The following is a 55,338-nucleotide window of genomic DNA, read 5'->3' on the forward strand; positions in this document are numbered from 1 at the left end:
ACCTTGTGAAAGAGATCTATCACCGGGATTTCGAACTGTTCAAATACGATTTTGACGATCCGTCGAACAAGATGCCCATCGGCGAGATCGACCTGGACGAGGTGCACGCCAAGCTGGGTGAGTGAGCGGGGTGCGCGTGCCGCGCACGCAGGTGGGTCTCGTCGTCGTGCCTCCTCCTCGGGCGCTTGGCGGGCGTGACGCTTGCGCCCGGCCATCGACGAGATGGCGAGCGTGGTGATTTGAGTATTTAGGGCAAGAAAAAGCGGGCAAACGTTTTCTTAACCAAGCCTGGTCAAGATAGGGTTGCGGTACAGGCTGGAGAGCCGATGATCGTGCAAGGAAAAGCCGCGTTCGGGCTTCGGGTCTGCATCGGCGCAGTGCCGACCGACGCCCGGCCCGGACGCGCATCCATGGCTTTTTCTTGCTTCAAATACTCGAATTGCCCGCCGCGGGCCTTTTGTACGACCGTCTGGCGATTGTGCCGTCCGTCGGTACCGACAAGGAAAACTCCGTTTTCCGATACGGTTTCCGTCAAAGAAAATGGCGCGGGTCAGATCAGCCCTTCTGCCTTGAAAAGCGTCCTGACGTCGGTGTCGGGTCGGGCACCATAATGGGTGATGACCTCGGCGGCGGCGATACAGCCCATTCGGCCCGCGACCTGAAGCGACGCGCCGGTGGCCAGCCCGTAGAGAAAGCCCGCCGCGAACTGGTCGCCGGCGCCGGTGGTGTCAACGGGTGTGATCTCTTCTACGGGGGCGGTCACGGTCTCTTCTCCGCGCACGATGACCACGTCATGGCCCGAGCGGGTGCAGACGATCAGGCCGCTTTCGGCGGCGGCTTGTTCCAGCGCGGCGCCGAGGTCTTCGGTTTCGTAAAGCGCGCACCACTCGTGTTCGTTGCCAATGACATAGTCGAGCTCGGTCACCAGCTTGCGGAAATCGGCGCGGTGCCGGTCGACGCAGAACGGGTCCGAGAGGGTGATGCCGGCCATGCCACCCGCCTCGCGGCAGGCGCGGGCGGCGGCGAGGAACGCGGCCTTGCCCTTGTCCTTGTCAAAGAGATAGCCCTCGAGAAAAAGCAGACCGGCCCCGCCCGCGACGGTCTCGTCGACGTCGTCGGGGCCGAGTTCGGTGGAAATGCCGAGGTAGGTGTTCATCGACCGTTCGCCGTCGGGTGAGACGAAGATCATCGAGCGGGACGTGGGCAATTCGCCGTCGCTTGCGGGCGCGTTGACGAAATCGACGCCGACATCTGCCATCTCGCGGGCGTAATCATGGCCCAGCGCGTCGTCCGAGACCCGTCCGATGAAAGCGGTGCCGAGGCCCAGCGCGCCCAGCCCGGCGATGGTGTTGGCGACCGAGCCGCCGGCCATCTGGGTGCGGTTCTGCATGTTGTCGTAAAGATGTTCGGCCCGATCCTGTTCGATCAGTTGCATGATGCCTTTTTCGATGCCCATGCGGGACAGGAACCCGTCATCCGTTTGCGAGATCACGTCGACGACGGCGTTGCCGATCCCCACTGCTTGGTATTTGGTCAAAGTCTTTTTTCCTCGAATTGGCACAGGTCACGGATGATACAGGTCTGGCACATCGGGGCGCGGGCCTTGCAATGGTAGCGTCCGTGCAGAATGAGCCAGTGGTGGGCGTGCTGCTGGAAATCCACCGGCACGTTGTCTTCAATGGCGCGTTCGACGGCGTCGACATCCTTGCCCGGCGCGATGCCGGTGCGGTTGCCGACCCGGAAGATGTGCGTGTCCACCGCCTGTGCGGGATAGCTCCACCACATGTTCAGCACAACGTTGGCGGTCTTGCGGCCCACGCCCGGTAAAGATTGCAGCGCGGCGCGTGAATTCGGCACCTGCCCGTCGTACTTGTCGATCAGGATGCGCGACAGCTTCATCACGTTCTTGGCCTTGTTGCGGTAAAGGCCGATCGTCTTGATATGCTCGATCAGCTCTTCCTCGCCGAGGTCCAGCATCTTTTCCGGGGTGTCGGCGATCTTGAACAGTTCGCGCGTGGCGCGGTTTACGCCGGCATCGGTTGCCTGCGCCGAAAGGGCGACGGCGACGAGAAGCGTGTAGGCGTTCACGTGGTCGAGTTCACCCTTGGGTTCGGCGGAGGCGGACTGGAACCGGGTGAATATCTCGCGGATCGTTTTGTAGTCGAGTTGTTTGGCCATGGCTGTCCTTGTGCCCGCTTTGGTACGGATGCGCAACATTCGGGTCGCGGCGATGCAAGAGTGCACGTACATTCTACGTATCGAATGGAGAGCTGTCATGACCGCCGAGATCAACACCGAAATCAGGGACGGGTATCATTTCAACGTCATGCGCCGGGCGATCGACCTGATCGATGCGGGCGGTCCCGGGGTGCGCCTTTCGGATCTCGCGGAGGACATGAACATGAGCCCCGCGCATTTCCAGCGGCTCTTTACCCAATGGGTCGGTGTCAGCCCGAAGCGGTATCAGCAATACCTTGCGCTGGGGCAGGCCAAGGACCTTCTGGCCGAGCGATTCACCACGCTGGACACCGCCCATGAGTTGGGTCTGTCCGGGACGGGGCGGCTGCACGATCTTTTTCTGCGCTGGGAGGCGATGAGCCCCGGCGAGTTCGCGCGGCGGGGCGACGGATTGAAGATCTTCTGGGGATGGTTCGACAGCCCGTTTGGTTTGGCATTGGTCATGGGTACGGAGAAGGGCATATGCGGGATCGGGTTCGCCAGCGAAACCGGCGAAGAGGCGGCGATGGCGGACATGATCTCACGTTGGCCCAACGCGGAATTCGTGGAAGATCCGATGATGCTGCGTCCGTGGGTGTTGCAAGCCTTCGGCGCAGGCGACCAAGCGGGTGAAAAAGTGCCGCTTTACATGATCGGTGCACCCTTTCAGATCAAGGTGTGGGAGGCGCTGATGCAGATCCCGTCGGGCCATGTGACAACCTATTCGGAAATCGCGCAATCCATCGGCAATCCGCGGGCCGTACGGGCCGTTGGCACGGCGGTGGGGCGTAACCCGGTCAGTTTCCTAATCCCGTGCCACAGAGCGCTGCGCAAATCGGGCGGTCTGGGCGGCTATCACTGGGGATTGCCGGTCAAACGGGCGATCCTGGCGTGGGAAAGTGCGCGGGTCGAGGCCGGTTGAGCCCATTTTCTGCGCAGAAAATGGACCGGAAATGCGCATTTCCGGCCGGCTTCGCGGCGCGGGGAAGAGCCGTTCTGGGCGGATCCTCGCCGAATTCCCCGCAGAATATGCTTGGGCCTTGGCCGAAAATTGCTTAGAATCGCGATGAGACCCGGCTAACGGGCGTTTTGAACATGAGGCATCAGGATGAGCATTTCACACAAAACCGTCACTATGATTGCAGGTCTGTCGATGTTGGGGGCCACGGCCTGTACCAGCCCGGCCTACCTCGACGACACCGCTGTCGACCGGAACCAGAAGGCCAAGCAAGGCGCATTGCTGGGCGGGCTGCTGGGTGCGGGCGCGGGGGCGCTCGTGGCCGACAAGAAGGTCAAGGGCGCGCTGATCGGCGGCGCAGTCGGCGCGGCGGGCGGTGCCGTGGCCGGCACCATGCTGGACCGACAGGAAGCAGAGCTGCGCAACAATATCGGCAATGACAATGTCGATATCCAAAACACCGGCGACCGCCTGATCGTGACGCTGCCGCAGGATATCCTGTTTGATGTGGACAGCGCAGCGGTGCGTCCGGGCCTGCGCAGCGATCTGTCTGCGGTGGCGCAGAACCTGCAGAATTACCCCGACAGCCGGGTGCAGATCGTTGGCCATACGGACAATTCCGGCGGTGCCGAACATAACCAGGACCTGTCCGAGCGGCGCGCGAATGCCGTGGCGGACGTGCTGATGAACGGTGGGGTGGCCTTTAGCCGGATCGACGCGTTTGGCCGGGGCGAAGATGCGCCGGTGGCGTCGAACCTGACCGAGGACGGCAAGGCGCAGAACCGGCGGGTGGAAATCGTCATCCTGCCGAACGCGGCCTGACGCTGGCGAAGATTATTCGCAGAATAATCTGGCCCTGAATCGAAACGCCCCGCCGGAAGACCCGGCGGGGTGTTTGCGTTGCACGCGCTGTCTTCAGCCGAAGACGCGGCCCAGGGCCTCGTCGACCGAGGCGACGATCTGGTCGATGTCGTCCTTGGTCGAAATGAGCGCGGGCGAGAAGCACAGCGTGTTGTTGAAGCCCGGGATCGAGCGGTTGGTCACGCCGATGATCGTGCCCTGCGCCATGCAGTCCGCGACGACGGCCTGCGCCTGTTTCTCGGGCACCGGCTCTTTGCTGGCGCGGTCCGAGACAAGCTCGGCCCCGAGGAAGAGGCCCTTGCCACGGACCTGGCCGATGACGGCGTGCTTGTCAGCCAGCGCGTTCAGCTGGTCCATCATGTAGTCGCCCATCTTCGTGGTGTTTTCCAGAAGGCCTTCTTCTTCGATGATGGCGACGTTTTCCAGCGCCGCTGCGGGGCCGGCGGTGCAGCCGCCGAAGGTCGAGATGTCGCGGAAATAGTTGAGCGGGTCCTCGATGTCGTCCTTGAACATGTCGAAGACTTTTTCGTTGGTCACGCAGCAGGCGATGGCGGCATAGCCCGAGGCGACGCCCTTGGCCATGGTCACGAAATCGGGCTCGACCCCGTAATGCTGGTAGCCGAACCAATGGGTGCCGGTGCGGCCCACGCCGCAGACGACCTCGTCGATATGCAGCAGGATGTTGTATTTGCGGCAGATCTCCTGCACGCGGGGCCAGTAGCCTTCGGGCGGGGTGATGACGCCGCCGCCGGCGGTGACGGGTTCAAGACAAAGAGCGCCGACGGTTTCCGGGCCTTCGGCAAGGATCACTTCTTCGATCGCGTTAGCTGCGGCGATGCCGTAGTCCTCGCCCGTCAAATCCCACTGGGCGCGGTATTCAAGGCAGTGCGGCACGCGCACGAAGCCGGGCGCGAACGGACCGTATTGCGCGTTGCGCTCGTCCTGGCCACCCGCCGACATCGTGCCGATGGTTGAGCCGTGATAGTCGCGCTCGCGGTAGAGGATCTTGTACTTCTTGCCGCCATAGCGCTTGTGCGCGATCTGGCGGACCATCTTGAAGGCTTTCTCGTTCGCCTCGGAACCGGAATTGGTGAAATAGACCCGGCTCATGCCCGGCATCTTGGAAATCAGCTTTTCCGAGAAAATCGCGCCGGGGATCGAGCCGGCGGAGCCCGCGAAATAGGGCAACTTGATCAGCTGGTCGCGGATTGCGTTGGCAATGCGCTCGCGGCCATAACCGACGTTGACGGTCCAGACCCCGCCGGAAACGGCGTCGATATGTTCCTTGCCGTGCTGATCCCAGACACGCATGCCCTTGCCTTCGACGATAATCTTGGGCGCGCCGGTCTGGAACGGCTGGTGTTGAATCAGGTGGTGCCAGACATGGGCGCGGTCGGCGTCCACGACTTTTTCGATATCGTTCAGCAGGTTGCCATCCATCGGAAACTCCATCAGGTCAAGCCCGGCGCGGCGGCCGGGGGCGCAGAAGTGCACAGCGGTGCGATTGGCGTATAATCAGCCTCGAATCCAATTCTGTCGATAGGGCCAGGTGGGTTCATTGTTTAAGTCCAGCAAGGGCCGGTTTGCCCCCGGTAATCCGGTGATTTGGTGCTATTTTGCTGATTTCTGAGACGGTTTTTCCGAAACTTCGGTTCGGAAAGGTAGAAGAAGCCCTGTTTGTCAGACAAAATCATTGATCGGAATCGTAAATTCGGCTCGGATGAGGCCGCATCTGCCATCGGGGGCAGCTTGGCGATATGGTTACCGCCGTGCAGCGAGCACCTCGGCAAGGATGGCGCGACATAAAAGAAACGAAACTCCAGGGAGACAAGAACACATGACACTCAAGTCAAAACTTTTGGCGGCGACCACCGGCGCGGCCCTTCTGGCCGGGGCATCTGCTTCGGCGCAGGAAATCACGGTCGGCTATTTCCTCGAATGGCCGATGCCGTTCCAGTATGCCAAGGCCGAAGGCATGTATGACGAAGCGATGGGCATGACCGTGAACTGGGTCAGCTTCGACACCGGCACCGCGATGAGCGCCGCGATGGCGTCGGGCGACGTTCAACTGAGCGTGAGCCAGGGCGTGCCACCCTTCGTGGTGGCCACCAGCGCGGGCCAGGATTTGCAGATCGTCGACGTGGCCGTGTCCTATTCGGACAACGACAACTGCGTCGTGTCGGCGGCGCTGGAAATCGACAAGGACAGCGCGGGCGAACTGGCCGGCAAGAAGGTCGCCGTGCCGCTGGGCACCGCGGCGCATTACGGTTTTCTGAAGCAGATGGACCATTTCGGCGTGTCGCTGGACAGCCTGACGGTCGTGGACATGGCCCCCGCCGAAGGGCAGGCCGCGCTGGCGCAAGGCGCCGTCGACATGGCCTGTGGCTGGGGCGGTGCGCTGCGCCGCATGAAGGAAAGCGGCAACGTCCTGCTGACCGGCGCCGAGAAGGAAGAGCTGGGCATCCTTGTGTTCGACGTGACCTCGGGCCCGGCGTCGTTCATCGCCGAGAACCCGGACGTGGTGTCGAGCTTCCTCAAGGTGACGGCGGAGGCCAACGCCATGTGGGCGGACGAGGCCAACCACGACAAGATGCTGCCGGTGATCGCCGAAGACGCGGGCATGTCCGAGGAAGACACCATGGCCACCATCGAGACCTTCGTGTTCCCGCCGGCGGATGAGCAGCTGACCGAGAAATGGCTGGGCGGCGGCGCACAGGAATTCATGAAAGGCGTCGCGGATGTCTTCGTGGAAGCCGGTTCGATCGACGCGGCGAAAGCCTCTTACGAAACGAATGTGAACACCGGACCGCTCGAAGCCGCCGTTCAGTAAGCTTTTGCACAAGACACCCGCGGGCCGCACGCCCGGCCCGCGGGACCGCACCAACACCAATAATCCGAAAACGGAAGGGGGCAGGAATGTCGACTTTGAAAATCGACAATCTTTCCATGCGCTTCGATCTGCCGAACGGCGGCCATGTGCAGGCGCTGAAAGACGTCTCGCTGGAGTTGCAGAGCGGCGAGTTGATGAGCGTGCTGGGGCCGTCGGGCTGTGGCAAGACAACGCTTTTGAACATCGTCGCGGGGTTTCTGGCGCCTACCGAAGGGCAGATCGTGCTGAACGATCATAAGGTCACCGGCCCGGATGCCGAGCGTGGCATGGTGTTTCAGCAGGGCGCGCTGTTCGAATGGATGAGCGTGCGCGATAACGTAAGCTTCGGCCCCCGGATGAAGGGCGAGAGCAAGTCGCAATACACGCCGACGGTCGATCATCTGCTGGAGGTGGTGGGCCTGAAAGATTTCAAGGAGAAGGCCATTTATGAGTTGTCCGGCGGGATGCAGCAGCGCGTGGCGCTTGCCCGCTGCCTGGCCAACGATCCCGACGTGATCCTGATGGACGAACCCTTGGGGGCACTCGATGCTCTGACCCGCGAAAAAATGCAGGGTCTTGTGCTGAAGCTCTGGAAGGAGACGGGCAAGACGATCATCCTGATCACTCACTCGGTCGAAGAGGCGCTGCTGTTGGGCGAGCGGCTGCTGGTGATGGCGCCGCGACCGGGGCGGATTCACAAGGAATACCGACTGCCTTTTGCCGATCTGGGCGTGGGCAAGGACCTGCGCGAGGTGAAGAAACATCCCGAGTTCAGTCAGCGGCGTGAGGAAATCCTCGAAATGATCTGGAACATGGAAGAAGAGATCATGGGTCGGGTGGAGGAAAGCGCATGACCGGGTTCATCGTTCTTGCGCTCTATGTGGGCGCGTTCTTCATTGCCTATCTTGCGGTTTCGGCGCTCTACCGGGCATTCTTTGCACGGATCGACTATACCGCGCTGAAAACCGTGACCTTCGGCGACGAAAGCGCCGTGCGCCCCAATCGGGCGGCCAGCGTGCTGTCGGTGATCACGATATTCCTGCTGTGGGTGGCCTTTACCAATTCGACCCTGCCATTGCCGCAGGCGTCCTCGCCGTATCTGGGCGAGGTGACGTTCACCTATACTTCGACACTGCCCGACGGGCGGTCGGACGATGCGGAGGTGACGGCGATCGTCTATCGCGAGGATATCAGTCAGACCGTTGACGCAGAGGGCAATCCGGGCCGCATCCCGGCGGCGCCCGAGGTGGAGCCGGGCGAGGGGTTTGCCAAGAACGACAGTTTTGTGGTGCCGCGCTACGGCTACAAGGTGATCAACGTTTTCGGCAACGATGAGCAAGGCCGGAGCGAGGACGCCGTCATCACCGCGCTCAACGGGACCGAGTTGCAGGCGGGCGAGACACTCAAGCTGCCGGAAGGCGAGCTTGGGTTGACCGACAAGGGCACGCCGACATTCTCGCCTTCGACCGGCAACCGGATGCAGCGACTGTACCTGCCCGCCCCCGAGGTGACGGTCGAGCGGTTCTTCGAATTGAACGAAGAGGGGTATCGCAATTATACCCTGTGGCAGCATACGTGGATTTCGCTGCAACGGGTCTTGCTGGGCTTTTTCTTTGGGGCGCTGGTGGGGATACCGCTGGGCTATGCAATGGGCCTGACCAACTGGGCCCGTGGCTGGTTCGACCCGATCGTGGAGTTCATGCGACCGGTGCCGCCGCTGGCGCTGATTCCGCTGATGATCATCTGGTTCGGTATCGGCGAGCAGTCCAAGGTCATCCTGCTGTTCCTCGCGGCGCTGTGGATCATGGCGATTGCGGCCCGCGCCGGGGTGTCGGGCGTGGCGATTTCCAAGGTGCACGCGGCCTATTCGCTGGGGGCCAGCAAGTTCCAAGTGCTCACCAAGGTGATCATTCCCAACAGTCTGCCGGAGATTTTCACCGGTGCGCGGGTGGCCATGGGTGTCTGCTGGGGCACCGTCGTGGCCGCCGAACTGGTGGCCGCCGAGCGGGGCCTTGGCATGATGATCATGGTCGCGTCGAAATTCCAGCTGACCGATATCGTGATCGTCGGGATCATCCTGATCGGGATCATCGGTTTCCTGATCGACGTGGGCATCCGGATGCTGGAGAAATGGCTGGTGCCTTGGAAAGGGCGCGTCTGACGGCTACGAGAATCGCGAAACGCCCGGTCCTCGTGTCGGGCGTTTTTCGTTGTGGCGTGTTGATGCGGATCAAGGAAGAATGCACGCGCGACTGTGCAAGGTGACACCATGGAAATCGCCGAGCTTTTGATGGCCCTCGGGGTCCTGTTCCTGGCCGGGCTGGTGGCGGACCAGGTGGGACGTTTCACGCGCCTGCCACGGGTGACGATGCTGCTGCTGCTGGGCCTGGGCGCCGGGCAGGCCGGGCTGGACCTGATCCCCGGCGACCTGATCGCGTGGTTCGAGGTCCTGTCCATTGTCGCGCTGACCATGGTCGCCTTTCTATTGGGGGGGACGTTGACCCGCGAGATACTGGCGCGGCGCGGGCGGGCCATTCTGATCCTGTCCCTGGTGATCGCGCTGGGCACGGCGGGTGTCGTCGTGGCAGGGTTGGTCCTGATCGGCCTGGACTGGCAGTTGGCGCTGGTGCTGGGTGCGATTGCCACGGCGACGGACCCGGCGGCCATGACGGATGTGATACGGCAGACGGGGGTGAAGAGCGCGTTCACCGACACGTTGAAGGGCATCGTGGCCATCGACGACGTCTGGGGCCTGATCCTGTTCAGTCTCGTGCTTGCGGTGGTCAGCCAGTCCAGCGGGCTGGCCGAGATCATGGGCGGCGCGGCGCATGATATTCTGGGCGGTGTCGCCCTGGGTGTGGCGCTGGGCGTGCCCGCGGCGCTGTTGACCGGACGGCTGACCCCGGGAGAGCCGCAGCAGGCCGAGGCGATCGGGATCGTGTTCCTGACCGCTGGGCTGGCGCTGTGGCTCGAAGTGTCGTTCCTGATCGCGGGGATGACGGCCGGCGCGGTGGTGGTGAACTTCGCGCAGCACCACGAGCGCGCCTTTCACGAGATCGAGCATGTTCAGTGGCCCTTCATGATCCTGTTCTTCCTGCTGGCCGGGGCGACGCTGGAGGTGGACGCGCTTTTGGGGCTTGGCTGGGCCGGGGTGCTTTACCTTGGCTTGCGGATACTGGCGCGGATCGTGGGCGGCTTCGCCGGAGGCTGGCTCGCCGGGGCCAGCGCGGCAGAGCGTCGGTGGTACGGGCCGGCGCTCTTGCCGCAGGCGGGCGTCGCCGTCGGCATCGCGCTGGTCGCGGGCGAGGCGCTGCCGGATTGGACGGGCACGATCATGGCGCTGACCATCGCCAGCGCCGTGGTGTTCGAGGTCGCGGGTCCGTCCCTGACCCTGCTGGCAATTCGGCGGGTGACCCGGCAGGATGGCTAGGCGCGCATATCCTTGGGCGAGCCCATCACCACGAAGGAGGTGATCGCGTTGACCTGCGGCAGCGTGCCGACGACATCGGTGTGAAACGCCTTGTAGGCGGGCAGGTCGGCCACCTCGATCCGAAGCAGGTATTCGACCGAGCCGGTGATGTTGTGACACTCGACCACCTCGGTTGCTGCGGCCATGGCGCGTTCGAAGGCGACCTGGCTGTCCTTGGTGTGGGAGTTCAGGCCGACCGTGGCATAGGCGATGAAGCCCACGCCCAGCTTGGAGCGGTCGAGCACGGCGCGGAAGCCGGTGATGATGCCGCGGCGTTCGAGATCCTGCACCCGGCGCAGGCAGGCGGAGGGGGACAGGCCGACTCGTTCGGCGAGATCGAGGTTGCTGATCCGGCCGTCGCGCTGAAGTTCGTGCAATATTTTGTCGGCTATATGATCCATGGTGTATATGGATTGCATAAAACGCCCAACAACGCAAAATATTGCAATTAAGATGCGTATTTGATGCCGTAATATTGCACTAATGACGCTCGATCTTTTTTCCGCCCTTGCCGGTTTTGCCTTGGTGACAGTGATCACGCCGGGGCCGAACAACCTGATGCTGATGGCCTCTGGCGCCAATTTCGGCTTTAGCCGGACGGTGCCGCATATGCTGGGGATCACGCTGGGGTTTCCCTGCATGGTGCTGCTGGTGGGGCTGGGCGTAATGCAGTTGTTTGATCTTTGGCGGCCCAGCTACCTGATCCTGAAAGTGTTGAGCGTGATTTACCTGTTGTATCTGGCGTGGAAGATCGCCAATGCGGCGCCACCGAAGGACGCGAAGACCGAAGGGAAACCGCTGACCTTCGTGCAATCGGCGGCGTTCCAATGGGTGAACCCCAAGGCATGGAGCATGGCATTGTCCGCGATCACGCTGTATGCGACCAGCCGGGATTTTCCGGCCGTTCTGTGGGTCGCCGGGGTCTATGTCGCGGTGTCGGTGATCAGCACCATTAGCTGGACCGTACTGGGACAGCAGGTTCAGCGCTTTTTGAAAGACCCGGGCACGCTGCGGAAGTTCAACATTTTCATGGCTGTGCTGCTGGTGGCGACGCTGATCCCCGTGCTATGGCCCGGCGACGAACAGGGCGGCCTTGCGCGGTAACGTCGATGCTGCGATGAGATCTTGCATGACGATCACGCTTCTTCATACCGCCGAAGTGCACCGGCAGCGGTTCGACCGTATCCGCGACAGGATCGCCCCTGACCTGATACTGAAGCACGTGGCGCGGCGCCGGTGGTTGCAGCGGGCGCAGGACGGGATTGACGCCGCACTGGAAGAAGAGATCGCGGGCGTGATCGCCCGTGCGCCGGGGCCGGTGCTGTGTACCTGCACGACGCTGGGGCCGGTGGCTGAAGTGTCGGGCGCGATGCGCGTGGACTGGCCGATGATGCGGGCGGCGGCGCAAGCCCAGGGTCCGGTTCTGATGGCGTTCTGCCTAGAGAGTACCTGTGCGCCCAGCCTTGCGCTGCTGGAACGTGCGCTGGCCGAGGACGGCACCCCACAGAAGGTCTATCCCCTGCCGATGCCGCAATACTGGCCGTTGTTCGAGGCAGGCGAGGCGGATGCCTTTGATGCCGTGATCGCTGGCGAGGTGCGGCAGGCGGTCGAGGCGCAGGGGGATGTGGCGGTGGTAGTGCTGGCGCAAGCTTCGATGGATGGCGCGGCGGCGCGGCTGAAGGACCTGAACGTGCCGGTTCTGAGTTGCCCGGAACTGGCGCTGCGAGCGGTGCTGGACGTCGCGCGCGGCTAAAGCCGTTTGTACATGTAGGTGGTGGAATGGAGCGTACATCCGTCGGGATCGAGCGCGAAATCGGGGATGATGCCCGCCATTTCGAACCCTACCGAGGCGTATAGCGATTGCGAGACGTCGCCACTGCGGGTGTCGAGGGTGACGTTGGTCTTGCCCAAGGCATTGGCGTGGTCCAGCGCGGCGGAGAGCAGTGCGCGCCCAAGACCACGGCGGCGGGCGGTTGGGTGCACCATCATCTTGGCGATCTCGGCCCGGTGCGGCTGGTTTCTTGGCATGGCCGTGATCAGCTGCACCGTGCCGGCAAGCGTGTCGTTCAGGAAGGCGGCGAACAGGCTGCGGGCATTGGCCGTCACGTGCGGAAAGACGTCTTCCTGCCAGAAAGCGCGGGCGCTGTCGGGCGCAAGCGGATGCAGGAAGCTGACCGCCGCGCCATCGGCCACGGTGTCGATCAGAAGGCGAGCGAGGCCGTCGAGGTTCTGATCCAGCTCGGGGCCGGTCAGCGCGGTGATACGCGGCGCGGTCATGCGAGCGCCAGCAGGTAGCGGGCGCCGTCCGGCCCGGCGCGGAACTCCGACACGCCGTTCAAGCGGTAGCGCAGGCAGTCGCCGGGGCAAAGGCTGTGGGTCTGGCTGTCGACGGTGATGTGCAACGCACCGTCCAGCAGCACGAAATGATGCTCGTGGCCCGGCACGCTGGGATGATCGTAGGAGATCGTCGCCTCCGGTTCGAGCGTTGCCTCGACCAGCTCGATTTGCAGATCAGTGCTAGGCGGCGAGACGTTGCGGCGGTGAAAGCCGTGGGTGTCGTCGTGATAGAGGGGCTGGGCCGCGCGGGGCACGAAGGCCTGGTACCGGCTTTCCAAGGGCGAGATCAATTGCGAGATCGGCACGCGCAGGGCGGTCGAGAGCTTGGCAAGCGTGTCGGCCGTGGGACTGACCTCGCCATTTTCAATCCGCGAGAGGCTCGCTCGGCTGACGGAACTGGCCTTCGCCAGATCGGCCAGTGTCAGGTTGCGCGACTGGCGCAGGTCGCGGATGTGTCGGGCCAGCGTGGTTGGGGTGGTAAGCGGTGATTCCATATTAGGAATATAATCCCGAATATGAGATTCGCGCAATACCCGCATGATGCGAAGTCTGTTGAACCCTCCGGTTTTTTCCATATATCCCGTAGGCGAAAAAGGAGCATGGGCATGACCAATTACCTCGACTTTGAAAAGTCCCTGGCGGAAATCGAAGGCAAGGCCGAAGAGCTGCGTGCGATGGCGCGGACGACCGAGGGGATGGATGTCGAGGACGAGGCCGGCGCGCTGGACAAGAAAGCCGCTGCCATGCTGAGCGACCTTTACAAGGACCTGACGCCGTGGCGGAAATGCCAAGTGGCGCGGCATCCGAACCGGCCCCATTGCAAGGATTACATCGAGACGCTGTTCGAGGAATACACCCCGCTGGCGGGCGACCGGAACTTTGCCGATGATCAGGCTGTGATGGGCGGGCTTGCGCGGTTCGGCGACACGCCGGTGGTTGTGATCGGGCATGAGAAGGGCAACGACACCAAGTCCCGCATCGAGCGGAATTTCGGCATGGCGCGGCCCGAGGGCTATCGCAAGGCGATCCGGCTGATGGATATGGCGGACCGGTTTAACCTGCCGGTCATCACGCTGGTCGACACGCCCGGCGCCTATCCCGGCAAAGGCGCCGAGGAGCGCGGGCAGAGCGAGGCGATTGCCCGATCGACCGAGATGTGCCTGAAGGCCGGTGTGCCGTTGATCAGCGTGATCATCGGCGAGGGCGGATCGGGCGGTGCTGTGGCGTTCGCCTCGGCCAACCGCGTGGCGATGCTGGAGCATTCCGTCTATTCGGTGATCAGCCCCGAGGGCTGTGCCAGCATCCTGTGGAAGGATTCCGAGAAGATGCGCGAGGCTGCCGAGGCGCTGCGGCTGACCGCGCAGGACCTGATCAAGCTGGGCGTGATCGACCGCGTGATCGACGAGCCCAAGGGCGGCGCGCATCGCGATCCGACGGGCGCGATGGCGTCAGTGGGCGATGCGATCAGGGCGATGCTGGACGGTTTGACGGATCTGTCGCGCGAGGAGTTGGTGCGCGACCGGCGCGAGAAGTTCCTCAAGATGGGATCTGCCGGTCTGGCGGCTTAGAGGATTACGCCGAGCCGGATGAGGGCCCATGCCGCGCCCGCGATATGGGCCAGAGTGATCATCACCGAGCCAAGGTGCAGCAGCTTGAACCGTTTGGAGTGACCGGCATCGGTGGCGGCGTTGATCTTCGGCATCAGAGATTGCCGCGCGTAAAGCGTGGTGAGCGCGATCACGGCGAGTATCGCCATGGACAGCAGGTCGGCGAAGGCGGCACAGACGGCGGCGAGGCCGGACGTGCCCAGCACGAACAGGTAGAAATGTGGAAAGGCGCGGCGGATCAGGGCGCGCGCTGTTTCTTCCGGCAGGGCGCGCAGCACGAAGGCCGCGAAGCCGAAGGAATAGAGCGCCATGCCGCCGAAGAGAAGCGCGGTCAGAAGCAGGGCGATTATGGTCATGTCGTGGTCTCCGGTTTTCGGGCGGTGCCGATATAGATCACTTGCTTGAACGGCAGCACGCCGAAGGTGAAATCCATCCGTCGGGTCAGACCGGTCGGGCCAAGTCCCGCCATTTTGCCCGGGGTCAGCCCGGCATCCTGCAACCCGTCCGTCAGTTCGGCTGGCTTGATGAACATCGCGGGGTCGTGGGTGCCCTTGGGCAGCAGACCAAGGATATCTTCGGCCACGGTGATTGTAGCCAGTCGGGCGACCACATTGCGGTTGATCGTGTCGTAGAGGAACAGTCCGCCGGGTTTCAGGACGCGGGCGACCTCTTGCAGGACCTTTTGCAGATCCGAAACGTGCTCCAGGACGTCGACGCAGACAACTGCATCGAACTTGGCTTCGTCGTAGGGAAGCGCCTCGCCCACGCCGGTGTCGTAACGGATGTCGTGGCCGGATTGCGCGGCATGGGACCGGGCCGCGGTGATGGCCTCTTTTGCGGGGTCGATGCCGGTGACCTGCGCGCCGCGCTCGGCGATCGCCTCGGCCATGAAGCCGCCGGCACATCCGAGGTCGAGCACAGTTTTGCCTGCCCAGTCGATGTGCCGGTCGAAGAATTTCAGGCGGGCGGGCACGAGGTTTTTCAGCGTGCGCACCCAACGCAGATCGTCCGACCACCATTGCGCGGCGGCATTGTCGTAGATCTCTTGCTTGTTGCGGTTTTTTTCAGCCATGCGGCGGAGATAGGCCGCTTGGCACGGGCATCCAGAGGCGGCGTCAGGCCAGCAGCATCTTCAGCCCTTGTGTCACGTCAGAGCGCACGGCAAGGCGCAGACCCGGCTCGTCCCCGGCCTTGAGCGCCGAGATGATGAGGCGGTGATAGCGTGGCGGCTCTTTCTGCTGCAGCTTGCCGTATAGCGCGCGCATGGTGGGGCCGAGTTGCAGCCAGACGGTTTCGGCCATGGCCAGCATCGCGGGCGCCTGAGCGCGCAGGTAGAGAGTGCGGTGGAATTCGAGGTTCGAGCGGATGTAGCCGACCGCGTCTTGGTGGGCGATGTGATCGGTGATCCGCGTGTTGATGGATTGCAGCCGGTCGATCAGGGCCATGTGGGCGCGCGGCAGGGCGCGGCTGGCCAGTTCGACCTCGATAAGGGCGCGCAGGGCGGCCAGTTCCTCGATCCGTTCGTTGCCAAGCTCGGGTGCGGCGAGGCGGCCGGAACTGCTGACCGTCAGGGCGCCTTCGGCGGACAGGCGGCGCACGGCCTCGCGCGCCGGGGTCATGGACACGTTGTATTCCGCGCCGACCCCGCGCAGGGTCAGGGCCTGTCCGGGGCGCAGCTCGCCATGCATGATGCGGCTGCGCAACCCGCGATAGACGCGGTCATGGGCCGACCCGGTCGGGGCGGCGCCGGTGGCGGGGGCAAGCCCGGACTCGGAACGCGGCGGAAAGTTCATGGCGCATTTGTGATCACAGATTGACGCTTGGTCAATCCTGTTGCGTCAGTCGAAGCGATACCGGTGAAGTTCCGCGCCGTTTTCTCGCAGCCATCGACGCGGCGTGTCATAGCCGGGGCAGATCCGGTCGACGATGCCCCAGAAGGCGCGCGAGTGATTCAGTTCAACGAGATGCGCGACCTCGTGCGCGGCGACGTAGTCGAGAACGTCGCGTGGCGCGAGGATGAGACGCCAGGAATACATCAACCCGGCATCATGGGTGCACGACCCCCAGCGCGAGCGCGTGTCGCGCAGGGTAAGGCGGGCATATTCGCGGCCAACCGCACGCGCGTAATGATCCGAGGCTGCGGCGAGGTGATCGCGGGCGCGGGTTTTCAGCCAAGCCTGGATCCGCCGGGGCGCGGTTTCGTGCGGGCCGGGCACGGTAAGCGTGTCGTCCGCTAGCTCGATCCGCCGGCCCGAACCGGGCAAGAGACGGCGCAGGCGGCCCTCGACGGGCAGGTCCGAGCCGATTCGTACCTCGGTCAGATCGGGCTGACGCGAAAGTTGCGCCCGCAGCCACGCGGCCTTTTCATTGGCGAAGTCCAGCGCCGTGCGCTCGGCCACGCCGGGGGGCATGGTCAGCGTCACGCGCCCGTCAACGCCCGATACCCTAAGCGAAATCCGCCGCGCCCGCGCCGAGCGGCGCAGGGTCACTTCGACCGGGGGGTTGCCGGGCAGAACGTAATGCCCCATATGCCGCTCACCTCTTGCAGCGTCGCGCCGCGCTTTATGCCTTTGACACCTGATACGTCTTATGGCAGGGGACGTCGAACGCCTGCAAGTCCACAGACACCGAAAGGGATAAGGATGCCCAAGGAAGAATGGGGTGTGAAGCGCGTCTGCCCGACGACGGGCAAACGGTTTTACGACCTGAACAAAGACCCGATCGTCAGCCCCTACACGGGCGAGGTTGTCGAGCTGCATTCCGGCAAGAGCCGGTCGATCACCGCAGACGCGGAAGATGCCGAGACCAAGAAGATGAAGGGCAACGAAGTCGACGAGGAAGTCATCGAAGATGATGATGACGTCGATGTCGATTTGGGCGATGATGTTCTGGAAGACGATGACGATGACGATAACGTCTCGCTTGACGAAATCGCGGACGTTGCATCGGACGACGACGAAAGCTGAACCAAGTTGTGAGAGGGCGGGATTTTCCACTTGATCCCGCCTGCCGCTTTACCTAGAAGGCGGCAAATGGCGGCCCGGCGACGGGCCATCGGTTCGGGGCCTTAGCTCAGCTGGGAGAGCGCCTGCATGGCATGCAGGAGGTCAGCGGTTCGATCCCGCTAGGCTCCACCAATATCCCGAAGAATATCAAATTCAGGTCTTTGTCTGGTCGTTATTCCACTACGGATTCCGTCGTGGTCGGGTTCGACGGCAATCGCCTGGGCCATATACCGGGCCTTGATCCGACGACTGGCGCTGGAGGGGTCGGGCCCGAACGCCACACAAGGCTATTTCCCCACGCGGCAAGATGTTCAGGGCGTCAACGAGGACATGCTGATTGCCGCGGTAACCCTGTTGCAACGGCCGCCTCTCTGACTGGAGCCGCACCGACCGCGTGGCATTGGAGGGCGGAACCTTGCGCTTGGGCTGCACGTTGTTCGTGCAAGCCTGTGTACACGGCAGGCTAAAGCTCGCGAAAGGATTTCCCCGATGTTTCTGCTGCATTCGGTCGTGGCGGCCCTGATCCGTCTTGGTGCAACTCAACCCGTTCACCTCGCGCACCGGCGGGCGAGCGTCGGTGCAGAGCGTGACAGGTCGTGACGACCGACAGCGACCACACCGCGCGACTGGCTCGGCTGGACCGGCTGGCCAACACACTGGATTCCAAATTCCATGTTCCGGTGCTGGGTATCCCGGTGGGGTGGGATTCGATACTGGGGCTAATTCCCGGCGCCGGTGACCTGATCACCCTTGGACCCGGTGCGTGGATCATCGTCGAAGGCAACCGGATGGGGGCGCGCAAGCGCGTGCTGGGGCGCATGGCTCTGAACACCGGGTTCGACACGGTAATTGGTGGCATTCCCCTGATCGGCGACGCGTTTGACCTTTTCTTCAAATCCCACCGCCGCAACTTCGCGCTGCTGCGCCGCGAGTTGGATCTTGCGTCGGGGGCAGAGGTTCAGACGACGAACTGAGACGAAGCTGAAGTGGCGCTTTGGCGCTATCTGCAAAAGACATGGCAGCCCAAGAAGCCGTTGTTCAACGCTCTTGGTTTCCGATAGGCTTTGCCTGTCAGGAGGGCGTATGGCAGACCACAGGGATTTCCCAATCGTCGGTATCGGTGCGTCCGCCGGAGGGCTTGATGCCTACAAGCGTTTTCTGAAGGCGTTGCCGGGTGATACTGGAGCTGCCTATATCCTGATACAGCATCTGGATCCGAACCATCCCAGCATGATGGCGGACCTGCTGACGCGGCAAACCTCGATGACCGTGGTGCAGTCCGAGGATGACATGCTGCTGGAGCCGAACACCGTCTACGTTATCCCGCCGGGCAAGTTCATACGCCTGATCGACCATAAGCTGAGCCTTGATGCGCCGATCGAGGAAAAGGGCATGCGCATGGCGATCGACTATTTCTTCCGGTCGCTGGCCGAGGAGCGGGAGGAAAAGGCGATCGGCATCGTTTTGTCGGGCACGGGCAGTGACGGCACGCTGGGACTTCGCGAGATCAAGGCGGCGGGTGGAATGGTGATGGCGCAGGACGCCGCCGAGGCCGAGCATGACGGAATGCCGCGCAGCGCCGCCAACACCGGCCTTGTGGATTTCATCCTGCCGGTGGCCGAAATGCCCGAGCGGCTGAAGCAGTTTTTCCAGCATCCCTATCTGCGCAAATCCAAAGACGCCGGAACGCCGCTGTCGCAACAGGCGCCCGATGGGTATAATGAGGTTCTTCGTCTGTTGCGGTCGCAGACCGAATACGATTTCCGCGACTACAAACGCGGCACGTTGGAACGGCGCATCCAGCGGCGCATGGGACTGGGCCAGTTCCGGGAGTTGTCGGATTACGTTCAGTACCTGACCGATACACCCGAGGAAGTGCACCGGCTGTTTCACGACCTACTTATCGGCGTCACGCGGTTTTTCCGCGAGCCTGAAGTATGGGAGGCTCTTGCCGACAAGGTGATCGAGCCGATGCTGGACGGCAAAAAGAAGAGGGAACCGATCCGCGCCTGGGTGCCCGGGTGTGCCAGCGGGGAAGAAGCCTATACGCTTGCCATGACGATCTTCGACCGGCTGGACAGGCGTCGCGTCGATTTTCCGGTTCAGGTGTTTGCCACGGATCTTAATTCGAAGGCGATCGAAGTCGCCCGGAGCGGGCGGTATCCCGCAGCTGCGCTGTCCGACATACCCGAGCGGTTGCGGCGCAATTTCGTCGTCGAGGATGAAGACACGTTCCTGGTCAGCAAGCGGCTGCGCGAGAACGTGGTTTTCGCCACGCAGAACGTGATCTCGGACCCGCCCTTTTCGCGGTTGGACATCATCAGTTGTCGCAACGTGATGATCTATCTCGAAACTGATGTGCAGCAGCGGATGATCGAGATGTTCCACTTTGCGCTGGGCGAGGACGGGCATCTGCTGCTGGGTAACTCAGAAAACGCGGAACGGCCCGGTCGCCTGTTCAAGGCGGTCGACAAAAGTAGCCGGATCTATCGCAAGGCAATCAATAGCCGGGCTCGGCCGGGCAAGTTTCCCGTTCCGCCGAGCGGAACGAGTGACGGACCGAAACCGCCGTCGCGCACGCGCTCCTTCGCGCCGGTTGCCGAAACCGCGCGACGGCAACTGCTAGAGCGCTTCGTGCCGCCCTGCGTGGTCGTCAACAAGAGCCTTGAGGCGCTTTATTTTCACGGCAGGGTGCGCGATTACCTGCAGTTTCCGGATGGCGAGCCGACCAGCCGTCTGCCTGAAATCGTAATGCCCGAGTTGCGCGGCAAGCTGCGCATGGTCCTGAACACGATGCGATCGGGTGGTGAAGAGGCGGAGGCGGTCGCGCTGAACGTGCCGCGGGGCGGCGGCCAGATCAATGTCCGGATTTTCGCCGAGAAAGTCGACGGCAGCGATGGTGAGCCCAACTTTCTTGTCTGCTTCGAAGATGCGTCGGACCTGCGCGATATGGATGCAGAGGCAGACGCGCGGGTCAAGGCTCGGCAAGCGGTCGGACCGGGTGAGCGAGATGCGGTCCAAACGCTGGAATACGAACTGCAATCAACGCGCGAAGACCTGCAATCGACCATCGAGGAGATGGAGACCTCGAACGAAGAGCTGAAGGCCTCGAACGAAGAGGTCATGAGCATGAACGAGGAGCTGCAGTCGACCAACGAGGAACTGGAGACCTCGCGCGAGGAACTGCAATCGCTCAACGAGGAATTGTCTACGGTCAACAGCCAGCTCGAGGACAAGATCGAGGAGCTGGAGCAGACCAACAACGACCTCAACAACCTGCTGATCTCGATCGACATCGGGGTGATCTTCCTTGATACCGACCTGCTGATCCGCCGGTTCACGCCGGCGATGAAGGAGGTGATGCGCGTCATCGACGGCGATATCGGCCGCCCGGTCGAGGACATCGTGATGCGGGTGCAGGATCCGAAGCTGATCGAGGACGCGCGCACCTGTCTTGAAAATCTGAGCGATATCGAAGCCGAGATCAGCACCGACGACGACCGGCATCGCATCCGCCGCCTGCGGCCCTACCGGACGTCGGACAACAAGATCGGGGGGGTAGTGGTTTCCTATGCCGATGTCACCAACCTGCAGAGGGCGCGTGCTGCCGCTCGCCGTCGCGAGGCGCAGCAGGAGGCGGTTGCCGAACTGGGCCGCCTGGCGCTTTCGGGGGCGGAACTTCAGGATGTTCTGGACATGGCCGTGCGTGAATTATCGAAGCATATGGATGTACGGTTCACCAAGGTGCTTCAGCTTGATCCTGGCGGCGGGCAACTGACCCTGCGGGCCGGTGTCGGCTGGACCGAGGCGACCGTTGGGAAATCGAAAGTCGGCGCAGGCGTCGAAAGCCAGGCAGGCTATACGCTGGAACAGCGCAATGCCGTGGTGGTCACGGACTTCCACGAGGAGAAGCGGTTTGCCGCGCCGAGACTGCTGAAGGATCACCATATCCTTTGCGGCGCAAGTGTAGTGATCGGCCCGCATGACGCGCCTTGGGGTGTTCTGGGCGTGCATGAATGCAGCCTCGACCGCTGTGGCTTTGACGCCGACGACATCAACTTCCTACAGGCGACGGCGAACGTTTTGTGGCTGGTGATCGCCCGGGGGCGGGCGCTGGACAATATCGAGGAAGAGCGCCGGCAACTGCGCGACATGGCAGACAGCCTGCCGATCCTCTTTGCCGTTATCGACAGCGACCAACGGTACGAGTTCGTCAACAAGGCCTACGAGTTCTGGGGGCGGACAGCCGACGAGATCGAGGGGTTGCGGGTGTCGGACTTGGTGAACCCCGCGGCCTACGAGGTCGTTGCCCCTTATATCGCTAAAGCTCTGCGCGGCGAAGAGCAGACCTTCGAGGTGTCGATCGGGTCGGACGCGAACGGCGCGCAACGCGATGTATTGGTGAGTTATGCGCCGAGACGGGATGCGGCGGGCGCGGTGACCGGGTTCTATTCCGCTGCGCTGGACGTGAGCGATCGCAAGCGGTTGGAGCGCGACCTTGCAGAGCGCTTCGACCAGTATCGCACGCTGGGTGAATCGATACCGTTCGGGGTGTGGATCAACGATGCGGAGGGCAATCTGACCTATGTCAGCCCCGCTTTCTTGGAACTGGTCGGCAAGACGCTGGAAGAGGCACAGAGCGCAGGCCTGAGCGACTGCATCGCGCCCGAGATGCGCGACGAGGTCAAGGCGCTATGGACCGAAACGCTGCGCACCGGAACCCCGTGGGAGCGGGAGCTGGATATCATCGGCAAGGACGGCAAGATCTATCACACGCTGGCACTTGGGCGGCCTATCCGCGATGCCGCTGGTCGCATCACCTCGTGGGTTGGGCTGAACATGGACATCACCGACCGCAAAGCGGAGGCGGCACGGTTGGCGGTCATCTCGGCCGAACTGGATCACCGGGTGAAAAATATCTTGGCCACTGTGTCGACCATCACGCGGATGACCGGGCGGTCGTCGAACACGTTGGAGGACTATCGCGACGCGCTTCAGGCGCGGATCCGGGCGATGGCAGCGGCGCACCGGCAACTGGCGGACGCGAATTGGCAGGGAATGTCGTTGAAGCGGCTGATCGAGACCGAGATCGACCCTTATCGCGCAAGCCGGGTGGATTCGATCCATCTTGAGGGGCCGTACGTGGAATTGCCACCGAGCCTGGTGCAGACGCTGGCGCTGGGCTTTCACGAACTAACGACCAATTCCAGCAAGTACGGCGCGCTGTCGAGCGAGGAGGGGCGGCTGGATATCAGTTGGCAAAACGAGGGTGGCTTGGAGATAAACTGGATCGAATCTGGTCTGTCGGGCGTTGAGGCCCCGAAGTCGGCAGGGTTTGGCACAACGCTGTTGACGCGCATCCTTGCGGCCCAAGGCGCGGACGTCACTATAGACTATCGCGATGCGGGTATTCATGTAAGGATTGCACTGTCGGATTTGACGTGATGCCGCGTCGGGAGCAACTGCGATGAAGGTACTGGTACTGGAAGACGATCCGCTTCTGCAGGTCGACCTCGCGGAGATGCTCGAGATGATGGGGCACGAAGTGGTAGGACCGTTCAGCGCAGAGGCACCCGCAATGCAATCCTGCGATGCGGCCCTGCCCGATGCGGCCTTCGTGGATTTCAATCTTGGCAAGGATAGCAACAGTTCGGTCTTTGCGCGGCGCCTTCATAAGGATGGGGTGGATTTTGCTTTCTTGACGGCTCATGGACGGCAATATCTGCCCTCCGATCTTGACGAGGTGCTGGTGATAGAAAAGCCGTATACCGAGGCGCAGCTGGAGCGGTTTCTAGGGAGCGTCCGGCACTGACGCTGCCATAGGCGCGGCTGGCGCGCCGCGGCCCATCCGCGAAAGAGCTTCGATCACGATTTCCGCCGGTTCGGTCTTGTCGATGGTGATCACGGAAGGGTCGAGATCGGTGATGCGGCGCTGTTCGCCGAGGATACCGCTATAGATCACAGTGGACACGCCCCGGGACTGCAGCACGGCCAGAAGGCGTTTGCCCTCGGGTTCGTTCAGAAATGCGTCCGAGAACGAATTGCCCAAATCGAGATCCAAGATGCAGTAATCGAAACTGCCGGAATTGATCGCGGCAAGCGCATCACGATAGGAGCATGCGCTTTTCGAATCGTGGTATCCGGCGTCACTGAGCGCGACTTCGAGGCCGACGCAAATGAACGGATCGTCTTCGACGACAAGGACCGAAGGCAAGGAAATGGCACTATCCTCAGAATTTCTGTTCGCACCTTAACGTAGCGGTGTCGCCGAAGGATCGCAACGTGGTTGAGCCGCGTTGAGCGGGTCGCCGCCTTGGGCAGTATCAGAGAAACTGTTGCAGCAGGATCTGCGTGGCGCGGTCCGCAGGCAGGAACTGATTGTGGATTTTCATGCCGGGCTTGGGGCCCGGTGCGGCGCGGGTGGGGCGGGTGCAAGATTTCATGATCGTTGTCCTGATTGTTTCGTGATCATGGGTCGTGCGCAGATGTGTTTCGGTTCAATCACGCTTCTGCGCTCGGGGCTTGTAAAGCGCCGGGGACAGGCCATTTTTCAGAGAAACGCATCAAACGGGGGTATCCATGACCTACCAAAAGACTGACGACGCGGTGGCACGGCTGACGCCGGAGCAATACCGCGTCACGCAGGAGAACGGCACCGAGCGGCCATTTACCGGCGAATACAACGACACCAAGGAAGCTGGTATCTACGTTGACATCGTTTCGGGTGAGCCGCTGTTCGCCTCGTCCGACAAGTTCGAGAGTGGCTGTGGCTGGCCCAGCTTTACCAAGCCGATCGAGCCGGCGCATGTGACCGAGCTGCGGGACGCTTCGCTTGGCATGGTTCGCACGGAAGTACGCAGTGCACATGGCGACAGCCATTTGGGCCACGTCTTTCCGGACGGACCGCAGGACAGGGGCGGGCTGCGCTATTGCATCAACTCGGCTTCGCTGCGGTTCATCCCGCGTGACGAGATGGAGACCGAAGGCTATGGTGATTACCTGGATCAAGTGGAGGACGTGTAATGGCTGAAGAACGCGCAGTGCTGGCAGGCGGATGTTTCTGGGGCATGCAGGAGCTGATCCGCAAGATGCCGGGCGTCGGAAAGACCCGTGTGGGGTATACCGGGGGCGATGTGCCCAACGCCACCTATCGCAACCACGGCACCCACGCCGAGGGGATCGAGATCTGGTTCGATCCTGACAAGATCAGCTATCGGCAGATCCTGGAGTTCTTCTTTCAGATCCATGACCCGACCACGCTGAACCGGCAAGGCAATGACGTCGGCATGAGCTATCGTTCCGCGATCTATTACGTGAACGAAGAGCAGAAAGCCGTGGCCGAGGACACGATTGCCGACGTGAACGCCTCGGGCCTGTGGCCCGGTAAGGTCGTGACCGAGGTCGAGCCAGTGGGCGATTTCTGGGAAGCCGAGGCGGAACACCAGGATTATTTGGTGCGGTTTCCGGCCGGCTATACCTGCCATTTCCCGCGCCCCGACTGGGTGCTGCCGCGGCGCGACGCGGCGGAATAAGCGTAAGCTTTGCGGCGGGTCGATGACCCGCCCTTACTCTATCCGTGCGGTTCAGATGTCGTTGCGCGGGATGCGCAGCACCTGGCCCGGAAAGATCACGTCGGGGCTGGACAGGATGTTCTGGTTCGCCTCGAAGATCGGCTGAAAATCCGAATTGCCATATTGCGACTGTGCGATGCTGGACAAGGTGTCGCCAGCTTGGACCGTGTAGGGTTGCCACCCGCCATATCCGGGCAGGATACGAGGGCCGAACAGGATTGGAATGACCACGGCAGGGCCGTTTTCGTTTCCGGTGTCATCGGCCAGCGTCAGGAACAGACGGTTCAGCTGAAAAGCGTTTGTATCCGGAATATCGATCGACCCCTGGAATTGCCGCAGGCCCAACGAGCCGACGGTGGTGAAGGACGTGTATTCGTCATGTCCTTCGGAAACATGAATGCTGAGCGTGCCTTCGAAGGCGCTTGCGTTGCCGGCGATCAAAATGGTCGAGCCGACGATATCGAAAGGCGCGGGTTGCTGGATATCCAATGTGATTGTCATTTCGTAAATTTCCTATGGGTAAAATAATGCCCGATTATACACGCTTTGCGCGATTGTCCCAACAGTGTTGTCGCGGCCTGGCGGCGACTTGAGAACATCCCGGAAACCAAGTTCTGAAATCGGCTGTTGCCACAAGTGCCTGCCGCTTTAAGATCGTCGGCACAAACAGGGAGAGAGAACCAATGAACAAGATGATCGGAGCCGGCGTTACCGCCGCGCTATCCTTCGCCTTTGCTGGAGAAGCCTTGGCCGTCGAATGGAACGTGTCCGTCTGGGGCAAGCGTCGCGCGTTTACCGAGCACGTCGAGAAACTTGCCGAGCTGGTCGCCGAAAAGACCAACGGCGAGTTCACCATGAACGTGAGCTACGGAGGGCTGTCGAAGAACAAGGAGAACCTTGACGGGATTTCCATTGGCGCCTTCGAGATGGCGCAGTTCTGTGCAGGCTATCACCCCGACAAGAACCGGGTCGTGACTGTTCTGGAACTGCCGTTTCTCGGGGTCAGCAACCTTGAGGAAGAAGTCGCCGTGTCCTCTGCGGTCTACGACCACCCCGCTGCCGCCGAGGAAATGGCGCAGTGGAACGCGAAGCTGCTGATGACCTCGCCCATGCCGCAATATAACATCGTCGGCACCGGCGAGCCGCGCGACGAACTGGCCGATTTTGAGGGCATGCGCGTGCGCGCCACCGGCGGGCTGGGCCGCGCGTTCGAGGCCGTGGGCGCGGTGCCGACATCCGTGACCGCAACCGAGGCCTATCAGGCGATGGAATCGGGCGTTGTGGACACGGTGGCTTTCGCCCAGCACGCGCACCTCAGCTTTGGCACGATCAACCAGGCGGACTGGTGGACGGCCAACCTCAACCCCGGCACGGTGAACTGCCCGGTGGTGGTGAATATCGACGCCTATGAAGGGTTGAGCGATGAGCACCGCGAGGCGCTGGACAGCTCGGTGCCCGAGGCGCTGGACCATTACCTTGCCAATTACGCCGAGCTTCTGGAGCGCTGGGACAGCGTTCTGGAGGAAAAGGGTGTCGAAAAGGTGATGATCGATGAGAGCGTGAAGGAAGAGTTCAGGGCCAAGGCCGCGGACCCCGCACGGGAAGCCTGGATCGAGGAAATGGAAGCGCAGGGCCTGCCGGGCCAGGAGCTTTATGACCTCGTGCAGAGCACGCTGGAAGAGCATCGCGCGTCGAACTGACCGCGGATGGCCGTCCGGGACTGACCCCGGACGGCCCTTTTCACGAAAGGTGCCGAGTATGGTCGTCGAAGTGAACCAACTGCCGCTGATGATTCTTCTGAAGGTGTCTGACCCGGATGGTCAGAAGATTCATACCGAGGAATATCGTCTCTCATCCACCTCTTACGCGCCGCCGATCCCGGATGTCGGCCAGAGTTGGAACCTTTGGGTCGATGGCAAGAACTGGCCTTGCATTGTCCTGAAAAAGACAGTGACGACCAGCTTTGGCGGTAACGGGTTGGGCACCACCTTGAGCATCGCCGTTGAAAGAACGGACTAGCCCATGGCCGGGGCGTCGACCGTTCTGACTGATAGCAGCCTGCTGAGCCGCCTGGACCGCGCGCTGCTGCCCGTAGAGCGGTTCATGGCGCTGTTGAGCGGGATCGCGGCGTTTTCGCTCATGTTTCTTGCGGCCTACTCGGTGTCGGGGCGCAAGTTTTTCGGATCGCCGCTGGCGGGGTATGTCGACTATATCGAGGTGCTGATGCCGTTGATCGCGATCATGGGCGTGTCCTACGTACAGCGCGAGGGCGGACACATTCGCATGGATATCCTGATCGGCAATCTGCACGGGCGTATCCTGTGGCTGCTGGAATTGATCACGGTGCTTTTGGTGTTGGTCCTGATGGTCGCATTGGTGTGGGGGGCTTGGGCACATTTCGACCGGTCCTTCGATTGCGCGCGGCCCTTGTGTTCACGCGACAGCACGATTGATATCGGCTTGCCCGTTTGGCCGGCCAAGCTGGTGGTGCCGGTGGCGTTCGGCGTGCTGGTGCTGCGGCTGGTGTTGCAGGTGGTGGGCTATGGGCGTGCCTTTTTCCTTGGGCTGGAGCGCCCGGTGGCCGTGCCGCTGACGCTGTCGGTGGCCGAGCAGGCGCGGCTTGAGGCCGAGCAACTGGAAGGGCGCGACTGATGGAACCGATTACGATCGGCCTCTGGACCACCGGTTTCATGCTGGTGATGGTGGTTATCGGGATGCGCGTGGCCTTTGCGGCGGGCCTTGCGGGGTTTCTGGGGCTGATTGTCATCTTCTGGTCCAAGAAGGATTTCGGCGGCGAGGATTTCTGGTGGGCGCTGACCGTGGCGGTCAAGACTGCGGGGCAGGTGCCGCATTCCAAGGTGTCGGCGAACGCACTTTCCCTGATCCCGACCTTCATCCTGATCGGGTACCTGGCCTATTACGCCGGCCTGACGCGCGCCCTGTTCGAGGCCGCCAAGCGATGGATCGCCTGGGTGCCCGGGGGTCTGGCCGTGTCGACGGTTTTCGCCACCGCCGGGTTCGCGGCGGTGTCGGGCGCGTCGGTGGCCACGGCGGCTGTCTTTGCCCGTATAGCTATCCCCGAAATGCTTAAGATTGGGTATAACAAACAGTTCGCTGCTGGCGTGGTGGCCGCCGGGGGCACGTTGGCCAGCCTTATTCCGCCCTCTGCCATCCTTGTGATCTACGCCATCATCGTGGAGCAGGACGTGGGCAAACTGCTGCTCGCCGGGTTCATTCCGGGGGCGTTTTCGGCCATCGTCTATGCCACGCTGATCATCGGGATCGCGGTCATTTTCAAGTCCGTCGGGCCGCCGGTGGGCGGGTTTACCTGGCGCGAGAAGTTTGCGTCGTTGCCGGCCGCGCTGCCCATCGTGGCGGTGGTCGTGATCATCATCTTCTTCGTCTACAACCCCTTTGGCGATGCCTGGGGCACGCCTACCGAAGGCGGGGCCGTGGGCGCGTTCATCGTCTTCTTGATGGCGCTCTGGCGCGGCATGCGGTTGGGGGAGTTGAAATCGGCGCTGATCGAGACCGCGAAGCTGACGGTGATGATCTTTACCATCATCTGGGGCGTGCTGATTTACGTGCGATTCCTGGGGTTTGCGGACCTTCCGGGGGCGTTCGCGGACTGGATCACATCACTGACCGTGTCGCCCATGCTGATCCTGATCTGCATCCTGCTGGCTTATGCCGTGCTGGGCATGTTTATGGACGCGATCGGGATGCTGCTGCTGACGCTGCCGGTGGTCTACCCGGCCGTGATGGCGCTCAATGGCGGCGAGTTCGTGAGTGTCGAGGACAGCGCGTTCGGCATGTCGGGGGAGATGTGTGCGATCTGGTTCGGGATCCTGGTGGTGAAGATGGCGGAGTTCTGTCTGATCACGCCGCCCATTGGCCTGAATTGCTTCGTGGTGGCCGGGGTACGCCCGGACCTGAGCGTGCAGGACGTGTTCAAGGGGGTGATGCCGTTCTTCATCGCCGACGCGGTGACGATCGGGCTGCTGGTGGCGTTTCCGATCATCGTGCTGTGGCTGCCGGGGTTGGCGTAGGTCTGCGAATCACTTGGTTAATCAGAGGGTTGGCCCGAAAAACGCATGTCGGTATCTCGTCGGTATCCGAGTGGTATGCCGACGGTGCGATTTCTTCGGGCGTCCGGTGTTACCGGATCGGGCGTTGCGCATCGGGTCCGCGTGGCGGATTTGAGTATTTTCGGCAAGAAAAAGCCGGGGTTGTCTAGCCGCGGCAGAGGGTGCGCGCGGTGGCGAGGATAGAGTCCGCGGAGGGCATCGTGGCGGCATAGGCCGGGCCGGTGGCGATGAAGCTGTCGGTGGCGGTGAGGCGGCTGTGGGGGATGTCGGTGTGTTCGGTGAAGATCGCCATCAGCGCCTCGGCCACGCCGCCGGAGTGGCGGGTCTCGTCCACGATCAGGATGCGGTCGCAGCCTGCGACGGCGTCGAGCAGGGCGGGGCCGGGGAGCGGTGAGAGCCAGCGCAGGTCGACGACGCGGGTCTTGATCCCGTCGGTGTCGAGTTGGGCCTGCGCCTGGCGCGAGAGGTGGTGGCCGTTGCCGAAAGTGACGATGGCGAGATCGGTGCCGTCGCCGTGCTGGCCGACCTGGCCCAGGTGAATGGTCTCAGAAGGGTCGGGATAGGTGGTGAGCCAGGCGTTGTCCCCGGGTTCCGTGAGGTCGCGCATGGGGTAGAGGGCGATGGGTTCCAGAAAGACGGCGACGCGCTGTTCCTCTCGCGCAAGGCGGACGCATTCGCGCAGCATGCGGGCGGCGTCGGCACCGGTGGAGGGGCAGGCGAGGATCAGGCCGGGAATGTCGCGCAGGACGGCGACGGAATTGTCGTTGTGAAAATGCCCGCCGAAGCCTTTCTGATAGCCCAGGCCCGCGATGCGGAGGACCATCGGGTTGGTGTATTGGCCGTTCGAGAAGAAGGGCAGGGTCGCGGCCTCGCCGCGCAGCTGATCCTCGGCGTTGTGGAGATAGGCGAGGAACTGGATCTCGGGGATGGGCAGGAAGCCGTTATGGGCCATGCCGATGCCGAGGCCGAGAATGGAGGTCTCGTCCAGCAGGCTGTCGATGACGCGGGCGGGGCCGAAGCGGGCTTGCAGCTTTTGCGTGACGCCGTAGACGCCACCCTTGCGGCCCACATCCTCGCCCATGAGGGTAATCTCGGCGTGGGTGAGCATGAGATCGGTGAGCGCCCAGTTGATGTGGCGTGACAGGATCTGCGGCTCATCCATCGCCTTGAGGTCGGGGCCGAAGGCCTGTGCGCGGGCCTCGGGCGTGGGGCCGTTGGTGGGGGCGCAATCGCGTTTCGGCGGGATGAGGGAGGCCATGACGTCCTTGGCCGTTTGCAGGCGGGGGTGGGTGGCGGCGATGTCGCAGGTATTTTCCACCTCGGCGCAGGTGTCGGTGTAGAGGGTGCGGGCCTCCTGCGGCGTCTGGATGCCGGCGTGATCGAGCAGGCGGACGGAATGCAGGAGAGGGTCGTTGGCCTCGTCGGCCTCGACCTCGGATTTGGACAGGTAGGTGGTGGGCACGTCGGCGCCGGCATGGCCGTAGAGGCGGACGGTGCGGATGTGCAGGAAGACCGGCTGGCGGTGGGTGCGGGCGTGGTTGGCGGCGCGCTGGGCGGTGGCAAAGGTGTCGTAGATATCCAGCCCGTCGCAGGCCATGTAGGTCAGGCCCGGACGGTGCGCGAAATTGGCGGCGATCCAGCCCTTGGGGGTTTTGACCGAGATGCCGATGCCGTTGTCCTCGCACACGAAAAGGAGCGGTAGCGGGACGTTCTGATAGGCGGTCCAGGCGGCGGTGTTGAAGGCGGCCTGGGCGCTGGCGTGGTTGGCCGAGGCGTCGCCGAAGCTGGCCATGACGATGCTGTCGCGGGCGAGCTGCTGGTGTTCGGGTGCTTGGCGGCGGGCGAGGCCGAGGGAGTAGGCGGTGCCGACGGCCTTGGGCAGGTGGCTGGCGATGGTGGAGGTCTGGGGCGGGATGTTGAGTGCGCGTGAGCCCAGCACCTTGTGGCGTCCGCCCGAGATGGGATCCTCGGAGGAGCAGGCGAAGGAGAGGGCCATGTCCATGGCAATGTCGTGGTGGCCGGTTTGCAGGGCGCGGGCGATCTGGAAGGCGGCGTCGCGGTAATGCAGGAAGGCCATGTCGGTGGGGCGCAGGGCGGCGGCGACGGCGGCCATGCCTTCGTGCCCCGAGGAGCCGATGGTGTAGTAGCCCTGACCGGCCTTTTGCATGACGCGTGCCTGGGCGTCGAGCGCGCGCGAGAGGCATTGCGCGCGGAAGATGAGGCGGGCGGTGTGGGAGTCGAGCGGGCCGGAGGGATCGCGGCCCGGGGGCAGGTTGCCCGCGGCTGTGCGGGACAGGAAGTTTTCGTGCACGATCTGGGCGCGGTCCATGGGCGGGCTCCTTCTTGTGAGGGAAGGCGTAGCCAAGCCGGGCCGGAAAGGAAAGGGTCAGGCGGGTTCGGAGCGGGCGACGCCGCCGATGGCCTTGGTCAGGTCGGTCGCGGCCTGCATCACGGCGGCGCTGAGCCGGTCGATATCGCCGGTGCCGACGCGGCTGGTGGGGCCGGAGACGGAAATGCCGGCGACGGGCTCGTTGTTGAAATCGAAGACCGGGGCGGCGATGCAGCGCATGCCGATGTTCTTTTCCTCGCCGTCGATGGCGTAGCCGCGGGCGCGGGTGCGGGCGAGTTCATCGCGTAGTGTGCCGGCGTCGGTGATGGAATGTTCGGTATAGGCCGTCAGGGTCTGACCGTCGAGCAGGCGGGCAAGGCGGCCGTCGTCCATTTGGGCCATCAGCGCCTTGCCGATGCCCGAGGCGTGCATCTGCGACAGGGTTCCGGGGGGAAAGAAGGCGCGGATGCTGGCGTGCGTTTCGACCTGGCTGACGAAGAGCACCTGGCCGGAGGTTTCGACGCCCAGGTTGGCGGTTTCGCCAGTGGCCTCCATCAGGCGGCGCAGGATGGGCCGGGCGCGTTCGACAAGCGTGGTGCGACGCAGGAAGCGGGCGCCGATGATGAAGGCCTGCGGGCCGATATGCCAGGCCTGTTCCTCGGGGTCGAATTCCACGAGGCCGCGCGTTTCCAGCGTGACGAGCACGCGGTAGAGCGTGGCGGGGGACTGGTCCATTTCGGTCGCGAGTTCCGAGAGCGCCTTGCCCTGGTGCTGGCTGACGTAATCGAGCACCTCCATGGCGCGGTCGAGGGATTTGATGGTGTTCTGATCGGTCTTGTCGTCCCAGCCGCGGGGGCGGCCGCGGGCGCGTCTTGGGGAGGGATTCGGCTCGGCCATTTGGTGCCTCTGTATAATTTTGAAATATTAATTCACAATATGAAAAATGTAAGAACCTGACAAGTATAAATAAATCCACTCTAGGCGAAAATGAAAAACGATTTCAAAAAAATTTTCAAGCGTGGGCAAGCCCTGTACAAAGGCGGTGAGTTTTGGAGGAGACGACCATGAGTTTTCAGAATCCCGTTTTCATTCCCGGCCCGACCAACGTGCCGGAGAGCCTGCGCAAAGCCTGCGACATGCCGACGATCGACCACCGGTCGGCCATCTTCGGGGATATCCTGCACCCCGCACGAGCCGGCGTGCAAAAAGTGCTGAAGTCGACCTCGGCGGAGGTATTCATCTTTCCGTCGACCGGTACGGGCGGCTGGGAAACGGCGCTGACCAACACGTTGTCGCCGGGCGACAAGGTGCTGATCGCGCGCAACGGTATGTTCAGCCATCGCTGGATCGACATGTGCGAGCGGCACGGTCTTGACCTGGTGATTGACGAGACCCCCTGGGGCGAGGGCATTTCCGCCGAGCGGTATGGCGAGATCCTGACCGCCGACAAGGGGCACGAGATCAAGGCGGTGCTGGCCACGCATAACGAGACGGCGACCGGCGTGAAGTCGGACATCGAGGCGATCCGCAAGGCGATGGACGCCGCCGGCCACCCCGCGATGTTGTTTGTGGACGGCGTCAGCTCCATCGGGTCGATGGATTTCCGCATGGACGAGTGGGGTGTGGACGTGGCCGTGACCGGCTCGCAGAAAGGCTTCATGCTGCCTGTCGGGCTGGCGATCGTGGGGTTCAGCGAAAAGGCGATGGACGCGACGAAGTCGGCCAAGCTGCACCGGACGTTTTTCGACGTGCACGACATGCTGAAAGGCTACGAGGCGAGCGCCTATCCCTACACGCCGGCCGTGGGCCTGATGAACGGTCTGAAAGTGTCCTGCGACATGCTGTTGGACGAAGGGCTGGAGGCGGTTTTCGCCCGCCACACACGCATCGCCGATGGCGTTCGCGCGGCGGCAAAGGCGTGGGGAATGCCGCTTTGTGCCAAGTCGCCGGAGGTTTACTCGGATACGGTCAGCGCTATCTGTACGCCAGAAGGTTTCGATGCGACCGGGATCGTGACCCATGCGGCGGATGCCTATGGAATGGCGTTCGGCGTGGGCCTTGGCGAGGTCGCGGGCAAGGTGTTCCGCTTTGGTCACCTTGGAAGCCTGACGGATGCGATGGCTCTGTCCGGCCTTGGCACGGCGGAAATGTGCATGGTGGACCTGGGTCTTGATATCGAACTTGGGTCCGGTGTGGCGGCGGCACAGGATGTTTGGCGCCGGCGCCCGACCCAGAGCCAGAAGGACGCTGCCTGATGAAGGACGCCACGGAGATGTACATCCCCACATACCAGGACATGCTGGACGCGCATGAGCGGATCAAGCCGCATATCAACCGAACGCCGGTGTTGCAGTCGCAGTACCTCAACGAGTTGACCGGCGCCGAGCTGTTCTTCAAGTGCGAGAACTTTCAGGAGCCGGGGGCGTTCAAGGTCCGTGGCGGATCGAATGCCGTGTTCGGCCTGAGCGACGAACAGGCGGAGAAGGGTGTGGCGACGCATTCGTCCGGCAACCATGCGCTTTGCCTGAGCTATGCGGCGGGGCGGCGGGGGATCCCGTGCAACGTGGTGATGCCGCGCACGGCGCCGCAAGCCAAGAAGGATGCCGTGCGGCGCTATGGCGGCACGATCACGGAATGTGAGCCGTCCACGTCCAGCCGTGAGGCGGTGTTTGCCGAGGTGCAGGAAAAGACCGGCGGCGAGTTTGTGCATCCCTACAATGACCCGCGCGTGATTGCCGGGCAGGGGACCTGTTCGAAGGAGTTCATGGAGCAGGTGGACGGGTTGGAAATGATGGTCGCGCCCATCGGGGGCGGCGGCATGATTTCGGGCACCTGCCTGACGCTGTCGAACCTGGCACCCGAGGTGCAGATCATCGCGGCCGAGCCGAAGCAGGCGGACGACGCCTATCGCAGTTTCAAGGCGGGGCACATCATCGCCGATGACGCGCCCGACACGATTGCCGACGGGCTGAAAGTGCCGCTGAAGGATCTGACCTGGCACTTCGTGTCGAACCACGTGAGCGAGATGTATACCGCCAGCGAGGAAGAGATAATCGACGCGATGAAGATCACGTGGAAGTACCTGCGGATCGTCATGGAACCCAGCTGTGCCGTGCCTCTGGCGGTGATCCTGAAGAACCCCGACGCCTTCAAAGGTAAGCGCGTGGGTGTGATCGTGACCGGCGGCAATGTCGACCTGGACAAGTTGCCGTGGATGACATGATGCCTTTGCACCCGGTTGTGGTTTCCGATAGGAAACTTACGTAGACGATATGAGCCGGCAGGGCGGCGTGGCCCTGCATGACCAAGACATTCATGGATAGGGAGAGATCCGATGAAAGACATGAGCAATCTCGACGATTTCGAAGTTGGTTTCGACATTCCGGCCAAGCCGGGCATGTCCGAGGCCGAGATCCAGACGCCCTGCCTGGTGCTGGACCTCGACGCGCTGGAGCGCAACATCAAGAAGATGGGCGACTATGCCAAAGAACACGGTATGCGTCACCGCACCCACGGCAAGATGCACAAGTCCGTGGACGTGCAGAAGCTGCAGGAAGAGCTGGGCGGCGCGTGTGGCGTCTGCTGTCAGAAGGTATCTGAGGCCGAGGTGTTCGCCCGTGGCGGCATCAAGGACGTGCTGGTATCGAACCAGGTGCGCGACCCGGCCAAGATCGACCGGCTGGCCAAGCTGCCGAAGCTGGGCGCACGGACGATCTGCTGCGTCGATGATCTGGCCAATGTGGCCGACCTGTCGGCGGCGGCGCAGAAGCACGGCACAGAGATCGAGTGCCTTGTCGAGATCGACTGTGGCGCGGGCCGCTGCGGTGTGACGACGACGCCGGAAGTTGTGGAAATCGCCAAGGCGATTGACGCGGCGGACGGGCTGAAGTTCTCGGGCATCCAGGCCTACCAGGGTGCGATGCAGCACATGGACAGTTATGACGACCGCAAGGAAAAGATCGACATCGCCGTGGCGATGGTGAAGGACGCGGTCGACACGCTGAAGGCCGAGGGTCTGGAATGCGACATCGTCGGCGGCGGCGGCACCGGGTCGTATTACTTCGAGTCGAATTCGGGCGTGTATAACGAGCTGCAATGCGGGTCCTATGCGTTCATGGACGCCGATTATGGCCGTATCCTGGACAAGGACGGCAAGCGGATCGACCAGGGCGAGTGGGAGAACGCGTTCTTCATCCTGACCTCGGTCATGTCCCACGCCAAGGCGGACAAGGCGATCGTCGATGCGGGCCTGAAAGCGCAGTCGGTCGACAGTGGCCTGCCGGTGATCTTCGGGCGCGACGACGTCGAATACATCAAGTGCTCGGACGAGCATGGCGTGGTCAAGGATCCCGGCGGCGTGCTGAAGGTCAACGACAAGCTGAAGCTGGTGCCGGGCCACTGTGACCCCACCGCCAACGTGCATGACTGGTACGTCGGCGTGCGCGGCGGCAAGGTGGAAACCGTCTGGCCGGTGTCGGCCCGCGGCCACGCGTACTAAACTCAAATCTTCCTGTGACTGTCGGGGTTGGCATTTCGCTGACCCCGCTTTTTTGAAAGGCCCCCAAACATGATCATTGTTCCCGAGCGCGAGATTGCCGACCTGATGACCCGAGAAGCGGCGTTCGATGCCGTTGAAAAGGTGTTTGCCGCGATGGCGGCGGGTGACGCGTATAACTTTCCCGTCGTCCGAGAGGCGATCGGGCACGAAGATGCGCTTTACGGCTTCAAAGGCGGGTTCGATCAGGCGGGCCTGACGTTGGGACTGAAGGCCGGGGGCTATTGGCCCAACAACCTTGAGAAGCGGGACATCATCAACCACCAGTCGACGGTGTTTTTGTTCGATCCCGATACCGGCAAGGCCAAGGCGATGGTGGGCGGCAACCTGTTGACCGCGCTGCGCACCGCTGCGGCCTCGTCGGTGTCGATCAAGCATCTGGCGCGCAAGGACGCCAAGGTGATCGGCATGGTCGGCGCGGGCCATCAGGCGACGTTCCAATTGCGCGCGGCGCTGGAGCAGCGGGATTTCGAGAAGGTGATCGGCTGGAATTATCACCCCGAGATGCTGCCCAATATCGAGAAGGTCGCCAAGGAAGCCGGCGTGGCTTTCGAGGCGGTCGAATTGGAAGGCATGACGGAGGCAGACGTGATCATCTCGATCACCTCGTCCTTTGACGCGACGCTGATGGCGGATCATGTCGGCGCGGGCTGTCACGTGGCCTGCATGGGCACCGACACCAAGGGCAAGCAGGAGGTCGAGGCGGCGCTGTTGCAGAAGGCGACGGTGTTCACCGACGAGGTGGCGCAGTCGATCAGCATCGGTGAAGCGCAGCACGCGGTGGGCGAGGGCCTAATTACCGAAGGCGACGTGAACCAGATCGGCGCGGTCATCAACGGCACGCATCCGGGGCGCACCAGCGACGACGAGATCACGCTGTTCGACGGCACCGGCGTTGGCCTGCAGGACCTTGCCGTTGCGGCGAGCGTTGTGGACCTGGCGGTGGAGCAGGGCCGCGCGATCGAGGTGGATTTCTAAGGCGGGTGTTTTGCCGCAGCAGAGGCCAAGGGTTGAGACGAAGAAGGCGCGGAGGAGACTTCGCGCCTTTTGTTTTGGTCCAGGCGTGCGGGCGTAAGGTCTTGAAAAGGACGCGCCGGTGAGGCGCCCGCGCAGCACTCTGTGCCCCGAGGGGTAACACGTTCAATCAAAGGAATTCCAGTGGTGAGCCGTTCAGGAATCGATGGCCTCTATTCCGTACTTCCAAATTCGACTCGTTCTGCTTGCCGTGTGCCTGCCCTGAGCAATTAAACGAGCATGCCCAACATCCGCTTCGCGAGATCTGGCCTTGACCGCATAGCGGCGTCAAACCGTGACACGATCTATTGGGATGCCGCTTTGCCGGGGTCTGGACGACGCGTCTAAACGAGCGGTGTAAAAAGCTTCGTTGTCCAATAGCGCAATCGACAGACTGGGCAGTCAAAGCGCGAGACACTGGGCCGCTGCGATCTACACCTCCAGAGGTCACGCGCAATGGCAAGGAACGCCGCCGTGAACGCGAATGCGAGGCCAAAGCTGTTCCAGGTCTGGGGTGTATTTGCGAGCGCGGTATAGGCGCGCCTCAGCGATGCGGTTAAAGGTTCCAGTGAAGCAACCGAAGAAGGGACGGCTCTGGCTGAACGACGGATCATGTGTCCGGCTGCGGCCGGAGTATCAGAACCATGTCTGGAGCTACGCGTCGCCTGGCAGGCGATTGCGAAGCAATCTGCCGAGAAGGATTTTGTCCATTGCCGGACAGAGGACGGAAAGGTCTTCAGGACGCTCAACATCCTGGATGAACACAGCCGTGCGTGCCCGGCAATCAAGGTGAAGCGCAAGCTGAACTCAGGTGACGTGATCGATGCCTTGAGCGACCTGTTCATCATGCGGGGCGTGCCGGCTTACATCCGGTCAGACAACGGCCCCGAGTTCGTTGCTCAGGCCGTCCGAGATTGGATCGGCGCGGTCTCGGCGCCAAGACCGCCTACATCGAACCCGGGTCGCGTTGGGAGAACGGGTACCGCGAGAGCTTCAACGCCAGGTTCCGAGACGAATTGCTCAACGGCGAGGTCTTCTACAGCCTGCGAGAAGCACAAATCCTGATCGAACAATGGAGGACACACTACAACACGAAACGCCCGCACAGTGCTCGAGGCTATCGCCCCCCGGCGCCAGAAACCATCGTCCAGATGGACCAGACGCCGGTCATGCACTAACAATCAAACCGGACCACTCAGGTGGGGCTGATCAACCCCAGATGGTCGATGGCGTGCTTATGACCGGGAAGAACTACTGTCCCGAGACAAGGCTAGCCTCGACCTTTTTTGGCTACGCGATGCCTCTATGACGGATCTTGAAAACCTTCCCGAGCCCGAGGTGCTGGCAGAAGAGATCATGGAGAATCTAAGGACCGCATTGGCGAGCTTCGAGGCCGTCTCGCTGCAGTAGCGGCAACGAACTCGAATCAAGAATAAAAGGCAGTTACTGCAGGCAATGATTAGCTTCCCGAACTGTAATTCATTGCGGTTATAAAAATCGGACACCAGCCGGACACGTCGGAACATCCTATTGCCAATTTTTTGCCTAAGTCTATGAAAACAGTGGTGAGCCGTGCAGGATTCGAACCTGCGACCCACTGATTAAAAGTCTTAAAGCTTCGCATTACAACTATTTCTATGTATCGCGACGCATTTGAATAACAATACTTATAGTAGTGCTTTACTCAATCGATGATTTCAATTCCGTACTTCCAAATTCGACCTATTTTGCTTACCTTGTGCTTACCCAAGCAATTCAACGAGCGTGCCCAACATCCGTTTCTCAAAATCTGGCCTTGACCGCATACCGGCGCCAAACCGTGACACGATCTATTGGGATGACGCTTTGCCCGGGTTTGGACTGCGCGTAAAAACGAGCGGTGTAAAACGCTTCGTTGTCCAATATCGCAATCGACAGACCGGGCAGTCAAAGCGCAAGACACTGGGCCGCTATGGCCCCACGCTCTCGCTACACGCTGCGCGCGACATGGCCAGGAAGTTGCTTTCGGAGGTCGTCCGCGGGGAAGATCCGGTCACCATGGCGCGCGCGCTCCGCCACGCGCCAACGGTGCATCAACTTGCCGAACAGTACATGTCCGAACATGCCATCCCGAAAAAACGCCCCAGCAGCGTTCAAAACGACCGGTCAATGCTAGATCGCTACATATTGCCGAAGATGGGATCACTGCGCGTGCGGGACGTCACCCATGCGCATGTCCAGAAACTGCACAACACGATGCGCGAGACCCCCTATCAGGCGAACCGGACGCTCGCCCTGCTGTCGAAAATGTTCGAACTTTCAATGCGCTGGGAGATGCGGGTTGACAATCCCGCCCGTGGCATCGAAAAGTTCGCCGAAGAAAAGCGGGACCGTTGGCTGTCCGGCGCTGAACTGAAGCGATTGCTATCTGCTTTGTCCGACCATCCAAACCAGATTGCGGCTGACGCAATTCGCCTTCAGTTGCTTACGGGCGCCCGGATCGGCGAAGTCCTAAAGGCGCAATGGACCGATTTCGACCTCGATCGCGGTGTGTGGATCAAACCGTCGCACCACACAAAGCAGAAGCGGCGGGAGCATTTACCGCTCTCGGCGGCGGCCTGCGCGCTGGTGGCTGAGATGCAGGCATCGAGGACTGATCTCGGACCGTGGCTTATTCCCGGGCGTTCGCCTGACCAGCCCTACAAGGATCTTAAGGTGTTCTGGCGCTCTGTGACCAAAGCCGCCAGCCTAGAGAATTACCGCATCCACGATAACCGGCACACGCATGCTTCGCATCTTGTTTCCAGCGGCCTAAGCCTACCGATCGTAGGTAGGCTCTTGGGGCACACGAACCCGTTGACAACACAACGCTACGCACATCTGGCCGACGATCCTTTGCGGCAGGCGGCGGAGGTCATGAGCAGGAAAATGAACGAAAGTTCTTAGAGAAAATCGACATCGACGATTTCTGAATGCAGCGGTGAACTGGATTGCGCATAATGCGTTATCAATCATACCGAAGTGTTGCCATATGGAATCCAGCTGAACGTAATGGGCAAGTGAGACACTTAGCTTGTTTGCCACGATGACAATTTGAATATGCTTAATCCTTGTGCCGTGCGTGCTCTGTCCACTAAAAGTTCTCTTAACGAGGCTACGGTAGGGCGACACAGCTATACGCTTCCGCAGTCTGGATGTCGGCAAGAATTGTTCTAGGAACGAGGGATTTTTGAAAGTAGTTTTGCTAGCCGGCGGTTTGGGAACTCGTATCAGCGAGGAAACCCATGCCATTCCCAAGCCGATGATCGAAATCGGTGGCCGTCCGATACTGTGGCACATCATGAAAATTTATGGGGCGCACGGGACGACGGATTTCGTGATCTGCTGCGGCTACAAGGGCTATGTGATTAAAGAGTACTTCGCCAACTACTTTCTTCACATGTCCGATGTCACCTTCGATATGCGCGACAACCAGATGCATGTCCATCGAAAGTCTGCCGAGCCGTGGCGCGTCACGCTGCTGGACACGGGTGAACACACGATGACAGGCGGTCGGATCCTGCGCGCCCGGGACTACATCGACGATACTTTCTGCCTGACCTACGGGGATGGCGTTTCTGACGTCGATATTTCCGCCCTGATCGCTCATCACAAGAACGCCGGGACCGAGGCAACCGTCACAGCCATTCAGCCGACGGGACGCTATGGCGCGCTCGATCTCGCGGAGGATCGCGTGAAAGGCTTTGTAGAAAAGCCGAAAGGCGACCGGCAGTGGGTCAATGGTGGCTTCTTTGTGTGCGAACCGTCGGTTCTCGACCGGATCGAAGGCGACGATATGCCGTTCGAGGCCGACCCCCTGACAGGTCTGGCGAGGGACCTGCAGCTTTCTGCGTATCGGCACGAAGGGTTCTGGTCCGCGATGGACACGCTGCGTGACAAGAACCAGCTTGAATCGCTCTGGGACACGGGCGACGCGCCTTGGAAGATATGGTGACACCCATGCCCGATCCCGGGTTTTGGCAAGGGAAAAAGGTGCTTCTGACCGGGCACACCGGGTTCAAGGGAAGCTGGCTGATGCTGTGGCTGGAGAACCTGAAGGCTGAAGTGTTCGGCATGGCGCTGCCCTGCGAGACGATGCCTTGTTTGTTCGATCAGCTGTTTCCGGACGGCCATCCGGGCCACCACATCGGCGACATTCGAGATTCGGCGCTGGTGAAACAGCGGATCGAACAGGTCCAGCCGGACGTGATTCTGCATTTGGCGGCACAACCGCTCGTGCTGCGCAGTTATCACCACCCGCTGGAGACGTGGCAGACGAACGTGATGGGAAGCGCCCATATTCTTGACGCGATCAAGGGATGCGACCGGCACATTTCCGTCGTGATGGTCACGACCGACAAAGTTTATGAAAACCGCGAGTGGGTCCATGCCTATCGTGAAACTGATCGTCTGGGCGGGCACGATCCTTACAGCAGCAGCAAAGCGGCCTGTGAGCTCTTGGTGGACAGCTACCGCAAATCCTTCTTCGCCGACGCACCGGTAAGCATCGCCACCGCCCGTGCAGGCAACGTGATCGGGGGCGGAGACTGGGCAGACAACCGGATCGTGCCCGATCTTGTCAGGGCCGTTGCGCGTAGCGACGATCTCGAGGTCAGAAACCCGGAAGCGATGCGTCCCTGGCAACATGTGCTCGACCCGCTGGCGGGTTACCTGATCCTTGCCGAGAAACTGTGGCATGACGCCAGCCTCGCAGAGGGCTTCAACTTCGGACCTGACGTCGCGGACCAGCGGTCAGTTTGTGCGCTTGTCGAGGCTGCACTAACCCGCTGGCCCGGCACGTGGCACGATGCGTCCGACCCCGCGCAACCCCACGAAGCGGGACGGTTGACGCTGACCACGGACAAGGCGCAAACCCGTTTGCGTTGGCGGCCCCGTTGGTCTTTCGATCAGGCGGTCGCCTACACGATTGACTGGTATCGTGCCACGCATGAAGGTGCATCGCCACGTGATCTGAGCCTTGACCAGATCGCTGAATTCGCAAAGTCAGACACGTGAAGTTCACGCCGCTATCCCTTGACGGCGCCTTTCGCGTCGAAATTGAAAAGCGCGGCGATGATCGTGGCTTTTTCGCCAGGATGTTCTGCGAAGCCGAATTCGCGCAGCACGGTTTGGCAACGCGATGGGTTCAGGTGAACACCTCGTACAGCGTGGCAAAGGGAACCTTGCGGGGGCTGCATTTCCAGCGACCACCGAGCGCGGAGGCAAAGCTGGTGCGCTGCCTCAAGGGAGCAATTTTCGACGTAATCGTCGATTTGCGCGCAGGGTCCTCGACCTACGGCCAGCATGCAACCCTGCAACTTGACGAGCAGAACCGCGCGATGGTGTTCGTTCCACCGGGATTTGCCCACGGATTTCAGACACTTAGTGGGGATGCCGAGCTTCTTTATTTCCACTCCGCATCCTACGATCCGCGTCACGAAGGCGGGCTTCATTATGCCGATCCTGAAATCGACATCGCTTGGCCATTGCCTCCCGTCCAACTTTCCAAGCGCGATCAGGGGTTTGTGTTCCTGACTGACCTGGAGCCCATTGCACTATGATTTGTCGACACTGCCAGTCACCTTTGGATCTCGATTTCCTCAATCTCGGGCATGCGCCGCCCTCCAATGCCTATCTCGACTCCGCGGCGCTGAATGCGCCGGAGAAGACATATCCGCTGCGTGTGAAAGTCTGCCGCAAGTGTCGGCTGGTCCAGACAGAGGACTATGCCGGGGCTAAAGAGTTGTTCAGCAGCGAATATGCCTATTTTTCCTCCACCTCGCGCGGTTGGCTCGACCACGCCAAGCGCTTTGCCACTATGATCTCGGAGCGATTGGGACTGGACGGCGAAAGCCACGTGATCGAGGTGGCCTCCAATGATGGCTACATGCTGCGGAATTTCATCGCGGCGGGCATACCCTGTCTCGGGATCGAACCGACCGACAGCACCGCCGAGGCCGCCGAATCACTGGGTATCCCCGTCCTGCGTGAGTTCTTCGGCGAGAGGGTCGGTCGCCGACTGAGCGAAGAGGGCAAAGCTGCGGACCTCGTATGTGGCAACAACGTCTATGCGCATGTGCCTGACATAAACGACTTCACCCACGGCCTTGCCGCGGTGCTGAAGCCCGGCGGGGTCATTACCCTGGAGTTCCCGCACCTGTTATGCCTTGTCGAACACAACCAGTTCGACACCATCTATCACGAGCATTTCTCCTACCTGTCATTGCTTGCTGTATCGCGAATATTTGAAGCCGCCGGCTTGCGAATTTTCGATCTCGAGCACCTGCCGACCCATGGTGGAAGTCTGCGCGTATATGGCTGCCATGCCGATGCGCCCTTCGAAGCATCCTCGTCCGTGGGCATCTGTCTTGAAGCCGAACGCGCAGCGGGTCTGGACACAGACGACTATTACACCGCGTTCCAATCTCGAGCCGAAGCGGTCAAGAATGATTTGCTACGTTTTCTTTTGAAGACAGACGCAGACGGCAAGTCCGTCGCCGCCTACGGTGCGGCGGCCAAGGGTAATACGCTGCTCAACTTTGCCGGTGTGAAACCCGATTTGTTGCCATTCGTCTGCGACGCCGCCACTGCCAAGCAGGGCAAGTACATGCCAGGCTCCCACATCCCAATCCTGCCGCCTGAGGCGCTCGATAAGAGACGCCCGGACTATATTCTGATTCTTCCATGGAACATCGCCGAGGAAGTCAAAATGCAACTGTCGCATCTGGCCGCCAAAGGCAGCCGGTTTGTGACTATGGTTCCGGAATTGAAGATCGCATGACCGCCTCTATCGCTTACACCAAGCCTTCGATCACCGAATTGGAGGTTTCCTATGCCGAAGACGCCGCACGGCACGGCTGGGGGCCGAAATGCTATGACTACATAATCCGGTTCGAGGCCTTGTTCCGTGAACACATCGGCACCTCTTTCGGAATCGCCACCTCGAGCTGTACGGGGGCGATGCAAATGGGTCTTAAGGCTATGGGCATCGGTCCCGGTGACGAAGTGATCCTTGCCGACACCAACTGGATCGCGACCGCCGCGCCCATAGTGCAGCTCGGTGCGACACCGATCTTCGTGGATATACTTCCCGACAGCTGGTGCATAGATCCCGACGCCACTGAGAAAGCGATTACGCCGCACACGCGCGCCATTGTCGCGACGCATCTCTATGGAAATCTTTGCGATATGGACGCTCTGCTTAAGCTGGCCAAACGTTACGGCATTCCCGTCATCGAAGATGCCGCTGAGGCCATTGGCGCCAGCTACCGTGAAAGTCCCGCCGGGTCGATGGGCTTGTTTTCGACGTTTTCATTTCACGGCACCAAGACCTTGACTACTGGCGAAGGTGGCATGTTCCTAACGTCGGACGGCGAGCTTTACGAAAAGGTTCTGACCCTTTCCAACCATGGGCGCGACCGGCAACAGAACAAGCAATTCTGGGCGGATGAGGTCGGCTACAAGTTCAAGATGTCGAACCTACAGGCCGCCTTGGGGTGTGCCCAGATGGAGCGGATCGCGGAGTTGACGGACCGCAAGCGTGCGATCCTGCACGCATACAAGGCCGAACTGGCGGCGCTGAACGGCATCTCAATGAACCCAGAGCCCGATCACGTGCTCAGCGGGGCCTGGATGCCCACAGTGGTGTTCGACGAAAGCCTTGGCATCCGGCGCGACGCGATCCTGTCCGTGTTCAGGGCAGCACAAATCGACGCGCGCGTCTTCTTCTATCCGCTGTCGTCACAGCCGATGTTTCAGCCTGTTCCGGACAATGAGACCGCCTGGTCAATCTGCGAGCGCGCAATCAACCTGCCGAGTTTCCACGCCATGACCGACGCCGACATTGCACGGGTGTGCAAAGTGATTCGGGACCTGCTGGCTGTCTAGACGCCTGAGGCGTGCCTAGCCGAAAAAAGGGAACATGATGATCGTCGGCACGTTCTCGACAATGTTGACACTTTAGCTGAAGGTAATTTTCAATCTGGGCGCGCTGCAAGGGTCGATATCGGTAGCAATGGGGCGCAGATTGAAACCTGAAGGGCTGGCTTGAAGAAAAGATGGCAAAGGAACGAATACTGCTCTGGGGCGGCCGGTCGCAGGCGCGTGTCGTCGATGCGCACCTGAGACTGCAAGGCCGTCGGGTCGGGTATATTTTCGACTACAGCCTGGACGAACCACAATTCGAGACTTCCGCGGAGTTCCTGAACACCCCCGAACACCTTTCGCGTGTTCTGAGCCGTTGCACCGGCTTTGTTGTTTGCATCGGCGGAAATCTTGGCGCGCAGCGTCGGATGATCTCGAAACACCTGATGCGGGAGTTCGATCTGGAACCTGTCGAGGTGATTTCCGACACTGCGATCATTGATCCCGAAGCAACCGTCGGAAAGGGCGTCCAGATCATGTCTGGCGCGTGCATAGGCGTCGCCACGACCATTTCGGACTTCGCTATCGTGAACACGAACGCCACTGTCGATCACGAATGCCTGGTTGGCCCCGGGGTGCATGTCATGGGGGCCGCTGCCGTCGCAGGATGCGTAACGATCGGCGCCGATGCGACGATCGGAACCAACGCGACCGTTTTGCCAAAATTGACGATTCAATCGGGCGCACAGGTTGGCGCGGCGTCACTGATCCGGCGCGATGTGTCCGAAAATAGTGTCGTTGTCGGCGTTCCTGCGCGTCACCTCAGAACGGAGACGCGGATTGTCGATACGTCGGTCGTTGCGAAACTCAGGGGCTGACGCACTTCAGATAGCCGCCCGGAGACGACGACATGACGAGCTTGCCATTGATTTCCGGATCAATCTGGAAGCGATCGGTTTCCGCCAGATATTCATTTCTTGCCGCCAGGGGCTCGTTGCCCTGGTACCAATGCTTCGAACGGTTCTTGGGGGCCTGATCCTCCGTCCAGTGGCCAACCACCGTATCGGCAACGACCAGGTAGCAGCCGGCTGTAACCATCGCGCCGTAGGCACGGCATTCATCGAGAACATGCTTGCGGCTGTGATCGCTGTCTAGGACCGCCATGACGCGGGCGCCCTCGGGAATTTCAGAGCGCACCTGTTCCAGAACGCCTTCGTCCACGGACCCACCTTCGATAAGCGTCACGCGTTTCGACATGGGATGGTTCTCGATGGTCTCGCGATTATGCGCCCGGATATCTACGTCCACGCCGATGACCTGGCCTTTGCCGATCATTTCCAGCATGGAGGCCATGAAGAGAACCGAGCCGCCGCGCGCGACGCCGGTTTCGATGATCACGTCCGGCTTGGTTTGCCAGATCACCTCCTGCGTGGCCATGATGTCTGCCGGAAGCTGGATGATCGGAACGCCCATCCAACTCCACAGGTAGGGATAGTCGTATTCATTCAACGCAAGCATCAGGTCATCCGACTTCCTGTAGACCCCGGATGCTTCGCCAAGCCTGGCGGCGTTCCGCTTCTGCTTTTCCGCGAACTCCTCACGATCGTCTGGATGTGACATCAAGTACTGTCCTTTGCTGAGTAATGCCGAATCATTGTGCGCGGGCTTTTTTTCGACCCAAGAATTTTTTCCAAGCCTGGCTGCGCGGCAACTTGTCTTCAATCACCATTCCCAGATCTTCCACCAAAAGCTGATCGCAGCATTGCGCTGCGGTGTAGATCGTATTCTGCTGTCCGAACTGGGTGTTTATGCGAAAGCTGGAGAGTTTCGATCTGTTTTTGGCCCATGTTACCGAGAGCTTTCTCGCATACCAGAGCCATTGGCTTTTGGCCTTTTCAAGTGCTTTTTCACATCCTAGGATGCGTGCGTGCTGTTCGAGCGAAGACATGATGCTTTCCGAAGTCTCGGGGTCTTTTTTGATCGCTTCAACAAGCACGGTGACGTACCATGAACGGTAATCGAGTGATATCGGCACCTCTGGAAAGTGATGTTTCACGGTTTCAAGAGTACTCAGAAATTCTAGCGCAGTCGACTTGGAGATGGGCATCACGTCGTCAACGGTGTCAAGGCGCGTCTCGGACTTGAACTTTGATTGCTCCATGCTTTGCGCGTTTTTGGTTCCCTGTGCGCTGAAACTTCCGCCGTTGCTTGCCGGACTGTGACCATTGATCGAGAAAGCATGGTTGCAGTGCAGGAACCTTCCACCAAGCTGGGTCGAGCGAAAACTGACGAAAAGATCTGGACTGCGTGCCAACATGCACACCCCGTCTTGTCGCGCAATTCTTCCTAGGTAATCACGTGACATACAGCCGTGGTATAGTTGAGGTAAGGGATGGAAGAGATCGAGACGCCCTCTCTCGAGTGCATGGAGTCTGTCGGTTGCATCCATAAGCGCAGGCTTGCCGAATAGCTTGCTTCGAACGAGCCGAACGCCTCCAACTCGGCTTCCATACCCGTCGACAGGCCAGCCATATACCGGGAAATCCCAGCTTAGTGCGTCAGGACGATGTACTTCCAAGATTTTACGAAGGAACGGGAACTGCCCGGGGATGATGCCGTCGTCATCCCCGAAATAGATAACGTAGTCGCCGGTGCTTTGATGAAGGGCAAATTCGAAATTCTGGCGCATCGACAGGCGCGCCCCAGTATTGACGTAGCGGACCCGTGGATCCTGCGCTTCGGATACAACCTTTTGGGTTTCATCGACTGAGGCATTGTCGCTCACCAAGATCTCGATGTTGGTATCAATGATGGCTGTTGCCGTCGCTAGCGAATGACGCAGATACTGGGCACGGTCCCGAGTAGGAATAACAATTGAGATAAGCATTTGTGGCACCACAGTCTAGTATTTCGATTGCATTAAAGCTTTGACATTGCGTCCGCAACACTAGGGTGCTGAAGCATAAGGCAGCTTTTGGTGAAACGACGTTCTGTGTCAGTCTTGAGACTTTAGGAACCCGATAACATGTATCTGAACCTTAGCAGCCGGATCTGACTGGTACAGTCTGATCATTAGTGCATTGTCGGCCTGGGTTCCATCGTGGTGATAGTTTCCGGCGCAGGTGGTCGGCACCCCAGGGCGCTATGCGGTCGCTTTGTGTTATAGTGTTCTCTCCAGCGCTCAATGATGATCTGCGCTTCTCCGGGCGAGTAGAAGATTTCGCGGTTCAGCATTTCGTCGCGGAAGCGGGCATTAAAGCTCTCGATGTAGCTGTTTTCCCAAGGGCTGCGCGGCTTAATGAACGTGGTCTTGGCGCCCACCGACTCGATCCATGCCCGGACATCCTTAGCAACGAATTCAGGGCCATTTTCGCTGCGGACCAATGCTGGTCGCCCACGCAGGATGGAGAGATCGGTGAGGGCATCAATCACGTCGGTCGAGTTCAGCTTTCGCTTCATCCGTAGCCGGTCCGCTTCCAGCCAAACGGCGCAATGTCACGGTTTTCGCGCTCAAGTCACGGCTTTCCCTTCACCCCTAATAAAAATCAATAGCGTAACGGATTATCTGTCACGCCTTTCTACAAGGCGTCCACAGAAGTCCGGTGCATAGAGGTGCATCTTTGCAGCAAGAAGCGGATCGCAACCCAGCGACCCGTCGTGAGGCAAGGAGCAAGATCGTGGCAAAGCTCACGCAAGATCAACTGGCCGCGCGATGGCACATGTCGCCGCGCACGCTGGAACAGTGGCGCTGGCTCGGGAAGGGGCCGAGGTTTCTCAAGATCGGGGCGCGCGTTCTCTATGACGAAGATGTCATCGAGGACTTCGAGGCTGGTCAGGCCTGCCAGAACACGCATGGGCCCATCGGGTCGGAGGGCGCGTGATGGCGAAGAAGTTTCCGGGAAACAGGATCAAGTCGCACCGCATCTACACGGTCTGGGAGATTTCAGATCTCCTGGGCTGTCACAAGCAGACGATTATCCGCTGGATCAAATACCACGGTCTGATGGCCTACACGAGCACCAAACCCTGGCTGATCGAGGGGCATGACCTAAAGGCGTTCCTCGGCGCGCGGCAATCGAAGGCGCGCTGTAAACTCGCGCCGCACCATTGCTACTGCCTGGGTGTCTAACGTCAGCACCTACCGGACAGATTTAGGTGTTTGAGGAACGGAGGATTTCTGGTTCATCGAAGCCATAATGGAGCGAAGATGAACAAGAGATCCGGAACATCCAAGGATGCTGCTGACAAGCTTGTTAGGGGTATCAAGCGTAAGACCCGCAAGCACTACTCGGCGGAGGAGAAGATCCGCATCGTGCTTGCCGGGATGCGGGGCGAAGAAAGCATAGCGGCCCTGTGCCGTCGTGAAGGGATCGCTGAGAGCCTTTATTACAGCTGGTCGAAGGAGTTTCTTGAGGCTGGGAAGAACCGGCTGGCGGGTGACACAGCCCGTCAGGCGACAGCTCCCGAGGTCAAGGAACTGCGCTCTGAGGCAGCCGCGCTGAAAGAAGTGGTCGCGGAGCTGACACTGGAGAACAGGCTGCTCAAAAAAAGCACGTTCGGGGATGGGGAGGACGACGCATGAGATACCCAGCCTCGGAGAAGCTCGAGATCATTCGGACAGTCGAAGCCTCGCATTTGCCGGTCAGGCGGACCCTGACCTGTCCGTCTTCAGAGTTTTTCGGACAAGTCGTTTGTTTTGGTAACGGAGGCTCTGGTTCGGTTTCTGTTTGAGTTTAGGCGACCGCGGCTTTGTGCTGCAACCGGCGCTTTCGGATTGTCTGTTTCTTGATCTCCTCTCTCATTTTCAGGATCGTCCGACCCCGACCGTGGTAGACGTCAGCCGGCGTCAGGTTATCCAGGCTCTCGTGGTATCGCCGAGTGTTGTAGTATCCGACGAAGTCGCCGATCTGGCGTTCAAGATCCCCCGGCAGATAGTAGTTCTCCAGCAGAACCCGGTTCTTCATGGTCTGGTGCCAGCGTTCGATCTTGCCCTGGGTCTGTGGGTGGTGCGGCGCTCCGCGGACGTGATCCATACCTTTGGTATCGAGGTAGTCGGCCAGGTCGGCCGCAACGTAGGACGAGCCGTTGTCGCTGAGCAGCCGGGGCTTGTGAACGACTGTCGCATGAGCACAGCCCGAGGCCTCCAGCGCCAGATCCAGCGTGTCCGTCACATCCACGGCCTTCATTGTCGTGCAGAGCTTCCACGCGATGATGTAGCGGCTGTAATCGTCGAGGATCGTGCTGAGATAGAACCAGCCCCAACCGATGACCTTGAGATAGGTGAAGTCGGTTTGCCAGAGTTCGTTGGGCCGAGTTGTCTTGTCCCGGAACTCATCGGCGGCACGGATCACCACATGGGCCGGAGCCGTGATCAGGTCCTGGGCCTTGAGAATGCGGTATGCCGAGGACTCAGATACAAAATACCGTTTCTCATCGGTGTATTTGACCGCCAATTCCCGTGGCGTCAGATCCTCATGATCCAGCGCGAACTCAACGAAGGCGTCGCGGATCTCGTCCGGGATGCGGTTCCACACCGCCCGAGGCCGCGGGGACGTGTCACGCAAAGCGTCAACGCCGCCATCGGCCCACCGCGCATACCACTGGTAATAGGTGCTGCTGGGAATGCCGAGCATGGTCAGGGTCCGCCTGACCGGCAAATGCGAGGCTTCGACTGTCCGAATGATCTCGAGCTTCTCCGAGGCTGGGTATCTCATGCGTCGTCCTCCCCATCCCCGAACGTGCTTTTTTTGAGCAGCCTGTTCTCCAGTGTCAGCTCCGCGACCACTTCTTTCAGCGCGGCTGCCTCAGAGCGCAGTTCCTTGACCTCGGGAGCTGTCGCCTGACGGGCTGTGTCACCCGCCAGCCGGTTCTTCCCAGCCTCAAGAAACTCCTTCGACCAGCTGTAATAAAGGCTCTCAGCGATCCCTTCACGACGGCACAGGGCCGCTATGCTTTCTTCGCCCCGCATCCCGGCAAGCACGATGCGGATCTTCTCCTCCGCCGAGTAGTGCTTGCGGGTCTTACGCTTGATACCCCTAACAAGCTTGTCAGCAGCATCCTTGGATGTTCCGGATCTCTTGTTCATCTTCGCTCCATTATGGCTTCGATGAACCAGAAATCCTCCGTTCCTCAAACACCTAAATCTGTCCGGTAGGTGCTGACGTTAGACACCCGACAGCTGCTTTGGTTTGATGCCGTCACACCAATCAAGCTGTTTGCCACTACGGCTTCGCTGCGCTGCTGTTCTGTATCAAACGATTGTCGGTTCACTTGCCAAAACCAGGGCTGGCTCGCGGGGGCACTTCTTATGACTTGCCGCTAGTTGCCAGCAGGGCTCAAGGATCTTCAAAATAATGCGCCCTATTTGCGCCCTACACACGGCGCGCAACTTACATGATGTCCGTTAAGTTTTTGATTTCAGTGGTGAGCCGTGCAGGATTCGAACCTGCGACCCACTGATTAAAAGTCAGTTGCTCTACCAACTGAGCTAACGGCCCACTAGGCGGCCTATCTAGAAAGAGGGGACAGGGGGGTCAAGCCCCAATTGCAGGGAATTTTCCGCTGTGGCTGGATTCGTCGCAACAGGGGCTTTATATGCGCGGCCATGACGGATGCGCAGTATATCGGATTGCCCTTCATGAAGATGCACGGGCTGGGAAACGACTTTGTCGTTGTGGACGCGCGTGCCCGGTCGGTGGCGATCACGCCGGCGCTGGCGCAGGCGGTCGGCGACCGGCATCGCGGGATCGGATTCGATCAGTTGGCGGTGATCCGTCAGGGCGCGGATGGCGTCGATGCGCATCTGGAATTCTGGAACAGTGACGGCACGCAGGCCGGGGCTTGCGGGAACGCTACGCGGTGTATTGCGCGGTTTCTGCTGAATGAGACGGGCCGCGACAGGCTGCACCTGACCACGGCAAGGGGGCACCTCTATGCCGTCGATGCGGGCGACGGGCTGACGTCCGTCAATATGGGGGCGCCCTTGCTGGAGTGGGACGGGGTGCCGCTCGCCGAGGAGATGGACACGCTGGAGCTGCCCATCGAGGGCGGGCCGGTGGCGACCGGCATGGGGAATCCGCATTGTACCTTCTTCGTCGATGACGCCGAGGCGATCCCGCTGGAGAGTTTCGGGCCACGGTACGAGCATCATCCGCTGTTTCCCGAACGGACTAACGTTCAGGTGGCCAGCGTGATCGGCGCCGATCACATCCGGATGCGGGTGTGGGAGCGGGGCGTGGGTGTGACGCTGGCCTCGGGCTCGTCCTCCTGTGCCGTGGCCGTGGCGGCGGCGCGGCGGGGACTGACGGGGCGTGATGTGCGGATCGAGCTGGATGGCGGGACCTTGCGGGTGGAGTGGCGCGACGATGGCGTGTGGATGACCGGGCCGACGATGCATGTCTGTGATGGCGTGCTGACGCCCGATTTCCTAAGGTCTGCAAAATGAGCGCGCCGGTTTTCACCACGCTGGGCTGTCGGCTGAACGCCTACGAGACGGAAGCCATGAAAGAGCTTGCCGGCGAGGTGGGTCTGGAAAATGCCGTGGTGGTCAACACCTGCGCGGTGACCGCCGAGGCGGTGCGCAAGGCACGGCAGGAGATTCGCAAGCTGCGGCGCGACAATCCGAACGCGCGGCTGATCGTGACGGGCTGCGCGGCGCAGACGGAGCCCGAGACGTTTACCGCGATGGATGAGGTGGATGCCGTCATCGGCAACACCGAGAAGATGGTGCGCGACACCTGGGCTGGCCTCGCTGCCGATTTCATCGGCGAGACCGAGGCGGTTCAGGTGGACGACATCATGAGTGTCACAGAGACGGCGGGGCACCTGATTGACGGCTTTGGCACGCGGAGCCGGGCCTATGTTCAGGTGCAGAACGGCTGTGACCATCGCTGCACCTTCTGCATCATCCCCTACGGCCGGGGCAATTCGCGCAGCGTGCCGGCGGGGGTCGTAGTGGACCAGATCAAGCGGCTGGTCGACCGGGGCTATAACGAGGTGGTGCTGACCGGCGTCGACCTGACAAGCTGGGGCGCGGACCTGCCGGCGGAGCCGAAGCTGGGCGATCTGGTGATGCGTATCCTGAAGCTGGTGCCGGATCTGCCGCGACTGCGTATTTCGTCGATCGATTCGATCGAGGTGGACGAGAACCTGATGCAGGCGATTGCCACCGAAAGCCGCCTGATGCCGCATCTGCATCTGAGTTTGCAGCATGGCGACGACCTGATCCTGAAGCGCATGAAGCGGCGGCATCTGCGGGACGACGCGATCCGATTTTCCGAGGAGGCGCGCAAGCTGCGCCCCGATATGACATTCGGCGCGGACATCATCGCCGGGTTCCCGACCGAGACAGAGACGGCGTTCGAGAACTCGCTGCGGCTGGTCGAGGAGTGTGGGCTGACATGGCTGCATGTCTTCCCCTACAGCCCGCGTCCGGGCACCCCGGCGGCACGGATGCCGCAAGTGGACGGGCGGGCGATCAAGGATCGTGCGGCGCGGCTGCGGGCGGCGGGTGAGGCGCGGGTGGCGCGGCATCTAGACGAACAAAAGGGGCGGGTGCATCGGGTGTTGCTGGAGAATGCCCGGATGGGGCGCACCGAGCAGTTTACCGAGGTGACGTTCGGCAGTGACCAGCCTGAAGGGCAGATCGTGTCGGCCCGCGTGACAGGCCATGATGCGTCGCGGCTGACGGCGGACACGGCCTTGTGCTAGCGAGCGTGGTGTGCGGGGCCTTTTCTGCTACCCATCGAAGCGCTTTGATTGTGACAGGGACAATTCTTTGCTGGCCGTGACGGAGGTCGTTGCGACATGGTGGGCGTGAAGGAGACCCGCCATGCATCCCAACCCGATCTTTCGCCAGACGCCGGAGGCGCGGAATGTCGCGTTCGCGCGGGCGCAAGGCTTTGGCGTGTTGGCGGTTGTGGCCGAGGGGGCGCCGCTGATGAGCCACATCCCGTTCCTGTTGTCCGAGGACGGAGCGGTGGCGGAGTTTCACCTTGTGCGGTCGAACCCGATTGCGCGGGCGCTGGCCGCGCCTTTGCATGCGCGGCTCGCTGTCGTTGGGCCTCACTCCTACGTTTCGCCGGACTGGTACGGGGTGGAGGACCAGGTGCCGACGTGGAATTACGTGGCGGTGCATCTGGTGGGGGATGTCGAATTGCGGCCGCAGGACGAGATGCGCGATCTGCTGGACCGGCAGTCGGCGCAGTTGGAGGATCAGTTGCTGCCGAAGGTGCCGTGGAAAACCGAAAAGATGACGCCGGACGTTCTGGACCGGATGATGCGCCAGATCGTGCCGTGCCGGATGCGGGTGGACGAGATCCATGGCACGTGGAAGCTGAATCAGAACAAAGCGGATGACGTGCGCCTGCGGGCCGCCGAGGCGGTGGAGGCGTCGGGGATGGGCGTTGAGATCGGAGTCCTTGCGGCGCTGATGCGAGATGCGGGCGGCTAGACCCCATGGCGCGGGCGAAGTAGCTTGCGGTGAAAATCGAAAGGGATGTGCGATGCAACTGATCTCTGCCAAGCCGTCGCCCTATGGGCGCAAGGTGAAAGTGACGCTGATCGAGACCGGGCTGATCGACGAGGTCGAGATGGTCGAGGTGATGACAACGCCGGTGGCGACTGACACCACGGTGGCGGCGGCGAACCCGGTGGGCAAGATCCCGGCGCTGGTGCGCGACGAGGGACCGACGCTCTATGACAGCCGGGTGATCTGTCGCTACCTCGATGCGCGGGCGGGCACGAAGCTGTATCCCGAGGGCCGGATCTGGGAGACGCTGACGCTGGAGGCGACGGCGGAAGGGATACTGGATGCCGCCCTTGCCATGGTCTACGAGCGGCGGGTGCGGCCCGAGAACATGGTCTACGAGCCATGGATCGAGGCGCAGTGGGAAAAGATCTCCCGCAGCGTGGCGGCGATCAACGCGCGGTGGATGAGCCATCTGCGCGGGCCGCTGGATGCGGGGCAGATCGCGGTGGGCTGTGCGCTGGGGTATCTCGATTTCCGGCTGGACGACCGCGGCTGGCGCAAAGGGAATGACGCGCTGGACGACTGGTTCGCCGTCTTTGCGGAGCGCGAGAGCATGACGGCCAGCGCGCCCGACTGAGTCAGAAGATGAAGTCGTCGGCGGCGAGCGGCGCTTCGAGGCCGGTGAAGATGATCGTGTCACCATTGCCGAGGTCGATCAGTGCCTGGTCGCCGGAATAGGTGATAAGAGCTTCGATGTCGGCGAAGGACGTAAAGCCGAAGCCGCTGATGCCGACCTGGTCGATGCCGGTCTCGAAATTGTCGATCACGTCGTTGCCGTTGCCCTGGATGAAATAGACCGTGTCCACATCGCCATCGTCTGTCAGGTAGATGAAATCGTCGCCTGTGCCGCCGAACACGATATCGGCGCCGTCGCCGGTGTGGATGCTGTCGTTGCCGGCCTCGCCATAGAGGTTGTCGTCGCCCTCGCCGCCCACGATCACGTCATCGCCGCCATTTGCGATGATCACGTCATTGCCCAGCCCGCCGAAGACGCTGTCGTTCCCCGCGCCGCTTTCGATCGTGTCGTTGCCGGCGAAACCGTACAGTT

55 protein-coding genes, 2 tRNA genes and 3 pseudogenes (2 of these 60 running past the window's edge) are annotated in these 55,338 nt (G+C 61.3%); 40 read left to right on the forward strand and 20 right to left on the reverse strand.

All coding sequences use genetic code 11. The features are described from left to right. On the forward strand, nt 1-125 hold the final stretch of the coding sequence (locus FIU86_RS00500; protein WP_152473280.1) for a sulfotransferase family protein. Its footprint begins 694 nt before the window's first position; only the last 125 of its 819 coding nucleotides appear in the window; its start codon lies beyond the left edge, outside the window; its stop codon occupies nt 123-125. A gap of 425 nt (nt 126-550) precedes the next feature. On the opposite strand, the gene FIU86_RS00505 is transcribed toward FIU86_RS00500, so the two are convergent. After that, the gene (locus FIU86_RS00505; protein ID WP_152473281.1) at nt 551-1,537 is read right to left on the reverse strand and encodes an adenosine kinase; all 987 of its coding nucleotides are present in this window, start codon (nt 1,535-1,537) and stop codon (nt 551-553) included. Then, the gene (nth, locus tag FIU86_RS00510) at nt 1,534-2,178 is read right to left on the reverse strand and encodes an endonuclease III (RefSeq protein WP_152473282.1); all 645 of its coding nucleotides are present in this window, start codon (nt 2,176-2,178) and stop codon (nt 1,534-1,536) included. Before nth ends, FIU86_RS00505 begins: the two co-directional genes overlap by 4 nt. 97 nt (nt 2,179-2,275) lie before the next feature. Between nth and FIU86_RS00515 the strand changes: the two genes are divergently transcribed. Further along, nucleotides 2,276-3,139, forward strand: coding sequence for a bifunctional helix-turn-helix domain-containing protein/methylated-DNA--[protein]-cysteine S-methyltransferase (locus FIU86_RS00515; RefSeq protein ID WP_152473283.1), 864 nt, complete (start codon nt 2,276-2,278; stop codon nt 3,137-3,139). Nucleotides 3,140-3,325: 186 nt separating this feature from the next. After that, nucleotides 3,326-3,997, forward strand: coding sequence for an OmpA family protein (locus FIU86_RS00520; RefSeq protein WP_152473284.1), 672 nt, complete (start codon nt 3,326-3,328; stop codon nt 3,995-3,997). 93 nt (nt 3,998-4,090) lie between these two features. Here FIU86_RS00520 and FIU86_RS00525 read toward each other — a convergent pair whose 3' ends face one another. After that, nucleotides 4,091-5,476 (reverse strand): aspartate aminotransferase family protein, encoded by a 1,386-nt coding sequence (locus FIU86_RS00525; protein ID WP_152473286.1) that lies wholly within the window; start codon nt 5,474-5,476, stop codon nt 4,091-4,093. Between the two features lie 397 nt (nt 5,477-5,873). Between FIU86_RS00525 and FIU86_RS00530 the strand changes: the two genes are divergently transcribed. The 4 genes from FIU86_RS00530 to FIU86_RS00545 all read left to right on the forward strand — a co-directional run bounded on the left by FIU86_RS00530 (nt 5,874) and on the right by FIU86_RS00545 (nt 10,335). Next, nucleotides 5,874-6,866, forward strand: coding sequence for an ABC transporter substrate-binding protein (locus FIU86_RS00530; RefSeq protein ID WP_152473287.1), 993 nt, complete (start codon nt 5,874-5,876; stop codon nt 6,864-6,866). An 86-nt stretch (nt 6,867-6,952) separates the two neighbouring features. Next, nucleotides 6,953-7,759, forward strand: a complete 807-nt coding sequence (locus FIU86_RS00535) for a taurine ABC transporter ATP-binding protein (protein WP_152473288.1) — start codon at nt 6,953-6,955, stop codon at nt 7,757-7,759. Then, nucleotides 7,756-9,066 carry an ABC transporter permease gene (locus FIU86_RS00540; protein WP_152473289.1) on the forward strand — a complete coding sequence of 437 codons (1,311 nt, stop codon included), beginning with the start codon at nt 7,756-7,758 and terminating at the stop codon, nt 9,064-9,066. Before FIU86_RS00535 ends, FIU86_RS00540 begins: the two co-directional genes overlap by 4 nt. A gap of 108 nt (nt 9,067-9,174) precedes the next feature. Further along, nucleotides 9,175-10,335, forward strand: coding sequence for a cation:proton antiporter (locus tag FIU86_RS00545; RefSeq protein ID WP_152473291.1), 1,161 nt, complete (start codon nt 9,175-9,177; stop codon nt 10,333-10,335). Here FIU86_RS00545 and FIU86_RS00550 read toward each other — a convergent pair. Beyond that, nucleotides 10,332-10,775, reverse strand: coding sequence for an Lrp/AsnC family transcriptional regulator (locus FIU86_RS00550; RefSeq protein ID WP_152473292.1), 444 nt, complete (start codon nt 10,773-10,775; stop codon nt 10,332-10,334). The genes FIU86_RS00545 and FIU86_RS00550 overlap by 4 nt on opposite strands. Nucleotides 10,776-10,857: 82 nt before the next feature. Between FIU86_RS00550 and FIU86_RS00555 the strand changes: the two genes are divergently transcribed. Both FIU86_RS00555 and FIU86_RS00560 read left to right on the forward strand, forming a co-directional pair. Then, entirely contained in the window at nt 10,858-11,478 is a 621-nt protein-coding gene (locus FIU86_RS00555) for a LysE family translocator (protein WP_152473294.1), read from the forward strand. A gap of 25 nt (nt 11,479-11,503) precedes the next feature. Continuing rightward, nucleotides 11,504-12,127: a hypothetical protein gene (locus FIU86_RS00560; protein ID WP_152473295.1), complete on the forward strand. Its 624-nt coding sequence runs from the start codon at nt 11,504-11,506 to the stop codon at nt 12,125-12,127. Here the strand turns inward: FIU86_RS00560 and FIU86_RS00565 are convergent. Further along, nucleotides 12,124-12,651, reverse strand: coding sequence for a GNAT family N-acetyltransferase (locus FIU86_RS00565; RefSeq protein WP_152473296.1), 528 nt, complete (start codon nt 12,649-12,651; stop codon nt 12,124-12,126). The genes FIU86_RS00560 and FIU86_RS00565 overlap by 4 nt on opposite strands. Next, nucleotides 12,648-13,205 carry a helix-turn-helix domain-containing protein gene (locus tag FIU86_RS00570; protein ID WP_152473297.1) on the reverse strand — a complete coding sequence of 186 codons (558 nt, stop codon included), beginning with the start codon at nt 13,203-13,205 and terminating at the stop codon, nt 12,648-12,650. The genes FIU86_RS00565 and FIU86_RS00570 overlap by 4 nt, the downstream gene beginning before the upstream one ends. Before the next feature lie 111 nt (nt 13,206-13,316). On the opposite strand from FIU86_RS00570, the gene FIU86_RS00575 reads away from it, so the two are divergent. Beyond that, nucleotides 13,317-14,279: an acetyl-CoA carboxylase carboxyltransferase subunit alpha gene (locus FIU86_RS00575; protein ID WP_152473298.1), complete on the forward strand. Its 963-nt coding sequence runs from the start codon at nt 13,317-13,319 to the stop codon at nt 14,277-14,279. Here the strand turns inward: FIU86_RS00575 and FIU86_RS00580 are convergent. Genes FIU86_RS00580 through FIU86_RS00595 form a run of 4 tightly spaced genes read right to left on the reverse strand, consistent with a single transcriptional unit; the run spans nt 14,276 to nt 16,846 of the window. Next, nucleotides 14,276-14,674 (reverse strand): DUF4149 domain-containing protein, encoded by a 399-nt coding sequence (locus FIU86_RS00580; protein WP_152473299.1) that lies wholly within the window; start codon nt 14,672-14,674, stop codon nt 14,276-14,278. The genes FIU86_RS00575 and FIU86_RS00580 overlap by 4 nt on opposite strands. Continuing rightward, complete coding sequence (ubiG, locus tag FIU86_RS00585; protein WP_152473300.1) at nt 14,671-15,390, reverse strand: bifunctional 2-polyprenyl-6-hydroxyphenol methylase/3-demethylubiquinol 3-O-methyltransferase UbiG; 720 nt, start codon at nt 15,388-15,390, stop codon at nt 14,671-14,673. Before ubiG ends, FIU86_RS00580 begins: the two co-directional genes overlap by 4 nt. Nucleotides 15,391-15,433: 43 nt before the next feature. After that, entirely contained in the window at nt 15,434-16,111 is a 678-nt protein-coding gene (locus FIU86_RS00590; RefSeq protein WP_152473301.1) for a GntR family transcriptional regulator, read from the reverse strand. 45 nt (nt 16,112-16,156) lie between these two features. Continuing rightward, entirely contained in the window at nt 16,157-16,846 is a 690-nt protein-coding gene (locus FIU86_RS00595) for a M48 family metallopeptidase (RefSeq protein ID WP_152473302.1), read from the reverse strand. A 114-nt stretch (nt 16,847-16,960) separates the two neighbouring features. Here FIU86_RS00595 and FIU86_RS00600 point away from each other — a divergent pair, with 114 nt between their 5' ends. The 5 genes from FIU86_RS00600 (at nt 16,961) to FIU86_RS00620 (ending at nt 23,135) form a co-directional block, all read left to right on the forward strand. Beyond that, nucleotides 16,961-17,284 carry a TIGR02300 family protein gene (locus tag FIU86_RS00600; RefSeq protein ID WP_152473303.1) on the forward strand — a complete coding sequence of 108 codons (324 nt, stop codon included), beginning with the start codon at nt 16,961-16,963 and terminating at the stop codon, nt 17,282-17,284. 95 nt (nt 17,285-17,379) lie between these two features. Next, a tRNA-Ala gene (locus tag FIU86_RS00605) sits at nt 17,380-17,455 on the forward strand. A gap of 464 nt (nt 17,456-17,919) precedes the next feature. After that, entirely contained in the window at nt 17,920-18,297 is a 378-nt protein-coding gene (locus FIU86_RS00610) for a DUF4112 domain-containing protein (protein ID WP_152473304.1), read from the forward strand. Nucleotides 18,298-18,406: 109 nt separating this feature from the next. Next, nucleotides 18,407-22,768, forward strand: a complete 4,362-nt coding sequence (locus FIU86_RS00615; RefSeq protein WP_152473305.1) for a chemotaxis protein CheB — start codon at nt 18,407-18,409, stop codon at nt 22,766-22,768. Nucleotides 22,769-22,790: 22 nt separating this feature from the next. Next, entirely contained in the window at nt 22,791-23,135 is a 345-nt protein-coding gene (locus FIU86_RS00620) for a response regulator (RefSeq protein WP_152473306.1), read from the forward strand. Here FIU86_RS00620 and FIU86_RS00625 read toward each other — a convergent pair. Then, nucleotides 23,115-23,537 carry a response regulator gene (locus FIU86_RS00625; RefSeq protein ID WP_172977390.1) on the reverse strand — a complete coding sequence of 141 codons (423 nt, stop codon included), beginning with the start codon at nt 23,535-23,537 and terminating at the stop codon, nt 23,115-23,117. The genes FIU86_RS00620 and FIU86_RS00625 overlap by 21 nt on opposite strands. Before the next feature lie 365 nt (nt 23,538-23,902). Here FIU86_RS00625 and msrB point away from each other — a divergent pair, with 365 nt between their 5' ends. Next, nucleotides 23,903-24,346 carry a peptide-methionine (R)-S-oxide reductase MsrB gene (msrB, locus tag FIU86_RS00630; RefSeq protein WP_152473309.1) on the forward strand — a complete coding sequence of 148 codons (444 nt, stop codon included), beginning with the start codon at nt 23,903-23,905 and terminating at the stop codon, nt 24,344-24,346. Then, nucleotides 24,346-24,855 (forward strand): peptide-methionine (S)-S-oxide reductase MsrA, encoded by a 510-nt coding sequence (msrA, locus tag FIU86_RS00635; protein ID WP_152473310.1) that lies wholly within the window; start codon nt 24,346-24,348, stop codon nt 24,853-24,855. The genes msrB and msrA overlap by 1 nt, the downstream gene beginning before the upstream one ends. A 51-nt stretch (nt 24,856-24,906) precedes the next feature. Here msrA and FIU86_RS22980 read toward each other — a convergent pair whose 3' ends face one another. Continuing rightward, nucleotides 24,907-25,395 carry a LysM peptidoglycan-binding domain-containing protein gene (locus FIU86_RS22980; protein WP_152473311.1) on the reverse strand — a complete coding sequence of 163 codons (489 nt, stop codon included), beginning with the start codon at nt 25,393-25,395 and terminating at the stop codon, nt 24,907-24,909. Nucleotides 25,396-25,577: 182 nt separating this feature from the next. Between FIU86_RS22980 and FIU86_RS00645 the strand changes: the two genes are divergently transcribed. From FIU86_RS00645 to FIU86_RS00660, 4 genes are read left to right on the forward strand one after another with little or no spacing between them, the layout of a single operon-like run. Next, the gene (locus tag FIU86_RS00645; protein WP_152473312.1) at nt 25,578-26,594 is read left to right on the forward strand and encodes a C4-dicarboxylate TRAP transporter substrate-binding protein; all 1,017 of its coding nucleotides are present in this window, start codon (nt 25,578-25,580) and stop codon (nt 26,592-26,594) included. A 58-nt stretch (nt 26,595-26,652) separates the two neighbouring features. Continuing rightward, the gene (locus FIU86_RS00650) at nt 26,653-26,913 is read left to right on the forward strand and encodes a hypothetical protein (RefSeq protein ID WP_152473313.1); all 261 of its coding nucleotides are present in this window, start codon (nt 26,653-26,655) and stop codon (nt 26,911-26,913) included. Between the two features lie 3 nt (nt 26,914-26,916). Beyond that, the gene (locus FIU86_RS00655) at nt 26,917-27,546 is read left to right on the forward strand and encodes a TRAP transporter small permease subunit (protein WP_152473314.1); all 630 of its coding nucleotides are present in this window, start codon (nt 26,917-26,919) and stop codon (nt 27,544-27,546) included. Further along, nucleotides 27,546-28,943, forward strand: a complete 1,398-nt coding sequence (locus FIU86_RS00660; RefSeq protein ID WP_152473315.1) for a TRAP transporter large permease — start codon at nt 27,546-27,548, stop codon at nt 28,941-28,943. Before FIU86_RS00655 ends, FIU86_RS00660 begins: the two co-directional genes overlap by 1 nt. Before the next feature lie 184 nt (nt 28,944-29,127). Here FIU86_RS00660 and FIU86_RS00665 read toward each other — a convergent pair whose 3' ends face one another. After that, nucleotides 29,128-31,311, reverse strand: a complete 2,184-nt coding sequence (locus tag FIU86_RS00665) for an alpha-ketoacid dehydrogenase subunit alpha/beta (RefSeq protein WP_152473316.1) — start codon at nt 31,309-31,311, stop codon at nt 29,128-29,130. Between the two features lie 57 nt (nt 31,312-31,368). Beyond that, nucleotides 31,369-32,208 carry an HTH-type transcriptional regulator BhcR gene (gene bhcR, locus FIU86_RS00670; RefSeq protein WP_152473317.1) on the reverse strand — a complete coding sequence of 280 codons (840 nt, stop codon included), beginning with the start codon at nt 32,206-32,208 and terminating at the stop codon, nt 31,369-31,371. Between the two features lie 167 nt (nt 32,209-32,375). Here bhcR and bhcA point away from each other — a divergent pair, with 167 nt between their 5' ends. From bhcA to FIU86_RS00735, 12 genes and pseudogenes are all read left to right on the forward strand, one after another. Beyond that, a complete protein-coding gene (bhcA, locus tag FIU86_RS00675) occupies nt 32,376-33,566 on the forward strand; it encodes an L-aspartate--glyoxylate aminotransferase BhcA (protein WP_152473318.1) in 1,191 nt (396 codons plus the stop codon). Then, nucleotides 33,566-34,534, forward strand: a complete 969-nt coding sequence (bhcB, locus tag FIU86_RS00680) for a beta-hydroxyaspartate dehydratase BhcB (RefSeq protein WP_152473319.1) — start codon at nt 33,566-33,568, stop codon at nt 34,532-34,534. Before bhcA ends, bhcB begins: the two co-directional genes overlap by 1 nt. Nucleotides 34,535-34,645: 111 nt before the next feature. Then, nucleotides 34,646-35,809: a 3-hydroxy-D-aspartate aldolase BhcC gene (gene bhcC, locus FIU86_RS00685; protein WP_152473320.1), complete on the forward strand. Its 1,164-nt coding sequence runs from the start codon at nt 34,646-34,648 to the stop codon at nt 35,807-35,809. A 69-nt stretch (nt 35,810-35,878) separates the two neighbouring features. Next, a complete protein-coding gene (gene bhcD / locus FIU86_RS00690; protein WP_152473321.1) occupies nt 35,879-36,844 on the forward strand; it encodes an iminosuccinate reductase BhcD in 966 nt (321 codons plus the stop codon). A 592-nt stretch (nt 36,845-37,436) separates the two neighbouring features. Then, nucleotides 37,437-38,058, forward strand: a pseudogene (locus FIU86_RS00695) (integrase core domain-containing protein); the annotation flags it as partial. 586 nt (nt 38,059-38,644) lie between these two features. Further along, on the forward strand, nt 38,645-39,805 hold the full coding sequence (locus FIU86_RS00705; RefSeq protein ID WP_152473322.1) for a site-specific integrase: 1,161 nt from the start codon (nt 38,645-38,647) through the stop codon (nt 39,803-39,805). A gap of 283 nt (nt 39,806-40,088) precedes the next feature. Further along, a complete protein-coding gene (gene rfbF / locus FIU86_RS00710; RefSeq protein WP_152473323.1) occupies nt 40,089-40,853 on the forward strand; it encodes a glucose-1-phosphate cytidylyltransferase in 765 nt (254 codons plus the stop codon). Nucleotides 40,854-40,858: 5 nt separating this feature from the next. Then, nucleotides 40,859-41,914, forward strand: a complete 1,056-nt coding sequence (gene rfbG / locus FIU86_RS00715) for a CDP-glucose 4,6-dehydratase (RefSeq protein ID WP_216647196.1) — start codon at nt 40,859-40,861, stop codon at nt 41,912-41,914. Continuing rightward, on the forward strand, nt 41,911-42,459 hold the full coding sequence (gene rfbC, locus FIU86_RS00720; RefSeq protein ID WP_152473324.1) for a dTDP-4-dehydrorhamnose 3,5-epimerase: 549 nt from the start codon (nt 41,911-41,913) through the stop codon (nt 42,457-42,459). Before rfbG ends, rfbC begins: the two co-directional genes overlap by 4 nt. Next, nucleotides 42,456-43,679 (forward strand): class I SAM-dependent methyltransferase, encoded by a 1,224-nt coding sequence (locus FIU86_RS00725; protein WP_152473325.1) that lies wholly within the window; start codon nt 42,456-42,458, stop codon nt 43,677-43,679. The genes rfbC and FIU86_RS00725 overlap by 4 nt, the downstream gene beginning before the upstream one ends. Next, nucleotides 43,676-44,785 (forward strand): DegT/DnrJ/EryC1/StrS aminotransferase family protein, encoded by a 1,110-nt coding sequence (locus tag FIU86_RS00730; RefSeq protein WP_152473326.1) that lies wholly within the window; start codon nt 43,676-43,678, stop codon nt 44,783-44,785. The genes FIU86_RS00725 and FIU86_RS00730 overlap by 4 nt, the downstream gene beginning before the upstream one ends. A 170-nt stretch (nt 44,786-44,955) precedes the next feature. Beyond that, nucleotides 44,956-45,639 carry a hypothetical protein gene (locus FIU86_RS00735; RefSeq protein WP_152473327.1) on the forward strand — a complete coding sequence of 228 codons (684 nt, stop codon included), beginning with the start codon at nt 44,956-44,958 and terminating at the stop codon, nt 45,637-45,639. Here FIU86_RS00735 and FIU86_RS00740 read toward each other — a convergent pair. The 3 genes and pseudogenes from FIU86_RS00740 to FIU86_RS00750 all read right to left on the reverse strand — a co-directional run. Next, the gene (locus tag FIU86_RS00740) at nt 45,629-46,381 is read right to left on the reverse strand and encodes a cephalosporin hydroxylase family protein (RefSeq protein ID WP_152473328.1); all 753 of its coding nucleotides are present in this window, start codon (nt 46,379-46,381) and stop codon (nt 45,629-45,631) included. The genes FIU86_RS00735 and FIU86_RS00740 overlap by 11 nt on opposite strands. Before the next feature lie 31 nt (nt 46,382-46,412). Beyond that, nucleotides 46,413-47,648, reverse strand: coding sequence for a glycosyltransferase family 2 protein (locus tag FIU86_RS00745; protein ID WP_152473329.1), 1,236 nt, complete (start codon nt 47,646-47,648; stop codon nt 46,413-46,415). A 185-nt stretch (nt 47,649-47,833) separates the two neighbouring features. Continuing rightward, nucleotides 47,834-48,226, reverse strand: a pseudogene (locus FIU86_RS00750) (integrase core domain-containing protein); the annotation flags it as partial. A 212-nt stretch (nt 48,227-48,438) separates the two neighbouring features. Between FIU86_RS00750 and FIU86_RS00755 the strand changes: the two are divergent. From FIU86_RS00755 to FIU86_RS00765, 3 genes and pseudogenes are all read left to right on the forward strand, one after another. Beyond that, nucleotides 48,439-48,642: a helix-turn-helix domain-containing protein gene (locus FIU86_RS00755; RefSeq protein ID WP_216647197.1), complete on the forward strand. Its 204-nt coding sequence runs from the start codon at nt 48,439-48,441 to the stop codon at nt 48,640-48,642. Further along, a complete protein-coding gene (locus FIU86_RS00760) occupies nt 48,642-48,890 on the forward strand; it encodes a helix-turn-helix domain-containing protein (protein WP_152473330.1) in 249 nt (82 codons plus the stop codon). Before FIU86_RS00755 ends, FIU86_RS00760 begins: the two co-directional genes overlap by 1 nt. Nucleotides 48,891-48,968: 78 nt before the next feature. After that, nucleotides 48,969-49,417 (forward strand): annotated as a pseudogene (locus FIU86_RS00765) (transposase); the annotation flags it as partial. Between the two features lie 77 nt (nt 49,418-49,494). Here FIU86_RS00765 and FIU86_RS00770 read toward each other — a convergent pair. Next, nucleotides 49,495-50,846, reverse strand: a protein-coding gene (locus FIU86_RS00770) for an IS3 family transposase (protein WP_152473331.1) whose coding sequence is annotated in 2 segments (ribosomal slippage) — nt 49,495-50,510 and nt 50,510-50,846 — 1,353 coding nt in all. Because the reading frame shifts where the segments join, the coding sequence is not laid out codon by codon here. Nucleotides 50,847-51,182: 336 nt separating this feature from the next. Continuing rightward, nucleotides 51,183-51,258 (reverse strand) — tRNA-Lys (locus FIU86_RS00775). A gap of 107 nt (nt 51,259-51,365) precedes the next feature. Between FIU86_RS00775 and dapF the strand changes: the two genes are divergently transcribed. The 4 genes from dapF (at nt 51,366) to FIU86_RS00795 (ending at nt 54,867) form a co-directional block, all read left to right on the forward strand. Continuing rightward, nucleotides 51,366-52,205 carry a diaminopimelate epimerase gene (gene dapF / locus FIU86_RS00780; RefSeq protein WP_152473332.1) on the forward strand — a complete coding sequence of 280 codons (840 nt, stop codon included), beginning with the start codon at nt 51,366-51,368 and terminating at the stop codon, nt 52,203-52,205. After that, nucleotides 52,202-53,470, forward strand: coding sequence for a tRNA (N(6)-L-threonylcarbamoyladenosine(37)-C(2))-methylthiotransferase MtaB (mtaB, locus tag FIU86_RS00785; protein ID WP_152473333.1), 1,269 nt, complete (start codon nt 52,202-52,204; stop codon nt 53,468-53,470). Before dapF ends, mtaB begins: the two co-directional genes overlap by 4 nt. Nucleotides 53,471-53,591: 121 nt before the next feature. Next, entirely contained in the window at nt 53,592-54,212 is a 621-nt protein-coding gene (locus tag FIU86_RS00790; protein ID WP_152473334.1) for an FMN-binding negative transcriptional regulator, read from the forward strand. A 52-nt stretch (nt 54,213-54,264) separates the two neighbouring features. Next, nucleotides 54,265-54,867: a glutathione S-transferase gene (locus FIU86_RS00795; protein ID WP_152473335.1), complete on the forward strand. Its 603-nt coding sequence runs from the start codon at nt 54,265-54,267 to the stop codon at nt 54,865-54,867. Between the two features lies 1 nt (nt 54,868). Here the strand turns inward: FIU86_RS00795 and FIU86_RS00800 are convergent, their stop codons facing one another. Continuing rightward, a protein-coding gene (locus tag FIU86_RS00800) for a calcium-binding protein (protein WP_152473336.1) crosses the window boundary here: on the reverse strand, nt 54,869-55,338 show its 3' portion. 232 nt of this gene lie beyond the right edge of the window; 470 of the gene's 702 nt are visible here — the last part of the coding sequence; the start codon falls outside the window, past its right edge; it ends in the stop codon at nt 54,869-54,871.

It is taken from the genome of Roseovarius sp. THAF9, from assembly GCF_009363715.1.
Classification (GTDB): domain Bacteria; phylum Pseudomonadota; class Alphaproteobacteria; order Rhodobacterales; family Rhodobacteraceae; genus Roseovarius.

What these genes read in the sequence shown, in the direction of transcription:
- nth (WP_152473282.1), bottom strand. Translation starts at nt 2,178, where the DNA reads ATGGCCAAACAACTCGACTACAAAACGATCCGCGAGATATTCACCCGG.
- FIU86_RS00515 (WP_152473283.1), top strand. Translation starts at nt 2,276, where the DNA reads ATGACCGCCGAGATCAACACCGAAATCAGGGACGGGTATCATTTCAAC.
- FIU86_RS00520 (WP_152473284.1), top strand. Translation starts at nt 3,326, where the DNA reads ATGAGCATTTCACACAAAACCGTCACTATGATTGCAGGTCTGTCGATG.
- FIU86_RS00525 (WP_152473286.1), bottom strand. Translation starts at nt 5,476, where the DNA reads ATGGATGGCAACCTGCTGAACGATATCGAAAAAGTCGTGGACGCCGAC.
- FIU86_RS00530 (WP_152473287.1), top strand. Translation starts at nt 5,874, where the DNA reads ATGACACTCAAGTCAAAACTTTTGGCGGCGACCACCGGCGCGGCCCTT.
- FIU86_RS00535 (WP_152473288.1), top strand. Translation starts at nt 6,953, where the DNA reads ATGTCGACTTTGAAAATCGACAATCTTTCCATGCGCTTCGATCTGCCG.
- FIU86_RS00540 (WP_152473289.1), top strand. Translation starts at nt 7,756, where the DNA reads ATGACCGGGTTCATCGTTCTTGCGCTCTATGTGGGCGCGTTCTTCATT.
- FIU86_RS00545 (WP_152473291.1), top strand. Translation starts at nt 9,175, where the DNA reads ATGGAAATCGCCGAGCTTTTGATGGCCCTCGGGGTCCTGTTCCTGGCC.
- FIU86_RS00550 (WP_152473292.1), bottom strand. Translation starts at nt 10,775, where the DNA reads ATGGATCATATAGCCGACAAAATATTGCACGAACTTCAGCGCGACGGC.
- FIU86_RS00555 (WP_152473294.1), top strand. Translation starts at nt 10,858, where the DNA reads ATGACGCTCGATCTTTTTTCCGCCCTTGCCGGTTTTGCCTTGGTGACA.
- FIU86_RS00560 (WP_152473295.1), top strand. Translation starts at nt 11,504, where the DNA reads ATGACGATCACGCTTCTTCATACCGCCGAAGTGCACCGGCAGCGGTTC.
- FIU86_RS00565 (WP_152473296.1), bottom strand. Translation starts at nt 12,651, where the DNA reads ATGACCGCGCCGCGTATCACCGCGCTGACCGGCCCCGAGCTGGATCAG.
- FIU86_RS00570 (WP_152473297.1), bottom strand. Translation starts at nt 13,205, where the DNA reads ATGGAATCACCGCTTACCACCCCAACCACGCTGGCCCGACACATCCGC.
- FIU86_RS00575 (WP_152473298.1), top strand. Translation starts at nt 13,317, where the DNA reads ATGACCAATTACCTCGACTTTGAAAAGTCCCTGGCGGAAATCGAAGGC.
- FIU86_RS00580 (WP_152473299.1), bottom strand. Translation starts at nt 14,674, where the DNA reads ATGACCATAATCGCCCTGCTTCTGACCGCGCTTCTCTTCGGCGGCATG.
- ubiG (WP_152473300.1), bottom strand. Translation starts at nt 15,390, where the DNA reads ATGGCTGAAAAAAACCGCAACAAGCAAGAGATCTACGACAATGCCGCC.
- FIU86_RS00590 (WP_152473301.1), bottom strand. Translation starts at nt 16,111, where the DNA reads ATGAACTTTCCGCCGCGTTCCGAGTCCGGGCTTGCCCCCGCCACCGGC.
- FIU86_RS00595 (WP_152473302.1), bottom strand. Translation starts at nt 16,846, where the DNA reads ATGGGGCATTACGTTCTGCCCGGCAACCCCCCGGTCGAAGTGACCCTG.
- FIU86_RS00600 (WP_152473303.1), top strand. Translation starts at nt 16,961, where the DNA reads ATGCCCAAGGAAGAATGGGGTGTGAAGCGCGTCTGCCCGACGACGGGC.
- FIU86_RS00615 (WP_152473305.1), top strand. Translation starts at nt 18,407, where the DNA reads ATGGCAGACCACAGGGATTTCCCAATCGTCGGTATCGGTGCGTCCGCC.
- FIU86_RS00620 (WP_152473306.1), top strand. Translation starts at nt 22,791, where the DNA reads ATGAAGGTACTGGTACTGGAAGACGATCCGCTTCTGCAGGTCGACCTC.
- msrB (WP_152473309.1), top strand. Translation starts at nt 23,903, where the DNA reads ATGACCTACCAAAAGACTGACGACGCGGTGGCACGGCTGACGCCGGAG.
- msrA (WP_152473310.1), top strand. Translation starts at nt 24,346, where the DNA reads ATGGCTGAAGAACGCGCAGTGCTGGCAGGCGGATGTTTCTGGGGCATG.
- FIU86_RS22980 (WP_152473311.1), bottom strand. Translation starts at nt 25,395, where the DNA reads ATGACAATCACATTGGATATCCAGCAACCCGCGCCTTTCGATATCGTC.
- FIU86_RS00645 (WP_152473312.1), top strand. Translation starts at nt 25,578, where the DNA reads ATGAACAAGATGATCGGAGCCGGCGTTACCGCCGCGCTATCCTTCGCC.
- FIU86_RS00650 (WP_152473313.1), top strand. Translation starts at nt 26,653, where the DNA reads ATGGTCGTCGAAGTGAACCAACTGCCGCTGATGATTCTTCTGAAGGTG.
- FIU86_RS00655 (WP_152473314.1), top strand. Translation starts at nt 26,917, where the DNA reads ATGGCCGGGGCGTCGACCGTTCTGACTGATAGCAGCCTGCTGAGCCGC.
- FIU86_RS00660 (WP_152473315.1), top strand. Translation starts at nt 27,546, where the DNA reads ATGGAACCGATTACGATCGGCCTCTGGACCACCGGTTTCATGCTGGTG.
- FIU86_RS00665 (WP_152473316.1), bottom strand. Translation starts at nt 31,311, where the DNA reads ATGGACCGCGCCCAGATCGTGCACGAAAACTTCCTGTCCCGCACAGCC.
- bhcR (WP_152473317.1), bottom strand. Translation starts at nt 32,208, where the DNA reads ATGGCCGAGCCGAATCCCTCCCCAAGACGCGCCCGCGGCCGCCCCCGC.
- bhcA (WP_152473318.1), top strand. Translation starts at nt 32,376, where the DNA reads ATGAGTTTTCAGAATCCCGTTTTCATTCCCGGCCCGACCAACGTGCCG.
- bhcB (WP_152473319.1), top strand. Translation starts at nt 33,566, where the DNA reads ATGAAGGACGCCACGGAGATGTACATCCCCACATACCAGGACATGCTG.
- bhcC (WP_152473320.1), top strand. Translation starts at nt 34,646, where the DNA reads ATGAAAGACATGAGCAATCTCGACGATTTCGAAGTTGGTTTCGACATT.
- bhcD (WP_152473321.1), top strand. Translation starts at nt 35,879, where the DNA reads ATGATCATTGTTCCCGAGCGCGAGATTGCCGACCTGATGACCCGAGAA.
- rfbG (WP_216647196.1), top strand. Translation starts at nt 40,859, where the DNA reads ATGCCCGATCCCGGGTTTTGGCAAGGGAAAAAGGTGCTTCTGACCGGG.
- FIU86_RS00725 (WP_152473325.1), top strand. Translation starts at nt 42,456, where the DNA reads ATGATTTGTCGACACTGCCAGTCACCTTTGGATCTCGATTTCCTCAAT.
- FIU86_RS00730 (WP_152473326.1), top strand. Translation starts at nt 43,676, where the DNA reads ATGACCGCCTCTATCGCTTACACCAAGCCTTCGATCACCGAATTGGAG.
- FIU86_RS00735 (WP_152473327.1), top strand. Translation starts at nt 44,956, where the DNA reads ATGGCAAAGGAACGAATACTGCTCTGGGGCGGCCGGTCGCAGGCGCGT.
- FIU86_RS00740 (WP_152473328.1), bottom strand. Translation starts at nt 46,381, where the DNA reads ATGTCACATCCAGACGATCGTGAGGAGTTCGCGGAAAAGCAGAAGCGG.
- FIU86_RS00745 (WP_152473329.1), bottom strand. Translation starts at nt 47,648, where the DNA reads ATGCTTATCTCAATTGTTATTCCTACTCGGGACCGTGCCCAGTATCTG.
- FIU86_RS00760 (WP_152473330.1), top strand. Translation starts at nt 48,642, where the DNA reads ATGGCGAAGAAGTTTCCGGGAAACAGGATCAAGTCGCACCGCATCTAC.
- dapF (WP_152473332.1), top strand. Translation starts at nt 51,366, where the DNA reads ATGACGGATGCGCAGTATATCGGATTGCCCTTCATGAAGATGCACGGG.
- mtaB (WP_152473333.1), top strand. Translation starts at nt 52,202, where the DNA reads ATGAGCGCGCCGGTTTTCACCACGCTGGGCTGTCGGCTGAACGCCTAC.
- FIU86_RS00790 (WP_152473334.1), top strand. Translation starts at nt 53,592, where the DNA reads ATGCATCCCAACCCGATCTTTCGCCAGACGCCGGAGGCGCGGAATGTC.
- FIU86_RS00795 (WP_152473335.1), top strand. Translation starts at nt 54,265, where the DNA reads ATGCAACTGATCTCTGCCAAGCCGTCGCCCTATGGGCGCAAGGTGAAA.